The sequence below is a fragment of the Streptomyces sp. NPDC055815 genome, assembly GCF_053616475.1.
Genome location: NZ_JBSHDU010000023.1, coordinates 1 through 55,994, shown reverse-complemented (window position 1 = coordinate 55,994; position 55,994 = coordinate 1). Strand labels below are relative to the sequence as shown.

General features: G+C 72.6%; 53 protein-coding genes, 1 pseudogene and 1 riboswitch (1 of these 55 running past the window's edge). Of the genes and pseudogenes, 27 read left to right on the top strand and 27 right to left on the bottom strand.

The window, feature by feature from the left end; all coding sequences use genetic code 11:
• Positions 1-1,224, top strand: partial view of a PTS transporter subunit EIIC gene (locus ACWGN5_RS17045; protein WP_453515691.1) — the 3' portion only. It extends 300 nt beyond the left edge of the window; only the last 1,224 of its 1,524 coding nucleotides appear in the window; its start codon lies off the left edge, out of view; the stop codon is at positions 1,222-1,224.
• Between the two features lie 53 nt (positions 1,225-1,277).
• Here ACWGN5_RS17045 and ACWGN5_RS17040 read toward each other — a convergent pair whose 3' ends face one another.
• Positions 1,278-2,774, bottom strand: coding sequence for an alpha/beta hydrolase (locus ACWGN5_RS17040; RefSeq protein WP_453515689.1), 1,497 nt, complete (start codon positions 2,772-2,774; stop codon positions 1,278-1,280).
• Between the two features lie 186 nt (positions 2,775-2,960).
• Between ACWGN5_RS17040 and ACWGN5_RS17035 the strand changes: the two genes are divergently transcribed.
• The 3 genes from ACWGN5_RS17035 (at position 2,961) to ACWGN5_RS17025 (ending at position 5,665) form a co-directional block, all read left to right on the top strand.
• Positions 2,961-3,908: an aldo/keto reductase gene (locus tag ACWGN5_RS17035; RefSeq protein ID WP_453515688.1), complete on the top strand. Its 948-nt coding sequence runs from the start codon at positions 2,961-2,963 to the stop codon at positions 3,906-3,908.
• 11 nt (positions 3,909-3,919) lie between these two features.
• Positions 3,920-4,645, top strand: a complete 726-nt coding sequence (locus tag ACWGN5_RS17030) for a transporter substrate-binding domain-containing protein (protein ID WP_453515685.1) — start codon at positions 3,920-3,922, stop codon at positions 4,643-4,645.
• A 279-nt stretch (positions 4,646-4,924) separates the two neighbouring features.
• Positions 4,925-5,665, top strand: coding sequence for a class I SAM-dependent methyltransferase (locus ACWGN5_RS17025; protein WP_453515684.1), 741 nt, complete (start codon positions 4,925-4,927; stop codon positions 5,663-5,665).
• Position 5,666: 1 nt separating this feature from the next.
• On the opposite strand, the gene ACWGN5_RS17020 is transcribed toward ACWGN5_RS17025, so the two are convergent.
• The 5 genes from ACWGN5_RS17020 to thrC form a co-directional block, all read right to left on the bottom strand.
• Positions 5,667-6,170: an SRPBCC domain-containing protein gene (locus ACWGN5_RS17020; RefSeq protein WP_453515682.1), complete on the bottom strand. Its 504-nt coding sequence runs from the start codon at positions 6,168-6,170 to the stop codon at positions 5,667-5,669.
• 102 nt (positions 6,171-6,272) lie between these two features.
• Positions 6,273-7,901, bottom strand: a complete 1,629-nt coding sequence (gene groL, locus ACWGN5_RS17015) for a chaperonin GroEL (RefSeq protein ID WP_351180160.1) — start codon at positions 7,899-7,901, stop codon at positions 6,273-6,275.
• Positions 7,902-8,219: 318 nt separating this feature from the next.
• On the bottom strand, positions 8,220-8,423 hold the full coding sequence (locus tag ACWGN5_RS17010; protein ID WP_015035246.1) for a cold-shock protein: 204 nt from the start codon (positions 8,421-8,423) through the stop codon (positions 8,220-8,222).
• 426 nt (positions 8,424-8,849) lie between these two features.
• Positions 8,850-9,125 carry a MoaD/ThiS family protein gene (locus ACWGN5_RS17005; RefSeq protein ID WP_359591853.1) on the bottom strand — a complete coding sequence of 92 codons (276 nt, stop codon included), beginning with the start codon at positions 9,123-9,125 and terminating at the stop codon, positions 8,850-8,852.
• 14 nt (positions 9,126-9,139) lie between these two features.
• The gene (gene thrC / locus ACWGN5_RS17000; protein WP_453515678.1) at positions 9,140-10,447 is read right to left on the bottom strand and encodes a threonine synthase; all 1,308 of its coding nucleotides are present in this window, start codon (positions 10,445-10,447) and stop codon (positions 9,140-9,142) included.
• Positions 10,441-10,587: riboswitch (SAM riboswitch) on the bottom strand. Its footprint overlaps the gene before it by 7 nt.
• Positions 10,588-10,740: 153 nt before the next feature.
• Here thrC and ACWGN5_RS16995 point away from each other — a divergent pair.
• The 3 genes from ACWGN5_RS16995 (at position 10,741) to ACWGN5_RS16985 (ending at position 14,760) form a co-directional block, all read left to right on the top strand.
• A complete protein-coding gene (locus tag ACWGN5_RS16995) occupies positions 10,741-11,709 on the top strand; it encodes a glucosyl-3-phosphoglycerate synthase (RefSeq protein WP_453515676.1) in 969 nt (322 codons plus the stop codon).
• 83 nt (positions 11,710-11,792) lie between these two features.
• Positions 11,793-13,322: a DUF11 domain-containing protein gene (locus tag ACWGN5_RS16990; RefSeq protein WP_453515674.1), complete on the top strand. Its 1,530-nt coding sequence runs from the start codon at positions 11,793-11,795 to the stop codon at positions 13,320-13,322.
• A gap of 82 nt (positions 13,323-13,404) precedes the next feature.
• Positions 13,405-14,760, top strand: a complete 1,356-nt coding sequence (locus tag ACWGN5_RS16985) for an alpha,alpha-trehalose-phosphate synthase (UDP-forming) (protein ID WP_453515672.1) — start codon at positions 13,405-13,407, stop codon at positions 14,758-14,760.
• A 72-nt stretch (positions 14,761-14,832) separates the two neighbouring features.
• On the opposite strand, the gene ACWGN5_RS16980 is transcribed toward ACWGN5_RS16985, so the two are convergent.
• From ACWGN5_RS16980 to ACWGN5_RS16970, 3 genes are all read right to left on the bottom strand, one after another.
• Positions 14,833-15,519, bottom strand: a complete 687-nt coding sequence (locus tag ACWGN5_RS16980; RefSeq protein WP_453515669.1) for a hypothetical protein — start codon at positions 15,517-15,519, stop codon at positions 14,833-14,835.
• Positions 15,520-15,614: 95 nt separating this feature from the next.
• Positions 15,615-16,463, bottom strand: coding sequence for a hypothetical protein (locus ACWGN5_RS16975; protein WP_453515666.1), 849 nt, complete (start codon positions 16,461-16,463; stop codon positions 15,615-15,617).
• Positions 16,460-17,005, bottom strand: a complete 546-nt coding sequence (locus ACWGN5_RS16970) for an RNA polymerase sigma factor (RefSeq protein ID WP_369145643.1) — start codon at positions 17,003-17,005, stop codon at positions 16,460-16,462. Before ACWGN5_RS16970 ends, ACWGN5_RS16975 begins: the two co-directional genes overlap by 4 nt.
• A gap of 88 nt (positions 17,006-17,093) precedes the next feature.
• Here ACWGN5_RS16970 and ACWGN5_RS16965 point away from each other — a divergent pair, with 88 nt between their 5' ends.
• Positions 17,094-18,005 carry a serine/threonine-protein kinase gene (locus ACWGN5_RS16965; protein WP_453515663.1) on the top strand — a complete coding sequence of 304 codons (912 nt, stop codon included), beginning with the start codon at positions 17,094-17,096 and terminating at the stop codon, positions 18,003-18,005.
• 74 nt (positions 18,006-18,079) lie between these two features.
• Here the strand turns inward: ACWGN5_RS16965 and ACWGN5_RS16960 are convergent, their stop codons facing one another.
• Positions 18,080-18,433, bottom strand: coding sequence for a winged helix-turn-helix transcriptional regulator (locus tag ACWGN5_RS16960; RefSeq protein ID WP_453515661.1), 354 nt, complete (start codon positions 18,431-18,433; stop codon positions 18,080-18,082).
• Between the two features lie 98 nt (positions 18,434-18,531).
• On the opposite strand from ACWGN5_RS16960, the gene ACWGN5_RS16955 reads away from it, so the two are divergent.
• Both ACWGN5_RS16955 and ACWGN5_RS16950 read left to right on the top strand, forming a co-directional pair.
• Positions 18,532-19,413, top strand: a complete 882-nt coding sequence (locus ACWGN5_RS16955) for an NAD(P)-dependent oxidoreductase (RefSeq protein WP_453515660.1) — start codon at positions 18,532-18,534, stop codon at positions 19,411-19,413.
• 140 nt (positions 19,414-19,553) lie between these two features.
• The gene (locus tag ACWGN5_RS16950) at positions 19,554-21,860 is read left to right on the top strand and encodes an immune inhibitor A domain-containing protein (RefSeq protein ID WP_453515657.1); all 2,307 of its coding nucleotides are present in this window, start codon (positions 19,554-19,556) and stop codon (positions 21,858-21,860) included.
• A 64-nt stretch (positions 21,861-21,924) separates the two neighbouring features.
• On the opposite strand, the gene otsB is transcribed toward ACWGN5_RS16950, so the two are convergent.
• From otsB to ACWGN5_RS16935, 3 genes are all read right to left on the bottom strand, one after another.
• Positions 21,925-22,806, bottom strand: coding sequence for a trehalose-phosphatase (gene otsB / locus ACWGN5_RS16945; RefSeq protein ID WP_453515655.1), 882 nt, complete (start codon positions 22,804-22,806; stop codon positions 21,925-21,927).
• Positions 22,807-22,866: 60 nt separating this feature from the next.
• Positions 22,867-23,169: a DUF3263 domain-containing protein gene (locus ACWGN5_RS16940; protein WP_453515652.1), complete on the bottom strand. Its 303-nt coding sequence runs from the start codon at positions 23,167-23,169 to the stop codon at positions 22,867-22,869.
• A 62-nt stretch (positions 23,170-23,231) separates the two neighbouring features.
• Complete coding sequence (locus ACWGN5_RS16935) at positions 23,232-23,381, bottom strand: FitA-like ribbon-helix-helix domain-containing protein (protein ID WP_453515649.1); 150 nt, start codon at positions 23,379-23,381, stop codon at positions 23,232-23,234.
• 17 nt (positions 23,382-23,398) lie between these two features.
• Between ACWGN5_RS16935 and ACWGN5_RS16930 the strand changes: the two are divergent.
• A pseudogene (locus ACWGN5_RS16930) lies at positions 23,399-24,605 on the top strand (RNA-guided endonuclease InsQ/TnpB family protein); the annotation flags it as partial.
• 92 nt (positions 24,606-24,697) lie between these two features.
• Here ACWGN5_RS16930 and ACWGN5_RS16925 read toward each other — a convergent pair.
• Positions 24,698-25,981, bottom strand: coding sequence for an extracellular solute-binding protein (locus tag ACWGN5_RS16925; protein ID WP_453515648.1), 1,284 nt, complete (start codon positions 25,979-25,981; stop codon positions 24,698-24,700).
• Between the two features lie 230 nt (positions 25,982-26,211).
• Here ACWGN5_RS16925 and ACWGN5_RS16920 point away from each other — a divergent pair, with 230 nt between their 5' ends.
• The 3 genes from ACWGN5_RS16920 (at position 26,212) to ACWGN5_RS16910 (ending at position 29,355) form a co-directional block, all read left to right on the top strand.
• Positions 26,212-27,162 (top strand): ROK family protein, encoded by a 951-nt coding sequence (locus tag ACWGN5_RS16920; protein WP_453515646.1) that lies wholly within the window; start codon positions 26,212-26,214, stop codon positions 27,160-27,162.
• Positions 27,162-28,307, top strand: coding sequence for an N-acetylglucosamine-6-phosphate deacetylase (nagA, locus tag ACWGN5_RS16915; protein WP_453515644.1), 1,146 nt, complete (start codon positions 27,162-27,164; stop codon positions 28,305-28,307). Before ACWGN5_RS16920 ends, nagA begins: the two co-directional genes overlap by 1 nt.
• A gap of 127 nt (positions 28,308-28,434) precedes the next feature.
• The gene (locus ACWGN5_RS16910) at positions 28,435-29,355 is read left to right on the top strand and encodes a 1-phosphofructokinase family hexose kinase (protein ID WP_453515642.1); all 921 of its coding nucleotides are present in this window, start codon (positions 28,435-28,437) and stop codon (positions 29,353-29,355) included.
• A gap of 4 nt (positions 29,356-29,359) precedes the next feature.
• On the opposite strand, the gene ACWGN5_RS16905 is transcribed toward ACWGN5_RS16910, so the two are convergent.
• Both ACWGN5_RS16905 and cdgB read right to left on the bottom strand, forming a co-directional pair.
• Entirely contained in the window at positions 29,360-30,328 is a 969-nt protein-coding gene (locus tag ACWGN5_RS16905; RefSeq protein WP_453515639.1) for a CBM35 domain-containing protein, read from the bottom strand.
• 72 nt (positions 30,329-30,400) lie between these two features.
• Entirely contained in the window at positions 30,401-32,119 is a 1,719-nt protein-coding gene (gene cdgB / locus ACWGN5_RS16900) for a diguanylate cyclase CdgB (RefSeq protein ID WP_453515637.1), read from the bottom strand.
• Positions 32,120-32,381: 262 nt separating this feature from the next.
• Between cdgB and ACWGN5_RS16895 the strand changes: the two genes are divergently transcribed.
• Together ACWGN5_RS16895 and ACWGN5_RS16890 are read left to right on the top strand one after the other, a co-directional pair.
• On the top strand, positions 32,382-32,945 hold the full coding sequence (locus ACWGN5_RS16895) for a flavin reductase family protein (RefSeq protein WP_453515636.1): 564 nt from the start codon (positions 32,382-32,384) through the stop codon (positions 32,943-32,945).
• Between the two features lie 42 nt (positions 32,946-32,987).
• Entirely contained in the window at positions 32,988-33,425 is a 438-nt protein-coding gene (locus tag ACWGN5_RS16890) for a RidA family protein (RefSeq protein ID WP_453515633.1), read from the top strand.
• A 27-nt stretch (positions 33,426-33,452) separates the two neighbouring features.
• On the opposite strand, the gene arfB is transcribed toward ACWGN5_RS16890, so the two are convergent.
• Positions 33,453-33,890, bottom strand: a complete 438-nt coding sequence (gene arfB, locus ACWGN5_RS16885; RefSeq protein ID WP_078908429.1) for an alternative ribosome rescue aminoacyl-tRNA hydrolase ArfB — start codon at positions 33,888-33,890, stop codon at positions 33,453-33,455.
• Between the two features lie 115 nt (positions 33,891-34,005).
• Here arfB and ACWGN5_RS16880 point away from each other — a divergent pair, with 115 nt between their 5' ends.
• Entirely contained in the window at positions 34,006-34,581 is a 576-nt protein-coding gene (locus ACWGN5_RS16880; protein WP_453515631.1) for a TerD family protein, read from the top strand.
• Positions 34,582-34,670: 89 nt separating this feature from the next.
• Positions 34,671-35,192, top strand: a complete 522-nt coding sequence (locus ACWGN5_RS16875) for a GNAT family N-acetyltransferase (protein WP_453515629.1) — start codon at positions 34,671-34,673, stop codon at positions 35,190-35,192.
• On the opposite strand, the gene ACWGN5_RS16870 is transcribed toward ACWGN5_RS16875, so the two are convergent.
• Both ACWGN5_RS16870 and ACWGN5_RS16865 read right to left on the bottom strand, forming a co-directional pair.
• Positions 35,189-36,580 (bottom strand): M1 family metallopeptidase, encoded by a 1,392-nt coding sequence (locus ACWGN5_RS16870; protein WP_453515627.1) that lies wholly within the window; start codon positions 36,578-36,580, stop codon positions 35,189-35,191. The genes ACWGN5_RS16875 and ACWGN5_RS16870 overlap by 4 nt on opposite strands.
• An 83-nt stretch (positions 36,581-36,663) precedes the next feature.
• Positions 36,664-37,200, bottom strand: a complete 537-nt coding sequence (locus ACWGN5_RS16865) for a GlcG/HbpS family heme-binding protein (protein ID WP_453515624.1) — start codon at positions 37,198-37,200, stop codon at positions 36,664-36,666.
• A 434-nt stretch (positions 37,201-37,634) separates the two neighbouring features.
• Between ACWGN5_RS16865 and ACWGN5_RS16860 the strand changes: the two genes are divergently transcribed.
• The 3 genes from ACWGN5_RS16860 (at position 37,635) to ACWGN5_RS16850 (ending at position 40,681) form a co-directional block, all read left to right on the top strand.
• Positions 37,635-38,750, top strand: coding sequence for a sensor histidine kinase (locus ACWGN5_RS16860; protein WP_453515804.1), 1,116 nt, complete (start codon positions 37,635-37,637; stop codon positions 38,748-38,750).
• Positions 38,750-39,370, top strand: coding sequence for a response regulator (locus tag ACWGN5_RS16855; protein WP_015035223.1), 621 nt, complete (start codon positions 38,750-38,752; stop codon positions 39,368-39,370). The genes ACWGN5_RS16860 and ACWGN5_RS16855 overlap by 1 nt, the downstream gene beginning before the upstream one ends.
• A gap of 105 nt (positions 39,371-39,475) precedes the next feature.
• Positions 39,476-40,681, top strand: a complete 1,206-nt coding sequence (locus tag ACWGN5_RS16850) for an FAD-dependent monooxygenase (RefSeq protein WP_453515621.1) — start codon at positions 39,476-39,478, stop codon at positions 40,679-40,681.
• Positions 40,682-40,687: 6 nt separating this feature from the next.
• Here the strand turns inward: ACWGN5_RS16850 and ACWGN5_RS16845 are convergent, their stop codons facing one another.
• Positions 40,688-41,497 (bottom strand): ABC transporter permease subunit, encoded by an 810-nt coding sequence (locus ACWGN5_RS16845; RefSeq protein WP_453515620.1) that lies wholly within the window; start codon positions 41,495-41,497, stop codon positions 40,688-40,690.
• Positions 41,497-42,474 carry an ABC transporter ATP-binding protein gene (locus ACWGN5_RS16840; RefSeq protein WP_453515618.1) on the bottom strand — a complete coding sequence of 326 codons (978 nt, stop codon included), beginning with the start codon at positions 42,472-42,474 and terminating at the stop codon, positions 41,497-41,499. The genes ACWGN5_RS16845 and ACWGN5_RS16840 overlap by 1 nt, the downstream gene beginning before the upstream one ends.
• Before the next feature lie 132 nt (positions 42,475-42,606).
• On the opposite strand from ACWGN5_RS16840, the gene ACWGN5_RS16835 reads away from it, so the two are divergent.
• The 3 genes from ACWGN5_RS16835 (at position 42,607) to ACWGN5_RS16825 (ending at position 45,020) form a co-directional block, all read left to right on the top strand.
• Entirely contained in the window at positions 42,607-43,782 is a 1,176-nt protein-coding gene (locus tag ACWGN5_RS16835; protein WP_453515615.1) for a sensor histidine kinase, read from the top strand.
• Entirely contained in the window at positions 43,779-44,438 is a 660-nt protein-coding gene (locus tag ACWGN5_RS16830) for a response regulator (protein WP_453515612.1), read from the top strand. The genes ACWGN5_RS16835 and ACWGN5_RS16830 overlap by 4 nt, the downstream gene beginning before the upstream one ends.
• A gap of 81 nt (positions 44,439-44,519) precedes the next feature.
• Positions 44,520-45,020: a hypothetical protein gene (locus ACWGN5_RS16825; protein WP_453515610.1), complete on the top strand. Its 501-nt coding sequence runs from the start codon at positions 44,520-44,522 to the stop codon at positions 45,018-45,020.
• 291 nt (positions 45,021-45,311) lie between these two features.
• On the opposite strand, the gene ACWGN5_RS16820 is transcribed toward ACWGN5_RS16825, so the two are convergent.
• Positions 45,312-45,986: a pentapeptide repeat-containing protein gene (locus ACWGN5_RS16820; protein ID WP_453515608.1), complete on the bottom strand. Its 675-nt coding sequence runs from the start codon at positions 45,984-45,986 to the stop codon at positions 45,312-45,314.
• A 99-nt stretch (positions 45,987-46,085) separates the two neighbouring features.
• Between ACWGN5_RS16820 and ACWGN5_RS16815 the strand changes: the two genes are divergently transcribed.
• Together ACWGN5_RS16815 and ACWGN5_RS16810 are read left to right on the top strand one after the other, a co-directional pair.
• Positions 46,086-47,273, top strand: coding sequence for an NAD(P)-binding protein (locus ACWGN5_RS16815; protein WP_453515605.1), 1,188 nt, complete (start codon positions 46,086-46,088; stop codon positions 47,271-47,273).
• Between the two features lie 82 nt (positions 47,274-47,355).
• Positions 47,356-48,360, top strand: coding sequence for a zinc-binding dehydrogenase (locus ACWGN5_RS16810; protein ID WP_453515603.1), 1,005 nt, complete (start codon positions 47,356-47,358; stop codon positions 48,358-48,360).
• A gap of 4 nt (positions 48,361-48,364) precedes the next feature.
• Here ACWGN5_RS16810 and ACWGN5_RS16805 read toward each other — a convergent pair whose 3' ends face one another.
• The 3 genes from ACWGN5_RS16805 to ACWGN5_RS16795 are packed head-to-tail and all read right to left on the bottom strand — an operon-like array spanning position 48,365 to position 50,096.
• A complete protein-coding gene (locus ACWGN5_RS16805; RefSeq protein WP_453515601.1) occupies positions 48,365-48,700 on the bottom strand; it encodes a hypothetical protein in 336 nt (111 codons plus the stop codon).
• A 9-nt stretch (positions 48,701-48,709) separates the two neighbouring features.
• Positions 48,710-49,189 (bottom strand): N-acetyltransferase family protein, encoded by a 480-nt coding sequence (locus ACWGN5_RS16800; protein ID WP_453515598.1) that lies wholly within the window; start codon positions 49,187-49,189, stop codon positions 48,710-48,712.
• A 19-nt stretch (positions 49,190-49,208) separates the two neighbouring features.
• Entirely contained in the window at positions 49,209-50,096 is an 888-nt protein-coding gene (locus ACWGN5_RS16795; protein ID WP_453515595.1) for an aminoglycoside phosphotransferase family protein, read from the bottom strand.
• 241 nt (positions 50,097-50,337) lie between these two features.
• Here ACWGN5_RS16795 and ACWGN5_RS16790 point away from each other — a divergent pair, with 241 nt between their 5' ends.
• Positions 50,338-51,726: an NAD(P)/FAD-dependent oxidoreductase gene (locus ACWGN5_RS16790; RefSeq protein WP_453515593.1), complete on the top strand. Its 1,389-nt coding sequence runs from the start codon at positions 50,338-50,340 to the stop codon at positions 51,724-51,726.
• A 49-nt stretch (positions 51,727-51,775) separates the two neighbouring features.
• On the opposite strand, the gene ACWGN5_RS16785 is transcribed toward ACWGN5_RS16790, so the two are convergent.
• Both ACWGN5_RS16785 and ACWGN5_RS16780 read right to left on the bottom strand, forming a co-directional pair.
• Entirely contained in the window at positions 51,776-53,872 is a 2,097-nt protein-coding gene (locus tag ACWGN5_RS16785) for a restriction endonuclease (protein WP_453515590.1), read from the bottom strand.
• Between the two features lie 201 nt (positions 53,873-54,073).
• Positions 54,074-55,804 carry an FG-GAP repeat domain-containing protein gene (locus tag ACWGN5_RS16780; RefSeq protein ID WP_453515589.1) on the bottom strand — a complete coding sequence of 577 codons (1,731 nt, stop codon included), beginning with the start codon at positions 55,802-55,804 and terminating at the stop codon, positions 54,074-54,076.
• Between the last annotated feature and the right edge of the window lie 190 nt (positions 55,805-55,994).

Genomic DNA, 55,994 nt, shown 5'->3' with positions numbered 1-55,994 from the left:
GGCGCGGCCCTCAAGGCCGCCCGGAAGGCGAGGAACGCGACCCCGTTCAAGCTCTTCCTCCGCCGGATCGCGAACATCTTCGTCCCGCTGATCCCCGCCCTCATCGGCTGCGGCATCATCGCCGGCCTCAACGGACTGCTCGTCAACCTCGGTTGGCTGCCCGGCGTCACCCCGGCCCTCGCGGCGATGGCGAGCGGCTTCATGGCCCTCATCGCGGTCTTCGTCGGCTACAACACGGCCAAGGAGTTCGGCGGCACGGCGATCCTCGGCGGCGCGGTCGCCGCGATCATCGTCTTCCCCGGCGTCGCCAAGATCGACGCCTTCGGCCAGACGCTCTCCCCCGGCCAGGGCGGTGTCCTCGGCGCGCTGGGCGCGGCGGTCCTCGCCGTGTACGTGGAGAAGTGGTGCCGCCGCTGGGTGCCGGAGTCCCTCGACGTGCTCGTCACCCCGACCCTGACCGTCCTGATCTCCGGCCTGGTCACGATCTTCGGCCTCATGTTCGTCGCCGGTGAGGTCTCGCGGGCCATCGGCGAGGCCGCCGACTGGCTCCTCGCGAACGCCGGAGCCGGCGCGGGCTTCCTCCTCGGCGGCCTGTTCCTCCCGCTCGTGATGCTGGGCCTGCACCAGGCCCTGATCCCGATCCACACCACCCTCATCGAGCAGCAGGGGTACACGGTGCTGCTCCCCATCCTCGCGATGGCGGGCGCCGGCCAGGTCGGCGCGGCCCTGGCCGTCTACCTGAAGCTCCCCCGCAACGGCTCCATCCGCCGCACCATCAAGTCCGCCCTCCCGGCCGGCTTCCTGGGCGTCGGCGAGCCCCTCATCTACGGCGTCTCGCTGCCGCTGGGCCGCCCGTTCGTCACGGCCTGCGTGGGCGGCGCGTTCGGCGGCGGCTTCATCGGCCTCTTCAGCATGCTGGGCGACAAGGTCGGCTCGACGGCGATCGGCCCGTCCGGCTGGGCGCTCTTCCCGCTCCTCGACGGCAACAAGGGCCTCGGCGAGACGATCGCGATCTACGCGGGCGGTCTCCTTGTCGGCTACGCGGTCGGCTTCGTGGCGACGTACTTCTTCGGCTTCAGCAAGGAACTCCTGGAGGAGTTCGACGTGGAGACGGAGGAGATGGAGGGGACGGAGGAGACGGCGGAGTCGGATGTACGGGCGGGCCCCCCGGCCCCCGAACCGGACCCGGGCCCCGCCCCGGCCCAGGAGCCGGTGAAGGTCTGATCCGTACGGGAAAGGGCCCGCCCGGAGAGATCCGCGCGGGCCCTTCTCCGTGGTCACGTGCAGAGCACGTCCTCCGCCGGCCGCACGCCCTCCGTCAGGAAGCGGGTCACGGCCCGGTCGCCGCACGCGTTCCCGTTGCCGAGGTAGACCGCGTGGCCGCCCTTGTCGACGGAGACGAGGCGCGCCCGGTCGCCGAAGGCCTCCCGCATCTTCAGCCCGGCGGAGTGCGGGGTCGAGGGGTCGCGCAGGTTCTGGATCATGAGCACGTTCGACGGGCCCCGGTCGGTGATCCGGGTCGGCTTCTCGACGGCGCCGCCCTTCCAGAAGGAGCAGGGCGTGATGTTGGCGGGCATGCCGGCGGTCAGCGGGTGGCGCGCCCGGTCGGCGGCGACGGCCCGCTCGTACGCCGGCACGGAACGGGGCCAGTCCACGTCGTTGCAGATCACGCCGACGCTGACGGTCGCGGCCTCGTCCGGCATGGGCCCGGCCAGCTCGGGCGGCAGCACGGGCACGCCCGCCGGGTCGAGGGCCTGGGACATCAGACGGGCGAAGGCCGGGAAGGAGGCGTCGGAGTAGAGGGCCTGCTGGAGGGCCTGGCGCAGGACCGTACCCGTCAGCGGCACACCGGGGGTGGCCGACGCCTTGGGCTCACGGTCGAGCCGGGCGGCGAGCTCCAGGAACAGCCCCCTGACGTCCTCGGGCCGTTCGGTGAGGCGCAGCCCGTCCTGGGCGCGGTCGGGGTGGGCGGCCCAGGCGGCGAAGTCGGGGAAGCGGTCCTCGGCGCCGCGCGCCATGCCCGCCAGCCAGCCGCGTGCGACGCGCTTCGGGTCGGGGTCGGCGCTGCTGTCGAGGACCCAGCGGTCGGTGCGCTCCGGGAACTTCTGGGCGTACTGGGCGGCCACGTACGTCCCGTACGACACGCTCCACGCGGACAGCTTCCGCTCGCCGAGCGCCTGCCGCAGCCGGTCGAGGTCCCGTACCTGGTTGGCGGTCGTGAGGCTGCGCACCATCGCGCCGCCGTTGCGGTCACAGGCCTCGGCCATCCGGCGCGAGCGGGCCACGTTCTCGCCGATGCCGCCGTCGGCGGCGGGCCACGACCGCAGGGTCACGAGCCGCCGGTCGGCCTCGTCGAAGCCGCACCGGGCCTTGGCGGAGCCGCCGACGCCACGCGGGTCGAAGGCGACGAGGTCGTAGGCGCCGTTCATCTCCTTCGCGAGGGCGGCGCCCTTCTGCCCGAGCCGCTGCACACCGGAGCTCCCCGGCCCGCCGGGGATGACCATGAGCGTCCCGCGCCGCGCCTCGGGCCGGGTGCTGGGCAGCCGGGCGACGGCGAGACCGATCTGCTCGCCCTCGGGGTGGGCGTAGTCGAGGGGTACGGAGAGCGTGGCGCACTGCTGCCCCGGCAGCGGCTTCACGGCGGCGTCGCAGTCGTGCCAGTCGAGCCCGGCGGCCGCGGCGGGCGCGACCGTGCCCCCCACGAGTCCGACCCCGGCGACGGCGGCGACGGAGAGAGCGAGCATCAGGGCCTTGCGTCCACGGTTCGTTGTCATGCGCACAGCCTCGCGGACCGGGCGTCCCCGCCCCATCCGGCAGACAGGCGGGTCGGGGGTAGGGCCAACCCCCGCCCGTACGCACGGGATTGACCGACGGCGTGAGCGCGCACGAGCCGTACGGAACCTGACAGCCACCCGGCAATCCGCTGGCGCCGCCCCCAGCCCCGGGAGATCATCCCCGCCATGACCACCACGAACCCCACCGCCACGAACGCCACCGCCACCCCTCACGCCTCCGAGTCCGGCACCTGGACCCTCGGCGGCGACCTCACCGTCAACCGCCTCGGCTTCGGCGCCATGCGGCTGCCCCAGCACGGCGAGGCGCTCATCGCGAACGCCGTACCGATGGACCGCGACCGCGCGATCGCCGTCCTGCGCAAGGCCGTCGAGCTCGGCGTGAACCACATCGACACCGCCGCCTTCTACTTCTCGCCGCTCCGCTCCGCGAACGAGCTGATCAACACCGCCCTCGGCGGCCCCTACCCCGACGACCTGGTCATCACCACCAAGGTCGGCCCGGCCCGTGACACCTCCGGCGCCTGGAGCGAGCACGCCCGCACCCCCGCCGCGCTGCGCGCGCAGGTCGAGGAGAACCTGCGGCAGCTCGGCCGCGACCACCTCGACGTCGTCAACCTCCGCGTCCTGGGCCAGGATTCGATCGCCGAGCGCTTCGGCGCCCTCGCCGAACTCCGCGAGGCGGGCCTCATCCGCCACCTCGGCCTCTCCAACATCACCCCCGCGCACCTCGCCGAGGCGCAGGAGATCGCCCCCGTCGTCTGCGTGCAGAACATGTACGGGATCGGGGTCCGCCCCGAGTACGACGCGTTCGTCCGCCACTGCGGCGAACAGGGCATCGCCTTCGTCCCGTTCTACGCGATCGCCGCCGCCGGACGCGAGAGCGGGGCGACCGCCCCGGAGCGCGAGGAGATCCTCGCCGTGGCGGCGGCCCACGACTCCACCCCCGCGCAGGTCCGCATCGCCTGGACCCTCCACCAGGGCCCCCACCTGCTGGCCATCCCCGGCACCGGCAACCCCGCCCACCTGACCGCCAACATCGCCGCCGGCGCACTCCGCCTCACCCAGGACGAGCTGGAACTCCTGGACCGCGTCCACCGGGACCTCCAGGCCTAGACTCCACCCCCATGACCACCACACCCAGCCCCGCCGTCGCCGCCGACCTCGCCCCCGCCGGGATCCTCCGGGCCTCCATCAACCTGGGGAACCCCGTACTCGCGCAGGGCACGGCCGAGGCGCCGGGCGGGATCACCGTGGACCTGGCGCGGGAGATCGGGGCGCGGCTCGGGCTGCCCGTGGAGCTGCTCTGCTTCGACGCGGCGCGGAAGTCCTTCGACGCGATGGCGGACGGCCGGGCCGACCTCTGCTTCCTCGCCGTGGACCCGGCGCGGGAGACGGAGGTCGCGTTCACCGCTCCGTACGTCGTCATCGAGGGCGTGTACGCCGTGCCGCGCGGTTCGGCGCTCGGCACCGTCGAGGAGGTGGACGCGCCGGGCGTGCGGATCGGGGTCAAGAAGGGTTCCGCGTACGACCTGTTCCTGTCACGGAGCCTCGCCCACGCGACCGTGGTGCGCGGCGACGAGGGCGTCGACGTGTTCCGGTCCGAGGGCCTTGAGGTGGGCGCGGGAATCCGGCAGCCGCTCACGGCGTACGCCGCCGCGCATCCGGACGTGCGGCTGATCGAGGGCCGGTTCATGGAGATCCGGCAGGCCGTCGGGACGACGGTCGGCCGCCGGCCCGAGACTGTCGCGTTCCTCCGCGACACGGTGGAGGAGCTGAAGGCGAACGGTTTCGTCGCGGAGTCGCTGCGCCGATCGGGCCAGGACGCCGGGCTGTTGGCTCCGCCGGCCTGAACGCCGGGCTGCGGGCCCGCCGGCCTGAACGCCGGGCTGCGGGCCCGCCGGACTCCTTCCGGAACGCGGCGCAGAAACCCTCCCCGCGAACACCGGAAACAGCCCCTTCCCGGGCCCGGAGGCACCCGCCACGACCCCCACGGGGCCCCTCCGACCCCCTGCCCCACGCTCCCCCCGTACGCCCGCACACGCCCCGCACGGGGGATCCGTAAACAACCCCTGACCTGGGCTTTTACCTCAACTCTCCGTAGAATCAAGGGACTCGGAGGGGAGATCCACATGAGCGAGACCGCCCGCACCATCCGCACCGTCGACGACGTCCTCACCCTGCTCGACGGCCTGTTCCGACCCGATGCCGACCGCTGGACGGAGGGCGGCTCCGCGTGGTGGGACGGGTTCTACGCGGACCGGGACAAGCCCGTGCCGTTCTTCGTCGCCAAGCCCGACGAGAACCTCGTGTCGTACGTCGAGCAGGGCCTGCTCCCGGCCGGCGGCCGGGTCCTCGACCTCGGCTGCGGGCCCGGCCGGAACGCCCTGTACCTCGCCTCGGCCGGCTTCGACGTCACCGCCGTCGACCTCTCGCCCACCGCCATCGCCTGGGCGGAGGAGCGCGCCGGGGACACGGGCGCCGAGGGCGTCCGCTTCGTGTGCGGGGACGCCTTCACCGCAGCCCTCGACGGACCGTACGACCTCGTCTACGACTCCGGCTGCTTCCACCACCTGCCCCCGCACCGGCGCATCAGCTACCTCGCCCTGCTGCGGCGCGCCCTCGCGCCCGGCGGGCACTTCGCGCTCACCGCGTTCGCCGCCGGCGAGGGCGGCATGGGGTCCGAGCTCCCGGACGCCGACTTCTACCGGGAGGGCCGACTGCACGGCGGGCTCGCCTACACGGACGCCGACCTCCGCACGGTCTTCGCCGACCTGAAGGAGATCGAGCTCCGCCGCATGCGTTCCCTGTCCGCCGACTCCCCCGCCTTCGGCGAGTCCTTCCTCTGGACCGGGCTCTTCCGCCGGCGGTGACTCAGCCCATCCCCTCCAGGTGCGCCGCCAGCCTGTCGTACTGCTCCCGCACCCCCGCCTCCATGCCCGCCGCCAGCGCCTGGTCCCTGATCTCGTTGGACGGCCAGAAGGACGTGCTGGTCAGGGCCGTGCCACCGTCGGGGGTCGCGTCGAAGGTGAGGGCCACCCGGACGGGTTCGGCGTCCGGCATCTGCTCGAACACCTCCGTGTAGTCGAGCCGCTCCACCGGGAGGACGTCCTCGTACGTGCCGGAGAAGACGATCTCCTGGCCGTCGGGCCCGGTCTGGCCCCAGCGCCACGCGCCGCCCGTCCGCAGGTCGATGTCGACGACGGAGGTGGTCAGCCCGGCCGACCCGTACCACTCCCGTACGTGCTCGGGCCGCGTCCAGGCCTCCCAGACGCGGGACGGCGGGGCGTCAAAGGTGCGTGTGATGACCAGTTCGCGGTCGGCCGGTGTGGTGAGGAGGGTGACCATGACGACGACCCCTTCCGTACCGCTTCCCACCCCTTCCGTACCTTCCAGCATCCGCCGAACGCCCGAGGGCGGCACCCCCTGGTGGGGGTGCCGCCCTCGTTCGCGTTCAGCGATGGACTACCGAGCCGGGGCTCAGAAGTCCATGTCACCGCCCGGCATGCCGCCGCCGGCCGGCGCGGCGGCCTTCTCCGGCTTGTCGGCGATGACGGCCTCGGTGGTGAGGAACAGCGCGGCGATCGACGCGGCGTTCTGCAGCGCGGAGCGCGTGACCTTCGCCGGGTCGATGATGCCCTCGGCGATGAGGTCGACGTACTCGTTGGTCGCGGCGTTCAGGCCGTGGCCGACGGGCAGGTTGCGGACCTTCTCCGCCACGACGCCGCCCTCGAGGCCGGCGTTGACGGCGATCTGCTTCAGCGGGGCCTCGAGGGCCAGCTTGACGATGTTGGCACCGGTGGCCTCGTCGCCCGACAGGTCCGCCTCGAGCTTCTCGAAGACGTTCGACGCCTGGAGCAGGGCCACGCCACCGCCGGCGACGATGCCCTCCTCGACGGCCGCCTTCGCGTTGCGAACGGCGTCCTCGATGCGGTGCTTGCGCTCCTTGAGCTCGACCTCGGTCGCGGCACCGGCCTTGATGACGGCCACGCCGCCGGCCAGCTTCGCGAGGCGCTCCTGGAGCTTCTCGCGGTCGTAGTCCGAGTCGGAGTTCTCGATCTCGGCGCGGATCTGGTTCACGCGACCCGCGACCTGCTCGCTGTCACCGGCACCGTCGACGATGGTGGTCTCGTCCTTGGTGATGACGACCTTGCGGGCGCGGCCGAGCAGGTCCAGGCCCGCGTTCTCGAGCTTGAGGCCGACCTCCTCGGAGATGACCGTGCCGCCCGTGAGGATGGCGATGTCGTTCAGCATGGCCTTGCGGCGGTCGCCGAAGCCCGGGGCCTTGACGGCGACGGACTTGAAGGTGCCGCGGATCTTGTTGACGACCAGGGTCGACAGGGCCTCGCCCTCGACGTCCTCGGCGATGATCAGCAGCGGCTTGCCCGACTGCATGACCTTCTCCAGGAGCGGAAGGAGGTCCTTCACGGAGGAGATCTTGGAGTTGACGATCAGGAGGTACGGGTCGTCGAGCGACGCCTCCATGCGCTCCATGTCGGTGGCGAAGTACGCCGAGATGTAGCCCTTGTCGAAGCGCATACCCTCGGTGAGCTCCAGCTCCAGACCGAAGGTCTGGGACTCCTCGACGGTGATGACGCCTTCCTTGCCGACCTTGTCCATCGCCTCGGCGATGAGCTCGCCGATCTGGGTGTCGGCGGCGGAGATGGAGGCCGTGGAAGCGATCTGCTCCTTGGTCTCGACATCCTTCGCCTGCTCGAGCAGGGCGCCGGAGACGGCCTCGACGGCCTTCTCGATGCCGCGCTTGAGGGCCATCGGGTTGGCACCGGCGGCGACGTTGCGGAGGCCCTCGCGGACGAGCGCCTGGGCGAGGACGGTGGCGGTGGTCGTACCGTCGCCAGCGACGTCGTCCGTCTTCTTGGCGACTTCCTTGACCAGCTCGGCGCCGATCTTCTCGTACGGGTCCTCGAGCTCGATCTCCTTGGCGATGGAGACACCATCGTTGGTGATCGTGGGGGCGCCCCACTTCTTCTCGAGGACGACGTTGCGGCCCTTGGGGCCGAGGGTGACCTTGACGGCGTCAGCGAGCTGGTTCATGCCGCGCTCGAGACCGCGCCGGGCCTCCTCGTCGAACGCGATGATCTTGGCCATGTGAAGTGGTCCTCCCGGACATGGGGTGGATAACGCTCCAGGACCGCGCCGACGCCCGCGACGGACGGCCTGCGTGCCCGATGGTTCCTTGCCCCACCTGGCCGCGGACCTCGTCTGCCCGATCCTCGTAAGCACTCTCACCTTCCGAGTGCTAACGCCAATGATTAGCACTCGCCCTAGGAGAGTGCAAGCGACTCTCGCGTTTCGGGAGGGGGATCAAGGGGGCGCGCAGAGGCCCGGGAACGCGCGAGGGGTCCGCAACCCCACAGGGATGCGGACCCCTCGACGGCGTTGCGTCGGTGGCCGATCGCGCCGCGCTCAGACGGCGAGCTTGACCATGTCCGCCTGCGGACCCTTCTGGCCCTGCGAGATCTCGAACTCGACCCGCTGGCCTTCTTCGAGGCTGCGGTAGCCATCCATCTGGATCGCGCTGTAGTGGACGAAAACATCCGCACCACCGTCTACCGCGATGAAGCCGTAGCCCTTCTCCGCGTTGAACCACTTGACGGTGCCCTGAGCCATGCCTAACTCCCCTATTACTGGCCCTTGCGCGGGACCGCACTTCGCGGACCCGGGTCAGACCCTGCGCCGGAACGCGTCGACCGCGGCTGAATGTATCTGCCCAACTGCCCTCTGCAACAGGTCATTCGACCGAGAATTCTGGGCGCCCTGGAAAGGGGAATTGGGGATAATCCCCTGGATGCCGGGGCAAGTCGGGCCCGGCAAAGGGCGCAGAAGGTACACAACGCGCACACACTTTGGCTGCTTCTTGTCGTGCGGGGACGCATTCTCATATGCGCCTGGCATGAGCAGCGGAGGGGACTTCCCCAACTCTACCGCGCTCAACCATGCAGAATTGCCCCTTCCGCTTATCGCGCGGAAGGGGCAATTCGTACTGACTGGTAGCGCTATACGGGTCTCAGCACCCGCCGGCACTGTGCTTGATGGTCAGCCTCCGGCGACGGCCGGAATGATCGAGACGCCCGCGCCGGCCGGGGTGGCCGTCTCCAGACCCTGCTCGAAGCGCACGTCGTCGTCGTTGACGTAGACGTTGACGAAGCGGCGCAGCTTGCCCTGGTCGTCCAGGACGCGGGCGGCGATGCCCGTGTGGTTCTTCTCCAGGTCCGCGATGACCTCGGCGAGGGTCGCGCCCTCGGCCTGGACCTCGGCCTGGCCGCCGGTGTAGGTGCGGAGGATGGTGGGGATGCGGACGTTCACGGCCATGTGTTCGTTACCTTTCAGAGCGCCAGGCCGGCGTCGCGGAACGCGTCCAGGCTCGGGCGGATGGTGGCGGTCGCCTGAGAGGTGTCGGCCACCGCGTCCAGGGTCTTGAGTCCGTCGCCGGTGTTGAGGACGACGGTGGTGAGGTTCGGGTCGATGAGCCCGGCCTCGACGAGCTTCTTCGTGACGCCGACGGTCACGCCGCCCGCGGTCTCGGCGAAGACGCCCTCGGTCTGCGCGAGGAGCTTGATGGCCTCGACGACCTGCTCGTCGTCGACGTCCTCCACGGCGCCGCCGGTCCGGCGGGCGATGTCGAGGACGTACGGGCCGTCGGCCGGGTTGCCGATGGCGAGGGACTTGGCGATGGTGTTCGGCTTCTGGGGCCGTACGACGTCGTGGCCGGCCTTGAAGGCCGCCGACACCGGGGAGCAGCCCTCGGCCTGGGCGCCGAAGATCTTGTACGGCTTGTCCTCGACGAGGCCCAGCTTGATGAGCTCCTGGAGACCCTTGTCGATCTTGGTGAGCTGGGAGCCGGAGGCGATCGGGATGACGAGCTGGTCGGGGATGACCCAGCCGAGCTGCTCGCAGATCTCGTAGGCGAGCGTCTTGGAGCCCTCGCCGTAGTACGGGCGGAGGTTGACGTTCACGAAGCCCCAGCCCTCGCCGAGCGGGTCGCCGATGAGCTCCGAGCAGAAGCGGTTGACGTCGTCGTAGTTGCCCTCGATGGCGACGAGGTCACCGCCGTAGACACCGGCCATGACGACCTTGCCCTGCTCCAGGTCGTGCGGGATGAACACGCAGGAGCGGAAGCCGGCGCGGGCGGCGGCGGCGCCGACGGCGCCGGCCAGGTTGCCGGTGGAGGAGCAGGAGAGGGTGGTGAAGCCGAAGGCGCGGGCGGCTTCGAGGGCCTGGGCGACGACCCGGTCCTTGAAGGAGTGGGTCGGGTTGCCGGAGTCGTCCTTGACGAAGAGCTTTCCGGGGGCGACGCCGAGCTCGCGGGCGAGGTTGTCGGCCTGGATCAGCTTGGTCCAGCCGGGGTTCAGGTTGGGCTTCTCGGCGACGTCGGCGGGGACGGGCAGGAGGGGGGCGTAGCGCCAGATGTTGGCGGGGCCGGCCTCGATCTGCTTGCGCAGCGCCTCGGGGTCACCGGTGGGAAGGTCGTACGCGACTTCGAGCGGTCCGAAACAGAGTTCGCAGGCGAAGATCGGGCCGAGCGGGAAGACTTCACCGCATTCGCGACAGGAAAGCCCGGACGCGGGACCGAGGTCGACGGTGGTGGGTGCGACGGTCTGAACAGCCATGGAGGCGAGGCCCTTTCTCCTCATCTTTCCCATGACGAATTTTTCGCCATGAGACGGATTTGGCACCTTCCCTAGCCGGGGACCTCGCTGGAGACGAGTGGTAACCGACTGGAGGGTTGCCGGGGCTTCAACGGGCCGTTTCCCTCTGCCCCTCTGGATGAGCGGTATTCGATTGTGAAGCGCGGTGGACTTTCGTTCCTGCACTCCGACGCGGGCGGCACCCCGACGTGCATCGGGCATCCGCGTTGTTCAAGACTGTAACCGAAGGCCCGGAACCTTGGACCGGCCGTCCGACCCGCGAGATGGAGAGAGATCACGTGCTGGAAGAGGTGGAGCGCTGGCTGGCCCGGCGGTCCTGGTCAGTGACGGACCGGCCGCTGGAACGGATCCTCGCCGCCAAGCGGAACACGACCGTCAGCGTCGTCCTGCCCGCGCTGAACGAGGAGGCGACGGTCGGGGACATCGTCTCCGTGATCCGGCGCGAGCTGATGACCGAGGCCGTCCCCCTCGTGGACGAGCTGGTGGTGATCGACTCGGGCTCCACGGACCGTACGGCGGAGGTCGCGGCGGCGGCGGGCGCCCGGGTGGTCGCGCGGGACGCGATACTCCCCCGCATACCGGCCGTCCCCGGCAAGGGCGAGGTGCTCTGGCGGTCGCTGATGGTGACGAGCGGGGACGTGGTCTGTTTCGTGGACGCGGACCTGCGGGACTTCTCGGCGGACTTCGTGACGGGGATCGTGGGCCCGCTGCTCACGGAGCCGGACGTGGACTTCGTGAAGGCGATGTACGACCGCCCGCTCGGCACTGAATTCGATGGGCTCGCCTCCGGCAAGACCCCCGGCCAGGGCGGCCGGGTGACGGAACTGGTGGCCCGCCCGCTCCTGAACCTCCACTGGCCGCAGCTGGCGGGCTTCGTGCAGCCGCTGGGCGGCGAGTACGCGGCCCGGCGCTCGCTGCTCGAACGGCTGCCCTTCCCGGTCGGTTACGGAGTGGAGCTGGGGCTGCTCGTGGACGCGCTGCACACGGTGGGCCTGGACGCGCTCGCGCAGGTGGACGTGGGGGTGCGCAAGCACCGGCACCAGGACGGGCAGGCGCTGGGCCGGATGGCGGCGGCGATCTACCGGACGGCCCAGCTGCGGCTCTCCCGGGGCCATCTGGTCCGCCCCCGCCTCACCCAGTTCGAGCGGGGCGAGAAGGGCTTCGAGCCGCGGACGTACGCGGTGGACACGGAGGAGCGGCCGCCGATGGCCGAGATCGCGGAGTACGCACAGCGCCGCGTGGCGTAACGGCGAAGGAGTTCCGAGGAGGACGCACACCGCCGCGTGGCGTAACGCCCCACGATGATCCGTTTTGCATACATTGCCCTTTTATGCGCTTCAGACACCATCACCTGGGCAGGGTGCTCGCGGTCATCGGGCTCGCGGCGGGCTCGCTCGCGTCCGCGGCGGCAGGACCGGCCGCCGCGGACGTGGTCGAGCCCTTCGGCAAGCGGTACGACGAGTCGCTGTACGGCGACTTCACCACGATCGGCAACACGGTCATGGGCTGCCCGAGCACCCCCGCGGACCTGGCGGCCCGCTGTGCGACGGCGGCCTCCGGCCAGGGTTCGGACAACAACAACACCTTCGTGATGCGGCGCATCGACGCGGGCGGCACCGGGGACGCCGGGTTCGGCTCCAGTACGGGCCACGTGAAGATCCCGGCGGGCGCCGAGGTCGCGTACGCCCGCCTCTTCTGGGGCGGGAACGACGGCACGTACAAGGGCCCGAGCGGCGCGCAGCTGAAGCGCTGCGACATCTCGGGCGCGGACGTCGGGCGCTCCCCCGGCGACCCGACGACGACGGCCCCGGTGATCAGGGTCGGTGCGGGTCCCGCGACCCCGGTATCGATCGACAGCATGGTCGCCGACCCGGCCGACACCAGCGGCCCGCACTACTACACGGGCGAGTCGGACGTCACCGCCGCCTTCGCGGGCGTGTCGGGGACGGACGCCCAGGTGGCGGTCGGCAACCTCTGGGCCCCGAGCGGCAAGGGCTGCGTCGCCGGCTGGTCCCTGACGGTCGTCCACAGGTTCCCCGGCCCGGACCCGGTGAAGGCCCCGGAGCGGCGGAACGTGTACGTGTACGGCGGCCACGTCCTGCAGCGCTCGACGTCCCCGGCGACCACGATCACCGTGGACGGCTTCCACCGGGGCCCGGGCACGGTACGCGCGAGCGTGACGGCGTACGAGGGCGACTGGAACACGCCGGGCGACACGTTCCTCGTCGACGGCAGGAACGTCACCGAGGCCCACACCGGCAACACGAACAACTTCTTCGTCAGCGAGGACGACGGCGCGGTCTCCCCGAAGCTCACGAACAACCTGAGCATCGACGACAAGGCCTTCGACGTCCCGGCCGGCGCCGTCCCCCCGGGCGCGACCTCGGCGGACCTGACCTTCTCCACCAGCGGCGACACCTACGTGCCGTCCGCGCTCGCCTTCTCCGTACCGGTCCCGGAGCCGGAGAACCCGAAGCCGACGCCGACGCCGTCGCCGTCGCCGTCGCCGTCGCGAGTGGACCCGACCCCGACGCAGCCGGACCCCTCGGCGACGACGGGGGCATCGGCCGAGGTCCCTGCACCGCCCTCCTCGCCGGCACCCCCGTCCTCCCCCGAGACCCCTGCCTCCCCGTCTTCCCCCGAGACCCCTGCCTCCCCGTCTTCCCCCGAGACCCCTGCCTCCCTGGCTCCCCCGGCGCCCGGGCCACAGGGCGGCCACCGCTCCGGCTCGACGGCGGCGGACTCGATGGCGGAGACGGGAAGCAACGGCGAACGCCTCTGGCTGCTCGGCGCACTCGCCGTGGCCCTCGCGGCGACCGGCCTGGTGGCGAAGGCGGCGATGCGCGGCCGACGCGACTGACCTGCGGCAACTCCCCGTGGCCGAATCCACCCGTCTCGTATACGTACGTTTGAGCGTTTACGGGACGGGCTAGGTTCGCCACATGGCAACTGTGCTGGTGGCATCCAACCGGGGCCCGGTCTCGTACGCACTGGGCGAGGACGGTTCGCTGGACGCCCGCAAGGGCGGCGGCGGCCTGGCGTCGGCCCTGAGCACCATCGACTCCCAGGAGAGCCTCTGGGTGTGCGCGGCGCTCGGCGCGGGCGACCGGGAGGCGGTGAGACGCGGTACGGGCGAGCCGGGCGTGCGCATGCTGGACATCGATCCCGCCGTCTACGCGGACGCGTACAACGGCATCGCGAACTCGGTCCTCTGGTTCCTCCACCACCACCTGTACGACATCCCGCGCGAGCCGGTGTTCGACGCGGGGTTCCGCCGCCGCTGGGAGTCGTACCGGAGCTACAACCGCGCGTTCGCGGAGGCCCTGGCGGCGGAGGCGGCCGAGCGCGCGGCGGTCCTGGTGCAGGACTACCACCTGGCGCTGGTCCCGGGGCAGCTCCGGGACCTCCGCCCGGACCTGCGGATCGCCCACTTCACGCACACCCCCTGGGCCTCCCCCGCGTACCTGCGCATGCTGCCGGCCGACATCCGCGAGGAGCTCCTGCGGGGGATGCTCGGCGCGGACCGCCTGGGCTTCCACACGCGCGCGTGGGCGGAGGCGTTCGAGGCCGGCGCGGGCGACCTGGGAGACACGCGGGTGGCGGCGTACCCCCTGGGGGTGGACGGCGAGGAGCTGCGGGCGCTGGCGTACCGCCCGCAGGTGGACGACCGCCTGGCGCGACTGCGCGACGAGATCGGCCACCGGAAGACCATCGTCCGAGTGGACCGCACGGAACTCTCGAAGAACATCCTGCGAGGCCTGGAGGCCTACCGGGAACTCCTCACGACCCACCCGGAATGGCGCGACCGAGTGGTCCACCTGGCCTCGGCGTACCCCTCGCGCCAGGACCTGGAGGCGTACCGCACGTACACGGCCTCCGTCACGGAACTCGCCGCCGACATCAACACGGAGTTCGGCACGGCGGACTGGCGGCCGGTCCTGGTCTCGGTGGAGGACGACTTCACCCGCTCCCTGGCCGCCTACCGCCTGGCGGACGTCGCCCTGGTGAACCCGGTGCGCGACGGCATGAACCTGGTCGCGAAGGAGATACCGGTCGTCTCGGAGTCGGGCTGCGCACTCGTCCTCTCCCGGGAGGCCGGCGCGTACGAGGAACTCCACGAGGACGCGATCACGGTGAACCCCTTCGACGTCACGGAGACGGCGGAGGCCCTCCACACGGCCCTGACCATGCCCCCGACGGAACGCGCGGACCGCACGAAGCGCCTGGCGGCGACGGCCACGGCGCACCCGCCGCAGCGGTGGTTCCTGGACCAGCTGGAGGCGCTGCGGGAGCGGTGAGCCGGTGGCCCGCTCCGCCCGACGGCGCGGGCGGAGCGGGACTTCCGTTCAGGCTTCCGTTCAGGCTTCCGTTCAGGAGGAGAGGCGGTTCAGTGCCGCGGTGGCGATGCCTTCGACGGAGGCCGGGGCGTAGCCGGGCCGGCCGGTGAGCTCGACGAGGGCGACCCTGGTGCCGCTGCGCAGGACCGCGACCCCGCCGGTGGCGGTGCCGTCGCCGTTGTAGGCCGGGTACCAGTGGGCGGTGCCGCCGGTGGTGGTCAGGGTGTGGGCCGCGCCGTAGTACCAGTGGCCGGCGGGCTCGTCCTGGCAGTCCTGGACGAGCCCGCCGAGCTGCTTCTCCCAGGTGGCGGCCGCGGTCTTGGTGGGGGCGCTCGCGGCCGACTCGGTCAGCAGGCCGCCGGTGTCGAAGGTCCAGTTCACGGACGCGTACGCGGTGGCCCTGCCCTGGGTCAGGTCGCGCATCGTCTCCTCGCCGGAGCACGCGGACAGCGCCTGGCGCCCGGTCAGCGCGACGGTCGCGCCGACCGGGTTCAGGCCCGTCCGGAAGTCCTCGCTCTGGACGAGGGCGGCGGAGCCGAGTGCGGGCGCGGCGACCGCGGCCGAGCGGGCGGCGGCCGCGGTGCGGTGCGCGGCCCCGGCGGCGGTGGCCGACTGGGTGCCGACGACGGTGGCCGTGATCAGTGCGGCGGCGAAGCAGGCCGCGGCGGCGACCCGGTTGCGGCGAACGGACTTCTGCTGGACGGTCTGGTTCTCGGTCATCTGGTCCCCCTGCTGGTCGGGACGCCTGCTGCGTCCTCGTACAACCGGGGGAGATGCCGCCGGAGAAGGGAAAGTTGGAGCTCTGACCGGCTGTTTCACAGCTGTGACAGAGCGGCCCTGACGACCCGGTCCATCGCGGCCGTCCCCAGGCAGGCGTCGACCTCCAGCACCCCGTAGTGGGTGCCGCTGCGCAGCACGGCGATGCCGCCGCAGGGCTCCTCGCCCTCGGGCGCCGTGCCGGTGGTGTTGAGGGATCCCGGGTAGACGCCCATCCAGCTCGCGGTGACGTCCGGGGCGAGCCGCAGCGTCGTGGTCCTTCCGTAGACCCAGTGCCCCGGCGCTTCCTCCTGGCAGGGCACCTGCTCCAGCAGCAGGCGCTGGGAGAAGTTCTGCGCCAGGGAAGGGGTACGGGCCTCGGCGGCGACCTCGCGGGCGACCTGGTCGGCGCCGTCCCGGGCCAGCGTGGGGTCGCTCGGGTCGGTGCGGGTGCTGGTCATCAGTCCGCGGAAGTGGGCACCGGGCCCGCCCAGGGTCTCCGTGAGGGTCTTCTCCCCGGTGCAGGCCGCGTTGGCGTAATGCCCGTCGCCGTACCGGTCGGTGACGTGGATCTTCCCGATGCCGGCGTCCGGGCCGAACGCCGCGGGTTCCAGAAGGTTCGCCTTCGTCACCGGCCCGGTCGCACCGGTCGGCGAGCCGGAACCGGAGGCCGAGGGCGCGGGCATCGGGGCGGACATGCCGGGCCTCGCGGGAGCGGACGCGCCCTGGGATGCCCCGCCGGGCGCGGCACCCGAACGCGCTGCCGGGTGCGCGTCGGCGCCGGGGGGCGAGGGCAGGACGAATCGGCCGGTCACCAGCCCGAGCGCGGCGGCTGCCACCAGGGCGGCGACGGCGGACCGGAGCCGGACGACGGCGTGGCCGCCGCCCGTCGCGTGACCGCCCTTCACGAACCGGCGACCAGGCGCTCGCGCATGAAGCGGCGGGCCTGGTGGATACGGTCCTTGACCGTGCCCAACGGGGCGTCCAGCTGCTCGGCCACCTGGACGTAGGTCAGGTCGCCCAGGTCGCGCAGCACGAAGGACTCCACCAGGGTGGGGTGCTGCCGCTCCAGCGCGGCCAACGCCTCCATCAGGTCGAGCCGGCTCCCGGCGATGACGCTGGTGGTACGCGGGTCGACGGACTCGGGGAGGTCGGCGTGGCTGTCCTCGGCGCGTCGGCGCATCGAACGGTAGGTGGACCGGGCGGCGTTCGAGGCGATCACCGTCACCCAGCCCAGGAAGGAGCCGTGGCCGCTGTACTCGCCCAGGTGCGTGCTGATGGACAGGAGGGCGTCCTGCGCGGCCTCCTCCGCGTCGGCGTGGTGGGGCAGGAAGCGCGAGCAGCGTCGCAGCACCACCGGCCGCAGTGTGGCCAGCAGGTACTCCGTCGACCCCGAGTCCCCCGCCTGAGCGGCCGCCACGAGCCGCTCCAACTCGCCTTCCTCGAACACCCGGAATCCCCCCGTTTCGCCCCGCGCGCGTCCCACCCGTCGAGGGGGGCGTTCCACGCTCCCCCGGACTCCGGCAGAATGCTGCCACATGCGCAAGCTCGGCCGTTACCTCCTCCTTGACCGGCTCGGAGCCGGCTCCTTCGCGACGGTCTGGAAGGCCTACGATCCGGAGCTCGACACCGAGGTCGCGGTGAAGGTGCTGGCCGAGAACTGGGCCGCCAACGCCGATGTGCGCGAGCGGTTCCTGGCGGAGGCGAGGCTGCTGCGCCGGATCGCCAGCCCGCGGGTGGTCCGGGTGCATGACGTCGGGGTGCAGGAGGACCGGCCCTACTTCGTCATGGACTACGTACGCGGCGGCACCCTGGCGGACCGGGTCGGGCAGGGGGACCCGCGGGAGGCGCTGCGGCTGGCCGCGGAGGCGGGCTACGCGGTCCAGGTCCTGCACGACGCGGGTGTGGTGCACCGCGACGTCAAGCCGTCCAACCTGCTGCTCTCCACCGGCCCCGCGCCCGCCGAGGTGCTGGTGGCGGATCTGGGCAGCGCCAAACAACTGGCCGACGCGTCCGGGCTGACGGTGACCACGGGCACCCCCGCGTACATGGCACCGGAACAGGCCTTCCAGACCGGCGGGTTCGACGGAAGGGCCGATGTGTACGCGCTGGCCGTCGTCACCTACGAGCTGTTGACCGGGCAGAAGCCGTTCGGCCCGGGCGGCCGCGCCACAGCCCTGATGACCGACCAGCCGACCACCTCGACGCTGCCCGCGCTCCCCGCCGGAGCGGAGCTCCCACCGAACGTCGCCCTGCTGCTACGGGCCGCGATGTCCGTCGAACCGGCCGATCGCCCCCCGACCGCCCAGGCCTTCGCAGACGCGCTGCTCGCTCCAGCCCCGCAGCCCCAGCCCCTGAAAGGCCCCGGGTGGCTGACCCCGCGCACGGTCTGTCTGGCGTCGGGCGCGGTGTTCACGGCGACGACCCTGCTGAGCTGGCTGCAGCGTTGAATCCAACAGGGAGCCGGTCCGATCCTCCTCGTCGAGGGTGCCGCAAGTGCCCCGACACTCGATGACGCCGGCTCTCAGTGAGTGGTGCTACTGGATGCGCGCCGCTCCCTCCCCCACGCCGCCAGCGGTTCGAGGGCCTCGTTGAGGTGGAGGCCGGACGGGGTCAGGGTGTATTCGACGCGGGGTGGGACCTCGTCGTAGGCGATGCGGGCGACGATGCCGTCCGTTTCCATCTCGCGCAGGTGGGAGGCGAGGACCTTCTCCGTGATGCCCGGGATCAGGCGGCGGAGTTCGCCGAAGCGGCGGTGGGGGTGTTCGTGGAGGGCCCAGAGGATGAGGACCTTCCACTTGCCGCCGATCACTTCCATCGCGGTGTCGATGCCGCAGACGTGGCCGGTCCCGGCTGCCGGTCGGTTCAGTGTCGCCACTCGCCCCACCCTTCTGACCTGTTCGCTCACCTCAGGGTAACCACCCACTTGAAAGTGGGTACTTGAGCAGGTCAGCGGCCTGGAGCAGCCTTCTGGGCATGACGCAGAACAGCATGCCGACGTCTCCCGTCTCTCTTCTCGGGCTTGGCGCCATGGGTGCCGCCCTCGCCCGCACCTGGCTCGCCGCCGGGTATCCGCTCACCGTCTGGAACCGCACGCCCGCCCGCGCCGAGGCGCTCGCGGGAGAAGGGGCGAAGGTGGCCGACAGCGCGGCCGCGGCCGTCTCGGCGAGCACGCTCGTCGTTGTCTGCCTGCTCGACGACGAGTCCGTCGGGACCGCCCTCGACGGTGTCGACCTGGCCGGCAAGGACCTGGTCAACCTCACCACCACGACTCCTGCCCAGGCGCGGGCCCGGGCCGCGTGGGCCGAGGAGCGGGGTGCCCGTTATCTGGACGGCGGCATCATGGCCGTCCCGCCGATGATCGGGGTCCCCGAGGCCGGCGGTTACGTCTTCTACAGCGGCTCGCGGGAGTTGTTCGAGTCGCACCGGGCCGCCCTCGCAATCCCCGCCGGGACCGAGTACGTCGGCGAGGACGCCGGGTTCGCCGCCCTGCACGACGTGGCCCTGCTCAGCGGCATGTACGGGATGTTCGCCGGTGCCGCGCACGCCTTCGCGCTGGTACGGAAGGAGGACATCGATCCCGTGGCCTTCGCCCCGCTGCTCGCCGACTGGCTCGCCGCCATGGCCCAGGGCGTGCACGGGACCGCCGCCCAGCTGAAGAGCGGCGACTACACCAGCGGCGTGGTGTCCAACCTCGCGATGCAGGTGGCCGGCACGCCGACGTTCCTGGCGACGGCCGAGGGGCAGGGCGTCAGCCCGGAACTGATCCGTCCCTACTTCGAGCTGATGCGGCGCCGCCTCGACGTCGGCAGCGGTGAGGAGGACCTGACGGGCGTGGTGGACCTGCTTCTTCGGTGAGCGGGAATCCGTAGCCGATATTCGGTCGCGACCCCTCCTCCTGAGGGGTCTTCCCGTGTCACACTCGCGGCGATCGTTCCCCCAGGCGATCCGTTTTTCCCCATGAGACGCATGAGGCAAGCGGAAGGATCGCAACACACGTGAAGAAGATTGTCGTGGGCATGACCCTCGGGTCGGCGCTCACCGCACTCCTCGCCGCGGGGCTCACCCCCGCCGCCGCGCAGGAAGCCCGGGACGTCACACCGGCCGGCGCGAACGCGCACCGGACCGACGACCGGCCCGGACCTCTCACGAAGCAGCGCACCAAGCTGCGCGAGCAGGCGATCGACCTGGTCGCCAAGGGCAAGGCCAAGGCGAACGCCAAGGGCGTCGTCGAGGTCGCCCCCGGCAAGTTCGCCGAGACGAAGACCACCACCGCCACCCGCCAGGAGAAGATCTTCACGATCCTCTCCGAGTTCGGCGACCAGGGCTCCGGCAAGCTCGGCACCGTCCCCGGCCCGCTGCACAACCAGATACCCCGGCCGGACCGCAGCACCGACAACTCCAACGCCTGGACCGCGGACTTCTCCAAGGCCCACTACGAGGAACTCTTCAACGGCTCCGGCGAGTCCATGAAGACCTTCTACGAGGGCCTGTCCAGCGGCCAGTACTCGGTGACCAACACCGTCGAGGACTGGGTCAAGGTCCCCGGCAACGCCTCCACCTACGGCGACAACGCCGTCGAGGACACGGGCGGCTCCTGGGCCTTCATCCAGGACACCGGCGACGCCTGGTGGAACGCCCAGCTCGCGGCCGGCAAGACGCCCGCCGAGATCGACGCGTACCTCGCCCAGTTCGACGTCTGGGACCGCAACGACTGGGACCACGACGGCAACTTCGACGAGGCCGACGGCTACATCGACCACTTCCAGGCCGTGCACGCCGGCATGGGCGAGGACGCCGGCGGCGGCGCCCAGGGCGAGGACGCCATCTGGTCCCACCGCTGGTACGTGAACGGCGACGACTACGGCCTCACCGGCCCCGACGTCTCCGGCGCCCAGAACAAGCAGGGCGGCGCGCGCATCGGCCAGTCCAAGTACTGGCTCGGCGACTACACCACCGAGGGCGAGAACGGCGGACTCGGCGTCTTCTGCCACGAGTTCGGCCACGACCTCGGCCTGCCGGACTTCTACGACACCGACGGCGGCGAGAACTCCACCGCCTTCTGGACCCTCATGAGCTCCGGATCCTGGCTCGGCCACGGCGCCGCCGCCAACGAGGGCATCGGCACCCACCCCGGCCTCATGGGCGCCGAGGAGAAGCTCTTCCTCGGCTGGCTCGACTACGCCGACGCGCCGCTCGGCGCCACCGGCTCGTACACCCTGAGCCCGGCCGCGCTCCAGGTCACCGGCAAGGAGCAGGCCGTCCGCGTCGCGCTCCCGGACAAGACGAGCAGCACCACCTACGCCACGCCCACCTCGGGCACGCACGCCTGGTGGACCGGCTCGGCCGACGGCCTCAACCAGTCCCTCACCCGCTCCGTGCCGGCCGCCCCGCGCGTCACGGTCAAGGCGAGCGCCTGGTACGAGATCGAGGCCGACTTCGACTACCTCTTCGCCGAGTACTCCCTCGACAACGGCGCCACCTGGGCCCGCGCGGGCGCGTCCGTCTCCGGTTCCTCCGGCGGCAAGTGGACGACGCTGCGGTTCACGTACGACTCCGCCGGCAAGCCGTCCCTCTTCCGCTTCCGCTACCAGAGCGACGGCGGCGTGCACTTCGCCGGCGCGTTCCTGGACGACATCACGCTGACCTCCGGCGGGACGAACCTGGCGTCGGACGACGTCGAGCAGGGCGTCGGCGGCTGGACCGCGCAGGGCCGCTGGAAGATCTCCACCGGCACCGAGACGGCCACCGCCCCGCGGTTCTACCTCGTGGAGAACCGCGAGTACGTCGGCTCCGACGCGCTCCTCGCCCAGGGCCCGTACCAGTTCAGCAAGGGCATCACCGCCCCGGACTGGGTCGAGTGGTTCAGGTTCCAGAACGGCATGCTGGTCTGGTACGTCGACCGCTCCTACGACGACAACAACGTCAGCAACCACCCCGGTGGCGGCTCGGCGATGGCCGTCGACGCCCGCCCGGCCCCGTTCCGGTACGCCGACGGGACCGCGCCCAGCAACCGGCGCCAGCCCTTCGACGCGACCTTCGGCCTGGAGGCCACGGACGCGACCTGCCTCCACAAGGAGGTCCTGGTGGGCAAGGGCGGCAACAAGACCGTCGAGACGCTGGCGGCCTGCGCCCCCTCCGTCCCGGGCATCCCGGTCTTCGACGACACCGACCCGAACGCGTACTACGACACGACGGCCCCGCAGGCCAGCGTGAAGGTCGCCGGTCACGGCGTGCGCGTCACGGTCACCGGTGACGCCGGCGACGACCTGACGATCAGCGTCGCCAACCCGGCCGCGCACTGATCCGTACGAGAAGAAGAGGGCGGTACGGAGCTTCCGTACCGCCCTCCTCGCGTTCCCGGGGCCCTCAGGCCTCCCGTACCGCCCGCGCCAGCTCCGCCAGGAACTCCACCACGCCCGACGGGCCCGCCACCGAGAGGTCCGCCCGGCCGGCCAGCTCCGGGACCTCCGTGGAACCGCTGCACACCAGGACGCCGGGGGTGCCGTCGGAGCGGAGCTTCTCGACCGCCGCGAAGGCCGGCAGGTCGCCCAGGTCGTCGCCCGCGTACAGCACGGACCCGGCGCCCACCTCCCGTACGTACTCCGCGAGGGCGACGCCCTTGTCCATGCCCGGGGGCCGCAGCTCCAGCACCATCCGGCCCGGCTCCAGGACGAGGCCGTGGGCGACGGCCAGGTCGCCGAGCGGGCCCTTGAGGGCCTCGAACGCGCTCTCCGGTTCGAGGGCGCGGCGGGTGTGGACGGCGACCGCGCGGCCCTTCTCCTCGATCCAGACGCCCGGCCAGGCCCCGGCGCGGTCGAGGAAGCCGGGGAGCTCGGCGCGGACGGAGGCGACGCCCGGGTGCGGGGCGGCGGCCTGCACGGTGCCGGTGACGGCGTCCCAGCGTTCGGCGCCGTAGTGGCCGAGGACGACGAGGTGCTCGAGCCCGGGGACGCCGGCGAAGCCGCCGTAGCGGACGGCGACCCCGGCGGGGCGGCCGGTCACGACGGCGATCGAGGCGACCTGGGGGGCGAGGGCGGCGAGGGCGGGCACGGCGCCGGGGTGGGCGCGGGCCTGCTCGGGGTCGGGGACGATCTCGGCGAGGGTGCCGTCGAAGTCGAGGGCGACGACGGCCTTCTCGGGCCGCGCGAGAAGCGCGGCGAGGCCGTCGCGGCCGGCGGAATGGGGTCTCCCCTGCTCGAACAGGGTTGAGAGCTTGGGGAAGGTCGGGTGCGGGAGGCTGCTGACCATGCTTCCGACCCTACCGACGTACGGGTGTCACGTCAGCGTGGCCGGAGTCACTGGCCGGAGTCACCCTTCCCTCCTCCGCTGCTTCTCCTCGCGGACCCGGCGCAGCCGGTTGACGGTGACGGGGTCGTGGGCGAGCGCGCGCGGGTCGTCGAGGAGGGCGTTGAGGAGCTGGTAGTAGCGGGTCGGGGAGAGCCCGAGCCGCTCACGGACGGCCCGCTCCTTGGCCCCGGGCCCGGGCCAGGAGCGCCGCTCGACGGCGAGCAGGGCCTGCTCCCGCTCCCCGAGCCCGCCGGCGTCGCCGATAGAGGAGTCGGCGGCAGCGACGTCGTCGTCAGCCGGTTCCCGGTCGTCGTCGGTGGTCATCCGGACTCCTTCGTGGATGCCCCCCCTTTGGGCGGGGCAGGGCAGGGACAGGCCGTTCACCGTCAGGGCGATTCGTCTTCTGCAACCGGAGTGGGCAGCGCGCCCTCCAGCAAGTAAAGGATCTCAGCGTTGATCGACCTGCGGTCCGCAGCCGCTTGCGCGACGAGACGGGCGTGGAGGTCTTCGGGAATACGCAGTGCGAAACGAATCATGATGCTACTTTGACATCATGCCGACATCAAAGGAAGCGAAAGAGGCCGCGTACGCCCGGTTCACCTATCGCCTCCGCGTGTCGTCCAGTGCGAGGACCGCCCTGGAGGCGGAGTGGTCGCGGTGCCGGTGGATCTGGAACGAGTCCGTCGCCAAGGCCAGGCAGATCCACCAGCACAACCGGGCGTTACCCGAAGGCGTTGACAAGTCGACGTGTGGCCCTGTTCAACTCGCGAAAATGCTGACCGAGGCACGCGCCAGGAATGAGTGGCTTCGCGACGGGGCCTGCGTTCCGCAACAGCAGTTGATCCGCGACTTCGGAAAATCCCGCGCCAAGGCGCTCAAGGACATCAAGGCCCGGCTTCCCATGCGGCAGCGGGCGGGGATGCCGAAGTACAAGAAGAAGCGCGAGAGCGCACCAACCCTTGAATACACCCGGCAAGCCTTCCGGCTGAGGGAAGGCCGTCTGCACCTGGCGGGCGGCATCGTCGCCACCGTGGTGTGGTCGCGTGGGCTGCCTTCCAGCCCGTCCAGCGTGCGCGTCTACCGCGACAGCCTCGGGCACTGGTACGCGTCGTTCGTCGTCGCCGCCGAGGCCGAACCGCTTCTCGCCACGAGCGCGGCGATAGGCATCGACTGGGGCGTGAAGGAAACCGCCACCACCACCAGCGACGCCCACGATCTCCCCCACGCCCAGCACGGGAAGAACGCCGCCCAACGCCTCGCCCGGTATCAGCGGATGATGGCTCGGCGTAAGCCGAAGCGAGGTCAGGCCGCTTCCAAGGGATACCGCGAGGCGCAGCGCCGGACGGCGAAGTTGCACAAGAAGGTCGCCAATCAGCGTCAGGACACCGGCCGCAAGTGGGCCAAGAAGGTCGTCCGCGACTTCGATGAACTCGCGGTCGAGGACTTCCGCCCGAAGTTCCTCGCGAAGTCGACCATGGCTCGCAAGGCCGCCGACGCGGCCATCTCCGCGACGAAGACGGCCCTGACCGAGATGGCCCGCAAGCACGGGCGCAGGGTGCACCTGGTGCACCCTGCCCATACCACGATGGACTGCGCAGACTGCGGAGCGAGAGCCAAGCACGCACTGCCCCTGTCCGAGCGCACCTACACGTGCACCGCGTGCGGAGTCTCCCGACCGAGGGACAAGAACTCCGCCCGCGTGATGCTCGTCCGGGCTGGTCTCGTACCCGGCTGGCGTTGATCTTGTAAGGCCTGTCGGACCGCCGGTCCACAGGCGAAGTGAGCCAGGAATCCCCCTCCTTCAGGAGGGGGAGCAGTCAATACTCGGCGTTCTCCAGCGCGCGCCGCCGACCTACTCGGCGTTCTCCAGTGCCGTCGCCTCCCGGCCGATGCGGCCGAGGACCTCGGACGACCTGCCGCCGGGGGTGACGGCCTTGCCGATGTTCTTCTTGACGTTCTCGCTGACCTTGGCCCAGGAGGTCTTGCCGACCGGCGGGAGCTGGGAGTCGGGCAGGACTTCCAGGAAGACGCGCAGGTTGGCGTGGGCGGGGTCGGTCTCCATCGCGGTGGAGGCGGTGACCGTGACGGGCAGCAGGTCGTTGTCCCCGGCGAACTTCAGGACGTTCTCGTCGCTGAAGACGAAGTTGAGGAAGTCCCCGATCTCCTTGTGGTGGCCGTTCTGCTTGAAGCCCATGATCCAGTCGGCGACGCCCATGGAGGTCCTGGGCGTGCCTTCGGCGCCGGGCAGGGGGACCTGGCCGACCTGGACGCCCTTCTTCGCGGCCTCCTTGAGGAGCGAGGGGTGGCCGTTGAGCATGCCGACCTCGCCGTTCGCGAAGGCGGCGAAGGCGGCCTTGCGGTTGAGTCTGCCGGGGGCGACCGGGCCGGTGAGGTCCTGGCCGACGAGGTGGGTGCGGAGCCACTCGAAGGTGCGGACGTTGGCCTCGGAGTCGACGGCGTAGCGGTCGGACGCGTCGGTCCAGCCGCCGCCGCCGGCGAGCAGCCACATGAGGGCCTCGGCCTGGGCCTCCTCGGGGCCGAGGGGCAGGGCGAAGGGGGTGGTGACGCCCTTGGCCTTGAGCTTCTCGGCGGCCTCGACGAGCTCGTCCCAGGTGGTGGGGGCCTTGGCGCCGGCCTTCTCGAAGAGGGTCTTGTTGTAGAAGAGCGGCCGGGTGGAGGCGACGAACGGCATGCCGTACTGGGTGCGCTTGTACTCGCCTGCGGCGGCGAGCGGGCCCTGGAAGTTGGCCTGGACGGGGATGGAGAGGAGTTCGTCGGCGGTGTAGAGCTGTCCGGCGGCCGCGTAGTCGGCGTAGGCGCCGATCTGCGCGATGTCGGGGGCCTGGCCGGCCTTGACCATCTCGGCGACCTTGCGGTCGACGTCGTCCCAGGAGAGGACCTGGACCTCGACCTTGACCCCGGGGTGCTTCGCCTCGAAGGCGGCGACGAGGTCGGCCCAGTACTTCTTGGTGGTGTCGCCACCCGTGAGGTCGTAGTCGGCGGCGACCAGTTTCAGGGTCACGTCGCCGGAGTCACCGCCGAGGGTGCCGCAGCCGGCGACCGTCGTGGCCAGTCCGAGGGCGGCGGCGGCCGCGGTCAGTCCAAGGAATCGTCGCCGCTCCACGGCTTCATCCACCTTTTGCTCGTCGTTGAGCTGTCGTCCATCTGCAGTGAGCTGCGTGTTTGCACTTCTCAGGGCCGTAAGTCTGCCTCGCCCGCGGGCATGAGGTCTACACCACTCGGGTATCACTTCCGCAACTGCGACGGGACCATGGACCCATGGCCGGACCCGAATTTGTATCCGAGCGCAACAATCCAGCCCAGTGGACTAGACCTGTTAGGTCCCCGCGCGTCAGAATGTCCCCCGTGAGACACGTCATCGCCCTGGATGTGGGCGGCACCGGCATGAAGGCCGCCCTCGTCGGGGCGGACGGCACCCTGCTGCACGAGGCCCGCCGCGCCACCGGCCGCGAACGCGGCGCCGAGGCCGTCGTCGAGACGATCCTCGGCTTCGCCGAGGACCTCCGCGCCCTCGGCCAGGAGCGGTACGGAGAGCCCGCCGCCGCGGCCGGGGTCGCCGTCCCCGGCATCGTCGACGCCGAGAACGGCATCGCCGTCTACGCCGCCAACCTCGGCTGGCGCGACGTTCCCATGCGCGAACTCCTCAGCCGCCGGCTCGACGGCATCCCCGTCGCCCTCGGCCACGACGTCCGCACCGGCGGCCTCGCCGAAGGCCGCATCGGCGCGGGCAACGGCGCCGACCGCTTCCTCTTCGTCCCCCTCGGCACCGGCATCGCCGGAGCCATCGGCATCGGCGACCGCATCGAGGCCGGCGCCCACGGCTACGCCGGCGAGATCGGCCACATCGTCGTCCGCCCCGGCGGCACCGACTGCGGCTGCGGCCAGCGCGGCTGCCTGGAGCGGTACGCCTCCGCCTCCGCCGTCTCCCTCGCCTGGGCCCAGGCCAGCGGCGCTGCTGACGCGGACGCCGCCGACTGCGCCAAGGCCGTCGAATCCGGCGACCCCACCGCCGTACGGGTCTGGCAGGACGCCGTCGACGCCCTCGCCGACGGGCTCGTCACCGCGCTCACCCTCCTCGACCCCCGGACGCTCATCATCGGTGGCGGGCTCGCCGAGGCCGGGGAAACCTTGTTCACACCACTCCGGGCCGCGGTGGAGGAGCGCGTCACCTTCCAGAAGCTGCCCGCCATCGTCCCGGCAGCCCTCGGGGACACCGCCGGATGCCTGGGCGCGGGCCTCCTCGCCTGGGACCTTCTCGCCGCACAGCACCCCACCGACTCGGAGGTTTCCGCCTGATGGCCGATCACCAGGTTCTCGCCGGCGCGCACGTCGTGCTGCCCACCGGAACGGTCGAGAACGGACGCGTGATCGTCGACGGCGACCGCATCGCGGGCTCCGCCCCCGAGAACGCCCCCACCCTCGACCTCACCGGCCACTGGCTCGTCCCCGGCTTCGTCGACATGCACAACCACGGCGGCGGCGGCGCGTCCTTCACCTCCGGCACCGTCGACGAGGTCCTCAAGGGCGTCCACACCCACCGCCTGCACGGCGCCACCACCGTCGTCGCCTCCTTCGTCACCGGCGACATGGACTTCCTCACCCGGCGCGCGGGCCTGCTCTCCGAGCTCGCCGAGCAGGGCGAGATCGCCGGCCTCCACTTCGAGGGCCCCTTCATCTCCCCCTGCCGCAAGGGCGCCCACGACGAGACGCTGCTCCGCGACCCCGACCCGGCCGAGGTCCGCAAGCTGATCGACGCCGCCCGCGGCCAGGCCAAGATGGTCACCCTCGCGACCGAGCTGCCCGGCGGCCTCGACTCCGTACACCTGCTCACCGAGCACGGAGTGATCGCCGCCATCGGCCACACCGACGCCACGTACGAGCAGACGCGGGCGGCCATCGACGCGGGCGCCACCGTCGCCACCCACCTCTACAACGCGATGCCCGCGCTCGGCCACCGCGCGCCCGGCCCGATCGCCGCGCTCCTGGAGGACGAGCGGATCACCGTCGAGCTCATCAACGACGGCACCCACCTCCACCCCGCCGCCCTGGAGCTCGCCTTCCACCACGCGGGGCCGGAGCGCGTCGCCTTCATCACCGACGCCATGGACGCCGCCGGCTTCGGCGACGGCCGCTACATGCTCGGCCCGCTGGCCGTCGACGTGAAGGACAGCGTCGCCCGGCTCGTCGAGGGCGGCTCCATCGCCGGCTCCACCCTCACCCTGGACCGCGCCTTCAAGCGCGCCGCCACCATCGACGGCCTCCCCGTCGAGTCGGTCGTCCGGGCCATCTCCGCCAACCCGGCCCGCCTGCTCGGCGTGTACGACCGGGTGGGCTCCCTGGAGCCCGGCAAGGACGCCGACATCGTGGTCCTCGACGCCGAGTTCGACCTCAAGGGCGTCATGCGCAAGGGCGAGTGGATCGTGCACCCCGGGGCGGTCTGATCAGGTGTCACTCGGGAAGGCGGTTGGCCGTGGGTCTGGGCCAACCGCCTTTCCTTTGGCATGATCGGTGCCCGTCGGAACGACCGTTCCACAAGACTTCACACGGAGTACGGGGGGTGGACGGGTCTTGATCCTCACGGTCACCCTCAACACGGCGCTGGACCTGACCTACCGGGTCCCGGCCCTCACCCCGCACGCCTCCCACCGCGTCACCCAGGTCATCGAACGGCCCGGCGGCAAGGGACTCAACGTCGCCCGCGTCCTCGCCGCCCTCGGGTACGAGACGGTCGCCACCGGCTTCGCGGGCGGCGCGACGGGCACGACGCTGCGGAACCTGCTCGCGGCGACGCCGGTCCGCGACGAGCTCGTCGAGACCGCCGGACCCACCCGCCGCACCGTCGCCGTCGTCGACACCGCGAGCGGGGACACCACCCAGCTCAACGAACCCGGCCCGAACGTCACCGCCGCGGAATGGGCCGCCTTCCGCTCCCGCTTCACCGAACTCCTCGACGGAGCACGGGCGGTCGCCCTCTGCGGCAGCCTCCCGCCGGGCATCCACGTCGGCGCGTACGCGGAACTCGTCCGCCTCGCCCGCACGGCCGACGTCCCCGTCCTCCTGGACACCAGCGGCGAACCCCTCCGCCGGGGCATCGCGGCCCGCCCCGACCTGGTCAAGCCGAACGCCGAGGAACTCGCCCAGCTCACCGGCTCCCGCGAACCCCACCGGGCCACCCGCGACGCCCGCCGCCGGGGCGCCCACGCGGTGATCTCCTCGCTCGGCCCCGAGGGCCTGCTCGCCGCCACCCCGGAGGGCCTGTGGCGCGCCGCCCCGCCGACCGCGGTGCGGGGCAACCCCACGGGCGCCGGCGACTCCGCGGTCGCCGGCCTCCTCTCGGGCCTGGTCGACGAGACCCCGTGGCCGGAGCGCCTCGTCCGCGCGGTCGCCCTCTCGGCGGCCACGGTCCTCTCCCCGGTGGCCGGCGAGTACGACCCGTCCGCGTACGAGGAACTGCTGACGCGGGTGAAGGTGACGGAGGAGAACCCCTGAGGGGTCAGCCCTTACCGGTGTGGCCGGCCTCCAGGTAGACCTGGTCCAGGATCGCCTCGCACTGGTCCCCCGCCTCGCAGGAGATCTTGAGCGCGTTGGAGCCCTTGTTGAGCTTCACGTAGGCGTACGTGTACGTCCAGCCCTTCTCCCAGTCGCCCTCGGCGGCGTTCGCGAAGTTGGACATGTTCACCTTGCGCGGCGCCTCGCCGTTGACCGTGAGGGACGTCTTGGCGTCCTTGCCGGGCACGCTGTAGGTGATGCGGAGCGTGTACTCGCCGGAGTCCGGGACGTCGACGGACCAGCTCGCGGAGCTGCCCTCACCGGCCAGGGTCACATAGGCGCCGTTGGTGCCCTTGGCGCCCTTGAACTGGGTCCCGGTGGTGGCCGAGCCGCCCAGCGTCAGCGTCGCCGCGTCCTGCTTGGGAAGCTCCTCCGGGGTCTTGTCGGCGCTCGGCTCGGTGCTCGGGGTCTCCGAGGCCTGGGACGGCGCGGTCGTCGGGGTGTTCCCGCCGGCCTTGTCGTCCTTGTCCTTCTCGTTGCCCGAGTTGGAGATCACCGCGGCCGCGATGCCGATCACGACGACCGCCACCACGGCGACCGCACCGATCAGGAGGCCCTTGGTGTTGGGCCCGCGGCCCGAGCCGCCGCGCTGGGGCGGGATCGCGCGGGTCTGCGGCTGGGCGCCGTACGTCTCGGGCGCGGCGTACTGCGCCTGCGGCCTGCCGTACGCGGCCTGCTGCTGCGGCGGCACGTACGGCTGCTGCTGCTGGTGGTGGCCGTACTGGCGCTCGCCGACCGTTCTGACCTGGTTGTACGAGGTCCGGGGCACGCCTGGCTGCGCGGGGGCGGGGCCGGGGTAGCCGTAGCCGCCGCCCTGCGGGGGCTGGGCGCCCGCTGCCTGGCCGTCGGCGTACAGGTAGCCGAACGGATCGTCGTCCTCGGGCTTGTTCGCGCCGTCGTTACCGGCAGCCATCCGGGTCACCTCTCCATGCTCGCCAGCCGTCGCCGACCGGCCGAGCCTACCCCGAACGGACCAGCGCGCGACTCAGCCCGCCCGACGGTGGACCTTCGCGCGGGAGCGTTTCTCCATGTACATCCGCTGGTCCGCCGAGTTCAGGACCTCTTCCACGGTCATCCCGCACTCGGCCCAACCGATACCGAAACTCGCCCCGACACGGACCGCCCGACCGTCCACCCGGATCGGCGGAATGATCGCGTTCCGCAGGCGTACGGCCAGGTCGGCGGCGTCGGCGGCACCGAGGCCGTCGGCGAGGACGACGAACTCGTCACCGCCGAGCCGGGCGACGGTGTCGCCGTCCCGCACACCGGTGGTGAGCCGGCGCGCGACCTCGATGAGGACGGCGTCGCCGGTGTGGTGCCCGAAGCGGTCGTTGATCGACTTGAAGCCGTCGAGGTCGCAGAAGAGGACCGCGAGCCCCTTCGTCCCGTCGTCGACCTCGCCGCCGGTGGGCGCCACGATGTGCACATGGTGGTCGTACGGGCCGCCGCCCGCCGGCTCGAAACCGAAGCCGTGCTCGTGCTCGTGCTCGTACGGCTGGGGCTGCACCTCGTACCCGGGGTCGTACCCGGGCTCGTAGCCACCGCCGTCGTGGCCCGTGCCGTAGCCGCCGTCCCGCTGGGAGTCGTACACCCCGTACGCGGCCTCGTCCCCCGGCGCCGACGGGCGCTCGCAGAGCCGGGCCGAGAGCCGGGAGCGCAGCTCGGCGCTGTTGGGGAGGCCGGTGAGCGCGTCGTGCGAGGCGCGGTGGGCGAGCTGGAGCTCGTGCCGCTTGCGCTCCTCGATGTCCTCGACGTGGGTGAGGAGGAAGCGGGGCCCGTCGGCGGTGTCGGCGACCACCGAGTTCCGGAGGGAGACCCAGACGTACGTGCCGTCCCGGCGCCCGAGCCGCAGCTCGGCCCGGCCGCCCTCGGCGGAGGTACGGAGCAGGGTGCCGATGTCCTCGGGGTGGACGAGGTCGGCGAAGGAGTAGCGCCGCATCACGGAGGCGGGGCGGCCGAGGAGCCGGCAGAGGGCGTCGTTGGTGCGGAGGAGGCGGCCGTGCTGGTCGCCGCCCATCTCGGCGATGGCCATGCCGGAGGGGGCGTACTCGAAGGCCTGCCGGAAGGACTCCTCGGAGGCCCGCAGGGCCTGCTGCTCGCGCTCCAGGCGGACCAGGGCGCGCTGCATGTTGGAGCGGAGCCGGGCGTTGCTGATGGCGATCGCGGACTGCGAGGCGTACATCTGGAGCGCTTCCTGGCCCCAGGGGCCGGGGTGCCGGCCGTTGCGCGGGCGGTCGACGGATATGACGCCGAGGAGCTCACGGCCGGAGCCGGAGGCGTACATCGGGGCGTAGAGCCGGTCGTGCGGGTGCCACTCGTCCTCGAAGCGGGGCGCGGGCCCGTCGGTGTGCCACTGGGGGACGTCGTCCTCCATGAGGACCCAGCCCTCGGTGTGCGGGATGAACCGCAGGTCGCCCCAGGGGACGCCCATGGACAGACGGCGCTCCCAGGAGGAGCGGGAGCCGACACGGCCGGTGATCAGGGCCTCCGCGGCGGTGCTTCCGGCGAAGGCGGCGACGACGAGGTCACCGTCGGGGCGGACGAGGTTGACACAGGCCAGCTCGTAGTTGAGACCGGCGACCACACCGTCGGCGACGGTCTGCAGGGTGTCCGCCAGGCTGCGGGCAGTGTTGAGGTCCGCCACGACCTGATGCAGCTGCCGCAGGGTCGAGAGACGGACGTAAGGCTCCGACTCGGTCTCCATCGCTCGCTCTCCCCGAGACCTCGACAGCAACTCCAGGGTTCTCATCGGCTTCGTGTTGCACTGTCACCGCCACTGAATCACAGCGAGCTGCGCCCCAGGTACACAGGGTCAGCAAATACTGCCCTCTGTGACTCAAGTCACAGCAGATGATGGCGGGTCGCACCGGCTGCCCGCATATGACAGGACCTAGGTCCTGCGTGGGTGGGGGTCTGGTCCCCGGGCCCGATGCGGGACGGACGGGGCCCGGACTAGCGTTTCGGGCGTGCTCCAGAAGACGCCCTCCACGCCCCCCGTGTCCGATCTGGCCATCCCTCATGCTGAGGGGGTGAGCAACGACGAGTTCCGGGCGGCGATGTCCCGCCTCGCTGCGGGCGTGGTCCTGGTGACCGCGCACGATCCCGACGACGGCCCGCGCGGCGAGGACGTCGGCATGACGGCCACCGCCTTCATGTCGGTCTCCCTCGACCCCCCGCTGGTCCTCGTCAGCCTCCGCAACGGCTCCCGCATGGACGACCTGCTGGCCGAGGTGCCCGTCTGGGCGGTGTCGATCCTCGCCGAGGACCAGCGGCACATCGCCGGCCGCTTCGCCATGAAGAACCGCGTCAGCGACCGGCTCCTCTTCGCCGACCTGCCGTACGAGCGCGGGGAGGAGAGCGGCGCCCCGCTCATGGGCGGCGCGCTGTCGGTCCTGGAGTGCCGCACGGAGAGCCGCGTCGTGGCCGGCGACCACACGCTCGTGGTGGGCCGGGTCCTGACGGTCGGCCTTCCCTCGTCCGGCGGCGGACCCCTCACGTACTTCCAGGGGAAGTACCGGCACCTGTCGTAAATGGTGGTGCGCGCGGGGCACCTCACCGACCAGACTCGCGCGATGACCAGGACGACGGAGAAGACCGAGAAGCCCGAGAAGATCACCCGCATCAACCCCGAGCAGCTGCACCAGACTCCCGGCTACCACCACATCACGGTGGTGGAGTCCGGCCGCACCGCCTACCTGGCGGGACAGTGCCCCCTGGACGGGAACGGCGCACTGGTCGGCCCCGGCTCCTTCGAGGCACAGGTCGACCAGGTGGTCGCGAACGCCCTCACCGCCCTGGCAGCGGTGAACGCCGAGCCCCACCACGTGGTCCGGTCGGTGGTCTATGTACGGAGCGACGACAGGGAGGCCCTGGCCACGGTGTGGAGCCGCCTCACGGCTTCCCCCCTGGGCCCGGCCTTCACCACCGCCAGCACCCTCCTGGGAGTCGCCCAACTGGGCTTCTCGGGCCAACTCGTCGAACTGGACCTCACCGTGTCCCTGCCCGACTGAGGCCCCTCGGCCGCCTGCCGATCGGGCTTAGCTCCAGTCGCGGGACTGGCGGGTGCGTTTGGTTTCCGAGCGTTGTTTCTTCTCGCGCAGGCGGCGTTCGTTGATGCCGCGGGGGATCTTCGTGGGGCGGCGGGGCTTCGGGGGTGGGGCCGTCGCCTCGGCGAGGAGGGCGGCCAGGCGGACCGCGGCCGTCTCGCGGTTGCGCCACTGGGAGCGGTGCTCCGAGGCGCGGACCGTGACGACGCCGTTGACCAGGCGGGAGGCGAGGCGCTCCAGGGCGCGGGCCTTCCACACCTCGGGAAGTGCGTCGGTGGCCGCGAGGTCGAAGCGGAGCTCCACCTGGGAGTCGCTGGTGTTGACGTGCTGACCGCCCGGCCCCGACGACCGCGAGAAACGCCACTGGAGCTCGGCCTCGGGCAGCGAGACGGAGCCGCGGATGGGATACGGACCGGACATGCCTTCCATGTTCCCCGCAGGGGGCCTGAGGAGTCATCCTGTTTTCGTTCGGCGGCGGCCGGGAACCGCCGACCGCCGACGCGCGTTTCTCCAGGCGACGACAGAACGATGAAAGGGACTTTCCATGGCTGTGAGCCTGTCCAAGGGCGGCAACGTCTCCCTGACCAAGGAGGCCCCGGGCCTCGCCGCCGTCACCGTGGGCCTCGGCTGGGACGTCCGCACCACCACCGGCACCGACTTCGACCTCGACGCCTCGGCGATCGGCGTGGACGCCGCGGGGCGGGTCGCCTCGGACGCCCACTTCGTCTTCTTCAACAACAAGGCGACGCCGGACCAGACCATCGTGCACACCGGTGACAACCGCACCGGTGAGGGCGGCGGCGACGACGAGCAGATCAACGTCAACCTCGCGGGCCTCCCGGCGAACGTCGACAAGATCGTCTTCCCGGTCTCCATCTACGACGCGGTGTCCCGCTCGCAGAACTTCGGCCAGGTGCGCAACGCGTACATCCGCATCGTGAACCAGGCCGGCGGCGCCGAGATCGCCCGCTACGACCTCTCCGAGGACGCCGCCGTCGAGACGGCCATGATCTTCGGCGAGCTGTACCGCAACGGCGCCGAGTGGAAGTTCCGCGCCGTCGGCCAGGGCTACGCCTCGGGCCTCGAGGGCATCGCCCGCGACTTCGGCGTCAACCTCTGATCGTTCGCGACTGATCCTTCGCGACTGATCCTTCGCGACGCAGGAGAGCCCCGGCCGGGAATCCCCGCCGGGGCTCTACCCTTCTTGCCGTGATCGTCGAAGCCCTCCCGCACGCGGAAGCGCACGCCCTCCCCGGCGCGCTGCTCACCGAGCTCACCGCGCTGTACGCCTCCAACGAGGAGTTCCAGCAGCTCAGCGGCGACTTCCCGGATCCGTCCGACATCCGGCCCGAGCAGGTGGCGGCCGCGCTCGCCGAGGATCTCGCCCAGCCGACCGCCGAGGTCCTCCTCGCCCGCTCCGAGGGCCGGCTCGTCGCCGTGGCCGTCACCCTGGGCCGCCACCCGGACCCGGCCGAGCCCGATCCGTGGCTGGGGCTGCTCATGGTCCACGCGGACGAGCGGCGCGCGGGTCACGGCCGCCGGCTGGCCGCGTACGTCGAGGACCGCTTCCGCGCCGACGGGCGTACGGGGCTGCGGCTCGCCGTCCTGGAGAACAACCCGAAGGCGCTGGCCTTCTGGACGGCCCTCGGTTACGAGGAGACGGACCGCCGCCCGGACCTCGCGCACGGCCGGGCGTGCATCGTGATGCGCAAGAGCCTGGACGGGCCCTAAGGCTTGGCGGGCTTCTCGTCGCCGTAGAGCCAGACGTCCCACAGCGCGTCGAGGTCGCGGCCCGCCACGCTCTCCGCGTAGGCCGTGAAGTCGTCCGTGGTGGCGTTGGCGTGGCGGTACTTCGCGGCCCAGCCGCGCAGGATCTCGTCGAAGACGCGGTCGCCGACCGTCTGGCGCAGCTTGTGCAGGACCATCGCGCCCCGCTGGTACACGGGCGGGTCGAAGAGGTTCTCGGCGGTGGGCGGGGCGGCGGGCGGGAAGGCCCAGTTGGCGTCCTGGGCGAAGGCGCGCGCGAAGTGGGTCGACGCCGGGACGTGCTCGTACTCCTCGTCGTACAGCCACTCCCCGTACGTCGCGAAGCCCTCGTTCAGCCAGATGTCCTGCCAGCTCTCGGGCGTGACCGAGTTCCCGAACCACTGGTGGGCCTGCTCGTGCAGGAGGGTCGCCCGGTCGAAGGAGGCGGCCGGGAAGACCGGCCGGGTCTGGGTCTCCAGGGCGTATCCGAGGGTCCCGTCCTTGGTGACGACGGCCCCGGCGGCGGAGAAGGGGTACGGGCCGAAACGCTTCACCTGGCGGGCGAGGAGCTCGGGGATCTCGGCCCGCAGCGCGGCGCTGCCCGGCGCGACGGGGGTCTCGGCGGCGGTGAGGACGGGCACGGTGCCGAGGGCGGTCGCGGTCCCCGTCTCGTACCGGCCGATCGCGACCGTCGCGAGGTAGCCGGCCATCGGTTCGGCGGTGTGCCAGACGGTGGTGACGCGGCCGTCCTTCTCCGTCCGCCGCTCGGTCCTGACGCCGTTGGAGAGGCCGTCGAGTCCGGCGGGGAGGGTGAGCGCGAGGGTGTAGGTGGCCTTGTCGGAGGGGTGGTGGTTGCCGGGGAACCAGGTCATGGAGCCGGCCGGTTCGCCGACCGCGACCGCCCCGTCGGCGGTGCGCAGCCAGCCCTCCTTGGAGCCGTCGGCGTCGGTGAGCGGTTCGGGCACGCCCGTGTACGTGACGGTGGCCTTGAACTCCTTGCCCTCGGCGAGTTCGTCGCGGGGGCGGAGGGTCAGTTCGTTCCCGGCCCGGTTGTACGCGGCGGGGGCGCCGTCGACGGTGGCGCCGCGCACGGTGAGTCCGGCGAGGTCGAGGTTGAAGGCGCTGAGGTCCTGGGTGGCGCGGGCGGTGATCTCTGCGGTGCCGTCGAGGCGGCCGGAGGCCGGGTCGTAGGCGAGGGTGAGGTCGTAGTGCCCGACGTCGTAGCCGCCGTTGCCGAGCTTCGGGAAGAGCGGGTCGCGCAGCCCGGCCGCGCCGGGAGTGCCGCGGACGCCGCCGGCGGCCTCGGTGCAGCCGCCCACCAGCAGGAGGAGGGCGACGAGGGCGAGGGCTCCGGTCCGGCTGCGTTCTGACACGTACCGATCTTAAGAGGTCAAAACCGAAAAAAGGCGGTGGCGTCCGGTCGGGGGATCCGGACGCCACCGCCGCACGGGGGACGTCAGTTCGCGAGGGCGGCGACGCCGGCCTGGGCGAACTTCTCGTCGAGGTCGCCCGAGGGGGCACCCGCGACACCGATGCCCGCGATGGGCGCGCCCTTGGCGGTCACCGGGGCGCCACCGGCGAGGAAGAGGGTGCCGGGGATGTCCTTGAGCTGCGGGGCGTTGGCGAGGCGGCCGGCGAGGACGGAGGTCGGGGCGTTCCAGGAGACGGCCGTGAACGCCTTGCGCTCGGCCGACTCGTAGGACTGCGGGCCGGCGCCGTCGCCGCGGAGGGTGACGATGGTGTTGCCGTTGCGGTCGACGACCGCGACCGACACGCGCTGGTTCTCCGCCTCGGCGGCGTCCAGGGTCGCCTGCGCGGCCTTGGTGGCGGCCTCGATCGTCAGGTGCGTCGTCTGCAGGGTGTTGCCGTTGTCGGCGTCGGCCATGACGGCGGCGGGGGCGGCGGCCGGGGCGGCGGCGTTCGCGGAGACCACGCCGAAGGTGCCGGCGGCGACGACAGCGGCGGCGGTGGCACCGAGGACGATCTTCTTCATGACTGACTCCGTAAGAGGTGAGGAGGAGAGGGAGAGGGAAGCCTTCGAGCGGTTCGTTCGTCCTTCGCTCTGCCTCCATCCTCCGGCCGGAACCGGCGCCCACCGGTCCACGGTCCGGCTGCCCTCGGCGCGCGCACCGGACGACGGGCCTGTCAGCCGATCGGTTGATGCCCGGCTGGTCCCTCCGGGCCACCATGGACAGATACACGCAGGTCAGCAGGCAGGGAGGCAGCACGGTGACCCGGCCCACGCAGCACGACCCGGACGCCCACCGGCCCACGCAGCACGACCCGGACGCCCACCGGCCGACCCGGCCCACGCCGCACGACCCCGACGCACACCGGCCGACCCGGCCCACGCCGCACGACCCCGACGCACACCGACCGACCCGGCCCACGGAACACGACCCGGACGCCCACTGGCTCGCGCGGGTCATGCACATCGCGTTCTTCCTGCTGCTCGGCGCCTCCCTCGCCCGCTTCCTGCTGCGGCACGACTGGGAGCCCCGCAGCCCCTGGATCATCGCCCTCAGCGGCGCCCTCGCCTCCCTCTACCTCCTCGGCCCGGTGCTCGGCACCCGCGCCACCCCGCGCCGGACCGCCTGGCTGGGCACGGTCGTCGCCGTCTGGGTCGTCCTCGTCGTCCTCGCCCCCAGCTTCGCCTGGTGCGCCGTGCCGCTCTTCTACACGGGCCTGCGCACCCTCCCGCCGCGCGCCGCCCTCGGCCTGGTCGGCCTGCTCACCGCCTTCGTCGTCTTCGCGCAGGTCCAGCTCTCGCACGGCGGCTGGGACCCCAACCTGATCGTCGCCCCGCCGGCCGTCGCCGCCCTCGCCACCGGCGTCTTCGTGTACTCCGACCGGCAGGCCGCCCGCCAGCGGGCACTCATCGACGACCTGATCCGCACCCGGCGCGAACTCGCCGCGATCGAACGCCGCGAAGGCACCCTCGCCGAGCGCCAGCGCCTGTCCATGGAGATCCACGACACCCTCGCGCAGGGCCTGTCGAGCCAGCAGATGCTGCTCCAGGCCGCCGACCGCACCTGGGACAGCGACCCCGTCACGGCCCGCCGGCACGTCCGCACCGCCGAATCCATCGCCGAACGCAACCTCGCCGAGGCCCGCCGCTTCGTGCAGGACCTCGCCCCCGCCGACCTCGCCGGCGACGGCGGCCTGGAGGAGGCCCTGCGCGGTCTCGCCGCCCGCGAGTCGGCGGCCTTCCGGATCGACGGGATCGCGGTGCCGCTGCCCGACCGCGTGCAGGCGGCGCTGCTGCGGATCGCGCAGGGCGCCCTCGCCAACATCCGCGAGCACGCCGGCGCCGAATCCGCCGCCCTGACCCTCACCTACCTCGACGACCAGATCGTCCTCGACATCGCCGACGACGGCCGCGGCTTCGACCCGGCGCTCGCCCGCGAGCAGGCCGAACGCGGCCACGGCCTGCCGGCGATGCGGGTGCGCGCCCAGCAGCTGGGTGGCACCCTGACGGTCGAGTCCACCCCGGGCGAGGGCACGGTGCTCTCCGCCGCGATCCCGCTCTCCCTGGAGTCCTGATGTCCGTACGGATCCTCCTCTGCGACGACCACGTCGTCGTCCGCGCCGGCCTGCTCGCGCTGCTCGGCAGCACCCCCGACATCGAGGTGGTGGGCGAGGCGGGCAGCGGCGAGGAGGCCGTCGCCATGGCCGCGAAGCTGAAGCCGGACGTCGTCCTGATGGACCTCCAGCTCGGGGCGGGCATCGACGGCGTGGAGGCGACCCGGCGGATCGCGCCCACCGGTGTCCACGTCCTGGTCCTCACCACGTACGACACCGACGCGGACATCACCCGGGCCATCGAGGCGGGCGCCACCGGCTACCTCCTGAAGGCCGAGCGGCCCGAGGAGCTGTTCGCCGCGATCCACTCCGCGGCGCAGGGCCGCACGGCCCTCTCCCCGCCGGTCGCCAGCCGGGTCATGGACCGCATGCGCGGCGCGGCCGGGCCGAGCCTGACGGACCGGGAACGGGACATCCTCGGCCAGCTCGGCCGCGGCCTCGGCAACCGGGAGATCGCACGGGCCCTGTTCATCAGCGAGGCGACCGTGAAGACGCACCTGGGCCGGATCTACGCCAAGCTCGGCGTCGACACCCGCGCGGGCGCGGTCGCGGTGGCGAAGGAGCGGCGCCTGCTGCCGTAGCCCGTAGGGCTGGTCCGTGGCGCCATTCCCCGGCACCGCCCCACCCCCACTGCTACCGTGCGTCGTCGTCCAACCGCACGGTGTCATGTCTCAGTGGGAGCGCACGTGAAGCTCGCGATCGTCGGCGGTGGCCCCGCCGGCCTCTACCTTTCGATCCTGCTGAAGCGGCAGGATCCGTCCCACGACATCGCCGTGTACGAGCGGAATCCCGAGGGCTCCACGTACGGCTGGGGCGTGACGTACTGGGCGGGGCTGCTCGACAAGCTGCGCGCGGGCGACCCGGAGTCCGCGGCGGCGGTCGCCGAGGCCTCCGTGACCTGGACCGACGGGGTCGCCATCGTCCGCGACGAGCGGACCGTCCACCGCGGCGACGCCGGCTTCGGCATCGGACGGCGGCGGATGCTCGCGCTGCTCGCCGACCGGGCCGAGGAGCTGGGCGTACGGGTCGAGTTCGAGCACGACATCCCGGGGCCCGACGCGCCCGAACTGGCCGGCGCGGACCTGGTCGTCGCCGCCGACGGCGTCAACAGCGTGCTCCGCGAGGCGCACGCCGGCCACTTCGGCAGCGAGGTCACCAGCGGCCGCAACCAGTACATCTGGCTAGGCACCACCAAGGTCTTCGACTCCTTCAGCTTCGCCTTCAAGGAGACCGAGCACGGCTGGATCTGGTGCTACGCCTACGGGTTCAGCGGCGAGCGCTCCACCTGTGTCGTCGAGTGCTCCCCCGAGACCTGGACCGGCCTCGGCCTCGACACCCTCGGCGAGGCCGACAGCCTGAACCTCCTGGAGAAGCTCTTCCACGACCTCCTCGACGGGCACGAGCTGATCGGCCGCGACCGCGCCGACGACGCCGCCCAGTGGCTGACCTTCCGCACCCTCACCAACCGGGTCTGGCACCGCGGCAAGCTCGTCCTCCTCGGCGACGCCGCCCACACCACGCACTACTCGATCGGCGCGGGCACCACCCTGGCCCTGGAGGACGCGCTCGCCCTCGCGGACGCCCTGCGCGCCCCCGGCGACCTGGACGCCGCGCTCACCGCGTACGGGAAGCGGCGGCGCGCCGAGCTCGTCTCCGCGCAGAGCGCCGCCCGCTACAGCGCCCAGTGGTACGAGAACCTGCCGCGCTACATGAGCCTGGAGCCGGCCAAGATGTTCGCGCTGCTCGGCCAGCGCCACTCGCCGCTGCTGCCGCACGTCCCGCCGCAGCTGTACTACCGGATCGACCGGGCCGCCGGGCAGCTGGAGGCCCTGCGGCGGCTCAAGCGCTGGCTCGGGCCGCGGGTGGCGCGGGCGGTGCACGGCCGCCGCTGACGCCTTCTAGACGTCCCGGCGGTGGACCGAGACCAGGGCCACCGCCACGGCGCCCACCGCCCAGGCCCCGTACACCGTCCACGCCCCGCCCGCGGTCCACGGGTAGTCCACCGGCACCGGCGACACCCCCACCTCCGTGAGCCGCTTCCACGCGCCCTGCGGCAGCGCGTGCAGCAAGGTCGCGCCCCAGCGGTTGCGCTCGTCCATCAGCGCCGGCAACAGGAGCAGCAGCCCGGTGAGGGAGACGATCGTCGTCGCGGTGTGCCGGAGCAGCGCCCCCAGGCCGAAGCCGGCGAGCGCGCACACCGGCGCGAGGAGCGCCGACGCGGCGACGGCCCGGAGCACGCCCTCGTCGCCGAACCCCATGCCGACGCCCCGGCCGTCGAGCACGGCCTGCGTCGCGGCGAACGAGACTCCGGCGACCAGCGCCCCGTACACCAGCATCACGGCGGCGAGGACGAGCGTCTTCGCGGCGACGAGGGCGCGGCGGGCCGGGACGGCCGCGAAGGTCGTACGGATCTGCCCGGTGCCGTACTCGCCGACGATCATCAGCGCGCCGATGGAGCCGGTCGCGAGGATGAACACCATGGCCCCGCCGAGCGTGAACGCGTCCCGCATCGCCCAGATCGGCACGAAGAGCTCCTTGATGCCGTCCGGGTAGTTCGGGTAGTTGCGGTGGTCGGCGAGGGTCGCGTTGAGGTTGACGCCGAGGGCGGCGACCGCGCCGACGGCGAAGGCCCACGGGGTGGAGCGCAGGGACCACAGCTTGATCCACTCGGCGGCGAGGAGGTCACGGAAACGGGCGGCGGCGGGCATCAGCGGTACTCCACACTGTCGGCGGTGAGCTCCATGAACGCCTCTTCGAGGGAGGAGGCCCGCGGGGTGAGCTCGGCGAGCGGAACGCCGTGGCGGAAGGCGAGGAGACCGATCCGGTCCGCGTCGATCCCGGTCACGGCGAGTCCGCCTCCTTCCCTGCGTACGGTCGCGTCCTCGGTCTCCGTTCGTACGGTGGCGTCCCCGGCGTCCGTCCGTACGGTGGCGCCCTCGGCCCGCAGGGCGGCGGCGAGGTCCGGGGCGGCGGCCGGGTCGGCGGGCCGTACGGTCACGCTCCGGCGGGTGCCGCGCGCGGCGAAGTCGGCCACGCTCTCGGCGGCGATGAGCCGGCCGCGGCCGATGACGACGAGGTCGTCGGCGGTGTGCTCCATCTCGCTCATCAGATGGCTGGAGACGAACACCGTGCGGCCCTCGGCGGCGAGCCGCCGGAACAGCCCCCGGGCCCACCGCACGCCCTCCGGGTCGAGACCGTTGACCGGCTCGTCGAAGAGCAGCACGGGAGGGTCGCCGAGCAGCGCGGCGGCCATGCCGAGGCGCTGCCGCATGCCGAGCGAGTAGCCGCCGATCCGCCGTCGTCCCGCGTCCCCGAGGCCCACCTCCTCCAGGACCTCGACGGCCCGGCGGCGCGGGATGCCGTTGGTGCGGGCGAGCGCGGCGAGGTGGGCCTCGGCGGTCCGGCCGCCGTGCACGTCGTGCGCGTCGAGCAGCGCGCCGACGTGCCGCAGCCCGCGCGGCAACTCCCGGAACCGCCGCCCGCCGACGGTGGCGGTCCCCGAGGTCGGCTCGTTGAGGCCCAGGATCAGCCGCAGGGTCGTCGACTTCCCGGCGCCGTTCGGCCCGAGGAATCCGGTGACCCGGCCGGGCCTCACGGCGAAGGTGAGGCGGTCGACGGCGGGGCGGGGGGCGGCCGGGCGGACCCCGCGGCCGTAGTGCTTGGTCAGTTCGTGGACGTCGATCATGCGGCCCACGGTCGCGGGCCCGCACCCCCCGGCACATCGGCTCGGCGGCCACAAGCGGGGCCCCGGGGTGGCCCGGGGGCGTAGGCCCGCGGGCCGATGTGGCGGCGGGCGCCCGCGCCTACGATCACGATCATGACCGCCACCGCCACCCCGACCGACCGCCCGTCGAGCGGACGGGTGCCGGCGGCCCTCGCCTGGGGCGCGGCCGTCGCGCATCCCTTCCTGCTCCTGACCGCCGTACGGACCGGCCCGTACCGCTCCACCGAACTGCGGCTCTTCCTCACCGCCGTCGTCGTGGGCCTCACCCTGCCCCTGGCGCGCCGCAACCCGCTCGCCGCCCTCGGACTGCTGCTCGCGGGACTGCTCGCGGCGGCGACCACCCGCCCCGACGCCGTACTCCTCTACCTCCCGCTGCTCGCCGCCGACGCCGTCGTGGGCCGGATCGCCGCCGCCCGCCCGCTCCGGGTCCTGCTGCCCGCGGCCCTCGGCACGCTCGCCGTGCAGATCGGGGCCGCGACGTACACGACCTCCGGACAGGACGTGTTCGTCAGCACGGTCACGGCCCTCGCGCTCGCCCTGCTCACCGCCGGGCTCCTCGGCCGGTCCGTACGCGAACGGCGCGGCCACGCGGCGGAGTTGCGTGCCGCGACCGCCGCCGAGGCCGTCGCCGCCGAACGGCTGCGGATCGCCCGCGAGCTGCACGACGTCGTCGCGCACAGCATCGGCGTCATCGCCATCCAGGCGGGCGTCGGCCGCCGGGTCATCGACACCCAGCCCGCCGAGGCCCGCAACGCGCTCGCCACCATCGAGACCACCAGCCGGGAGACCCTCGCCGGTCTGCGCCGCACCCTGGGCGCGCTGCGGGGCGCCGACGGCGACGGCCGCCCGGCCCCGCGCGACCCGGCGCCGGGCCTCGCCGACCTGGAACGGCTGGCCGCGTCGACGGCGGACGCGGGGGTACGGGTCGCAGTGCGGCGCCTCGGCAACCCGGACGGCACGCTCCCGCCGGAGGTCGACCTCGCCGCGTACCGGATCGTGCAGGAGTCCCTCACCAACGTCGTCCGCCACGCGGCCACCCCCACCTGCCGGGTGACGGTCGAGCGGCGCACGGACACCCTGCTCGTCGAGATCGCCGACGAGGGCCGCGGCGCGCCCGGCGGGGAGGCGGGCGCGGGCGGGTACGGCCTGGTCGGGATGCGCGAACGCGCCGAACTCCTCGGCGGCAGCCTCACGGCGGGGCCGCGCCCCGGAGGCGGCTTCCACGTCACGGCACTGCTGCCGCTCCCGGAAGGAACCCCGACCTCGTGAACAGTCCGATCCGCGTCCTCCTCGTCGACGACCAGCCGCTGGTACGGGCCGGGCTGCGCGTCCTGATGGCCGACACCCCCGACATCGAGGCCGTCGGCGAGGCGGGCACCGGCACGGAGGCGGTCGCCCTGGCCCGGGAGCTGGGGCCCGACGTGGTGGTGATGGACGTCCGGATGCCCGGCATGGACGGCATCGAGGCCACCCGTATCGTCACGGGCGCGGGCCCCGGCGCGCCGCGGGTCCTCGTCCTCACGACCTTCGACGACGACGAATACGTGTACGGGGCGCTGCGCTCCGGCGCGAGCGGCTTCCTGGTGAAGGACATGGCCCTCGACGACATCCTCGCCGCGATCCGGGTGGTGGCCGCCGGTGACGCCCTGATCGCCCCGGGCGTGACGCGCCGGCTGATCGAGGAGTTCGCGGCCCGGCCGGAGCCCGCGCGCCTTTCGCCGCGCGGGCTCGACGGCGTCACCGAGCGCGAACGGGAGGTCCTCACCCTCGTCGGCCGGGGCCTGTCGAACGGCGAGATCGCGGCACGGCTCCACATCAGCGCGGCGACCTCGAAGGCACACGTGGCCCGCCTCTTCTCGAAGCTGGACGCACGGGACAGGGTGCAGCTGGTGATCGTGGCGTACGAGGCGGGGCTCGTGCCGTGACGGCACTCTCGCGTACGGGACGGGCGGGCCCGGTGCCGCTCGCGTACGGGAGCGGTCCGGCGCCGTGACACCATCGGACCCGTGCTCGACATCGGCTACTCCCTCTCGCGTCGCTTCCCCGACCCCCCGCAGACCGACTACCGGCGCGCGGACGTCCACGCGCTGCGCCACGACCTGTTCTGCGGGGACGTGTACCTCGCCGACACCGAGGCGGACCGCGAGGTGTCCACAGCCTGGGGATGGGTGCCGGTCCTCGACTTCGCCTGGGCGCTGTGCGACATCGTCGAGCAGCTGGACCAGGACCCGCGGGGCAGCCGGGCGGCGCAGCCGCAGTACGCGGAGCTCGACTTCACCGAGTCCACGGACCGGATGCTCTTCGAGCGACGCTTCGGGTGGGTGGACGTCGAGGCGGACTGGATGCCGGGGGAGGAGCCGCCGGTGACGTTCAACCATGCGGAGTTGCGGCGGGAGGCGCGGGACTTTCTGCACGATCTGATCGCGGACCTCACGGACATGCACGAGGGTCTGGCCGACAACCCCACGATCTGGACCCTCCAGTCCCGCTTCCCCCGCCTCCCGTAGACCCCCCCGTTGTGGGCAGGCGTTCCGCAAGGGGCGGAACGGGTGGGCACAACGGACCCGCGCCATGCCGGCGCCCGAGGCTCCCGCGCCTGAACCCGCACCCTGGTGACGGCGCCGTCGTGGTGCGGGTCCAGGCGCGGAACGCGGAGGCGCCGCGAAAGGGCGCCGTCCCGTGTGCCCACCCGTCCCGCCCTGCGGGACGATTGCCCACACGGCAGCGGGCCCAGGCCCCACACGGGCGCGGGGGCACCGCCCAGCAGGCGCGCCGACCCGCCCGCAGCGCATCGCCCCTCAGTCCTCCACCCGTACCCCCAGCCGCGCCGCCAGCACCGGCGCCAAGTCCAGGAGCTGGGCCGTGGAGATCACCGCGCCGGACAGCGAGTCCACACCCCCCGCGATCTCAAGCCGCTGCGCGCCCCGCAGGTCGACGTCCTTGAGGCGCGCCCCCGAGAAGTCCGCCCCCGTCAGCGCGCAGTCCACGAACTCGACCCGCTCCAGCACCGCGCCCCCGAAGTCCGGTTCGCTCAGGACGCAGCCCTCGAAGACGACGTCCTTCAGCTTCGCCGCCCGCAGGTTCAGATAGTCGATCTTGCCGCCCCGGACGACGACCCTCTCCAGGACCGCCCCGTGCAGCTGCGTCCCGCCGAGCCGCGCTTCCACGAGCTCGACGTCCCGCAGCTGCGCCCCCGCGAGCTCGGTGCCCACTCCCCGTACCCCCGTGAGCACCGAGTCGAGGAACCGCGCCGCCGTGAGCCGCGCCCCGTCGAGCCCGCAGTCGCGCAGCGCGCAGTCCAGGAACCGGGCCCCTTCGCCCGACTGGCCGGTCAGGTCGAGCCCGGCCAGTTCGAGGCCGTCGTAGTCCCCGTCCGGTGCGAGCCCGCCCCCGTACGCCTCCAGGGGAGGCAGCCGCACCTCCGGCCGTCGTGCCCCCGCCACCTTCTTCTTCCGGTTCCCGGTCGTCGCCATGCACCCCATCGTGAGGTACGCCACTGACAACGCCCCCGATGTCACATCCGCGGCCCCGCCCACCGTCCCCCGTACGAGACCTTCACGAAGGAGACGGACATGCGGAAGCTCACGATCATCGGCGGCGGTTTCGCCGGACTGACCGCCGCCATCACGGCCGCCGAGGCCGGCACCGAGGTGACCCTGCACGAGGCGCACCGGACGCTCGGCGGCCGGGGCCGTACGGCCGGCGGCCCGTACCTGACCAACGAGGGCCCGCACGCGCTCTACAACGGCGGCCCCCACTGGACCTGGCTCAAGCAGCGCGGCCTCATCGGCCCCCTGGCCGCGCTGCCGCCGGCCGAGGCCGTCCGCTTCCGCGTGCACGTCGACGGCGCCGTGCGCCGCATCCCGCCGCTCGCCCTGTTCCGTCAGGCCCGCCGCAACCCCGAACAGGCCCCCGTCGACCTCGACTTCCGCACCTGGGTCACCGGTCTCGCGGGCGAGCGCACCGCGCGCGTGGCCGCCGCGTACAGCGGGGTCGCGCTCTTCCACCACGACCCGGGCTCCCTGTCGGCGCGTTTCGTGCAGGAACGGCTGCACCGGGCCGCGGCCCTGCCGCCGGAGGCGCACTATGTCCGGGGCGGCTGGGGCGAGCTGATCGAGCGGATGGCCACGCGCGCGCGTGAGCTCGGCGTACGGATCGAGACCTCGTCCCGGGTCGACGCCCTGCCGGTCGGCGGCGGGCCCGTGATCGTCGCGACCGCCCTGCCCGCCGCGGCCCGGCTCCTCGGCGACCCGTCGCTGACCTGGGAGAGCGGTCGTACGGTCCTGTTCGACCTGGCGCTGCGGACCCGGAAGGGCGATCCGTTCGTGGTCTCCGACCTGGACGCGCCCGGCTGGATCGAGCGGTTCACGGCACAGGACGCCTCGCTGGCGCCGGCCGGGCAGCAGCTGATCCAGGCGCAGTTGCCGATCGGGCCCGAGGCGTCGAAGGCGGACGGCGTCGCGCACGGCGAGCGGCTGCTCGACCTCGGTTTCCCGGGCTGGCGCGAGCGGACGGTGTGGCGGCGGGAGTCCGTCTCCCAGGGCCGTACGGGTGCGGTGGACCGCCCGGGCACGACCTGGCGCGACCGGCCGGCCGTCGACCGGGGCGACGGGGTGTACCTGGTGGGCGATCAGGTGGCGGCGCCGGGCGTGCTGTCGGAGGTGTCGTTCACGAGCGCGGTCGAGGCGGTGTCGCTCGCCCTGCGCGCGGACCTCGTGGACCGCCACCACCACCACGGCCTCGACCTCAGGCACGCTTGAGGCTCAGGCACGGCCTTGACCTCAAGCGCGCTTGAGGTCGGAGGGTGGAGCAGTCCACCCGTACGACGACAGGGGAACCGTCATGCACGCCATCCGCCTCCACGCCTTCGGCCCCGCCGAGAACCTCACCTACGAGGAGACGTCCGACCCGGTGCCCGGCCCCGGCCAGGTCCGGGTCCGGGTCGCGGCGGCCGGCGTGCACCTCCTCGACACGGCCCTCCGCGAGGGCGCCACGGGCCCCTTCCCCGCGCCCACCGCGCTCCCCACGATCCCCGGCCGCGAGGTCGCCGGCACCGTCGACGCCCTCGGCGAGGGCACCGACCCGGTCTGGCTCGGCAAGCGGGTCGTCGCCCACCTCGGCATGAACCCCGGCGGCTACGCCGAACTCGCCGTCACCGACGCCGCCCGGCTGCACGCCCTGCCCGACCACCTCGGCGAGGCGGAGGCCGTCGCCATGATCGGCACCGGCCGCACGACCCTCGGCATCCTGGGCTTCACCGAACTCGGCCCCGACTCGGTCGCGATCGTCCCGGCCGCCGCCGGCGGCATCGGCACCCTGCTCGTCCAGTACGCGAAGAACGCCGGCGCGACCGTCGTCGGCCTCGCCGGCGGCCCCGCGAAGACCGCGCTCGTCGAGGCGAACGGCGCGGACCTGGCCGTCGACTACAAGCGGCCCGACTGGCCGGAGAAGGTCCGCGCGTACCTCGACTCCGTCGGCAAGGAGGCCACGGTCGTCTTCGACTCGGTCGGCGGCGACACCGGGCGCGCCGCCGTCGACCTGCTCGGCAAGGGCGGACAGCACCTCGTCTTCGGCTGGTCCGGCGCCGGACTCCACGACGGCGAACCGCTCACCTTCAGCCCCGAGGAGCTCGCCGAGCGCGGCATCACCTCGGAGTCCGTCCTCGGCCCCGTCATGATCCAGAAGGCGGGCGGCGACATCCGTACGCTCGAACTCGCCGCCCTGGACGCCGCGTCCACCGGGACGCTGCGCCCCGCGGTCCACCGCTTCCCGCTCGCGCAGGCGGCGGAGGCCCACCGTGCCCTGGAGAACCGGGGCACGACGGGCAAGGTGGTGCTGGTCCCGTAGGGGGTCAGACCCCGAGGACGTCCCAGGAGTGCGCCTTGAACTCCTTCGTGAAGTCGGGGTGGTCCTCCCACATCCGGGCGATGGAGCGCAGCACGTCCCAGTTGTGCTCAAGCGCCTGGTCGACGACCTGCCGCAGTTCCGGCGCCGTCTCCCGCTTCTCCACGAGTCCGTTCACCTGCGACGCGGCCTGCACGGTGTAGCGCAGGGCGCGCAGCGCACGTGACGTGTCGTCCATGCCGAAGCCGTGGTCGCTCCCGTTGGCGGGGTCGAAGAGCGGGGTCAGCCGCGCCTCGATGAAGGCGGTGATCCGCTGGAACCGCTGCTCAATGTCCGTATCCATGCACCCTTCCTACACCGTCGCCCCGCCGAGCTCGGCCAGGGCCCCGTCCGTCAGCCGGTACACGGACCAGTCGTCCTGCGGGCGGGCGCCCAGGGACTCGTAGAAGTCGATCGAGGGCTGGTTCCAGTCGAGGACCGACCACTCCAGGCGCTCGTAGCCGCGCTCGACGCAGATGCGGGCCAGTTCGCGCAGCAGCGCCTTGCCGTGGCCGCCGCCGCGGGCCTCCGGGCGGACGTACAGGTCCTCCAGGTAGATGCCGTGGACACCGCGCCAGGTGGAGAAGTTGAGGAACCAGAGCGCGAAGCCGACCGGCTCGCCCGTCTCCGTCTCGGCGATGTGCGCGAAGGCGGCGGGCCGCTCGCCGAACAGGGCCTCGTGGAGCTGCTCGGGGGTCGCGCGGACCTCGTCGAGGGCCTTCTCGTACGCGGCGAGGTCGCGGATCAGGGCGTGGATGACGGGGACGTCGGCGGGTGCGGCGGTACGGATCATGGCCCCACCCTGCCTCGGCTCAGGCCCTCCTGGCCAGCAGGATCCGCGCGAGGGCGACCTGCTCGGGGTCGAGGCGGGGTTCGCCGTCCTCGACGTCCCACAGGCCGTTCTGCAGGACCCGGCCCAGCGTCCACGCGGTCGCCCGCCGCCGGTCCCCGACGACCTCGGCGAGCAGGTCGAACCGCCACAGCGCCTCGTCCGGGTCGAAGCGGTCCATGAGCGCCGGGAGCAGGTCGAAGCCGGGGTCGCCGGCCAGCGGCTTGGGGTCGATCGCCAGCCAGGGTTCCCGCTCGGCCGCCAGGACGTTCCCGAAGTGCAGGTCCCAGTGGAGCAGCCGGTCCCCCGGCTCGCCGGCCACGTCCCGTACGGCCGCCGCGCAGTCCCGCAGCACGGCGGCGTCGTCCGCGCCGAGCCGCGCCACGGCCCCGGGCACGTCGGCGAGCATCCCGGCCGCGATGTCCCCGAGCGTGCGGAGCCCCTCGGGGGCGGGGACGGCGACGAGCCGGGCGAGCAGGCCCGCGACGATCCCGAGCGCCTCACGGGTGTCCTCGACCGAGGACAACGGCCGGGCCTCGTCGAGCCGTTCGAGGAGCATCGTCCCGGTCGCGGCGTCGTGGTCGAGCAGCCGCACGACGCCGCCCCCGTCCCAGACCCGCAGACCGACGGGCTCCCCCTCGCTCTCGTCGTCCAGAAGCTGCATCTTCAGCGCGGCGGGGGCACCGTCGGCGACCCGCTCCACGGGCAGCACGAGCGAGGCCACGCCGTGCATGGAGGGCCCGGTGACCCGCAGCCCCCACCGCCCGAGGAACTCCTCGGCCCGCTCGGGCAGTCCGGCGACGAACTCCCGCCCGGCCTCCCCGTTGTACTTCACCTGCGACGCGACGAGCTCCTCGGGTACGTGAATCACCCCACGACCCTAGACACCGGCGTCCCGCAGCGCCTCCGAAATTCCCCGCCCGTGTGGGCAATCGTCCCGCTGGGGCGGGACGGGTGGGCACACGGGACGGCGCCCTCAGCGGCGCCTCCGCGTTCCGCCCTGGGGGTACCTCCCGGACGAAGTCTGGGGGAGGAACGCATGCCCACAACGGCCGTGCGGCCATGGTCCCGCCCCGGTAACCTCCCGGCACGCATCCGGAAGAGGGATACACATGAGCACGGTCAACGGCGGAATATCGTTCTGGTACGCGCAGGAGGGCGCCCCCGCGCCCCGCGAACCGCTCCCCGGCGACTCCACCGCCGATGTCTGCATCGTCGGCGGCGGCTACACGGGACTGTGGACCGCCTACTACCTGAAGAAGGCCGTCCCCTTCCTCAACATCACCGTCCTCGAAGCCAAGTTCTGCGGCTACGGCGCCTCCGGGCGCAACGGCGGCTGGCTCTACAACGGCATCGCCGGCCGCGACCGCTACGCCAAGCTGCACGGCCACGAGGCCGCCGTCCGCCTCCAGCAGGCCATGAACGCCACCGTGACCGAGGTCCTCGACGTCTGCGAGACCGAGAAGATCGACGCCGACCAGCACCGCGGCGGCGTCCTGGAGGTGGCCCTCTCCCCCGCCCAGCTCGCCCGCCTCAAGGCCTTCCACGCCGCCGAGCTCGCCTTCGGCGAGACGGACCGCGCGCTGTACGGCGCCCGGGAGACGGCGGACCGCATCCGCGTCGCCGGGGCCGTCGGCTCCTCCTGGACCCCGCACGGCGCCCGCCTGCACCCGGTCAAGCTGGTCAAGGGCCTCGCCGCGGCCGTCGAGGCGCTCGGCGTCACGATCCACGAGTCGACGCCCGTCACGGAGATCAGGCCGAAGCACGCGATCACCCCGTACGGCACGGTCCGCGCCCCGTACGTCCTGCGCTGCACCGAGGGCTTCACCGCCTCCCTCGCCGGCCAGCGCCGGACCTGGCTCCCCATGAACTCCTCGATGATCGCCACCGAGCCGCTCAGCGACGCCCAGTGGGAGTCGATCGGCTGGGACGGCCGCGAGACCCTCGGCGACATGGCCCACGCCTACATGTACGCCCAGCGCACCGCCGACGGCCGCATCGCGCTGGGCGGCCGGGGCGTCCCGTACCGCTTCGGCTCGAAGACCGACAACGACGGCCGCACCCAGCCGCAGACCATCGAGGCCCTCCGCGAGATCCTGGTCCGCTTCTTCCCGCAGCTGGCGGGCGTACGGGTGGACCACGCCTGGTCCGGCGTCCTCGGCGTCCCGCGCGACTGGTGCGCCACCGTCACCCTCGACCGCTCCACCGGCCTCGGCTGGGCCGGCGGCTACGTCGGCTCCGGCGTCGCCACCGCCAACCTCGCCGCCCGGACCCTCCGCGACCTGATCAAGGAGGACTCCGGCCAGTCGGGCACGACCGACCTCACGGCCCTCCCCTGGGTCAACCACAAGGTCCGCAAGTGGGAGCCGGAGCCGCTGCGCTGGCTCGGCGTCCAGACCATGTACGCCGCCATCCGGGGCGCCGACCGCCGCGAGGCCACCACCCACACGGCGGAGACGGACCGCGTGGCCGTCCTCGCGAACCGCCTCAGCGGCCGCTGAGCAGCCGGGGGTGAGGGCGCGCCCGCGCACGCCCTCACCCCCGGCGGGGCTACTCCACCTCGATGCCGAAGTCCCCCACGAGCTCCTCCAACCCGCCCCGGTACCCCTTCCCCCCGAGGACGAAGTCCCAGTCGCCTCCGGCCCGTCGGCGGAACGACCCGAGGACGAGCGCGGTCTCCCCCGGCCGCCCGTCGGACACCTCAAGCCGGTCGAGCTCGGCGCCCGCGTCGTCCCGCAGCCGGATCCCCGCCTCCGTGAACCCGCCCAGGTCCGCGTCGGGGTTCACCTCCGGGTCCACGGCCGCCACCAGGACCAGCCGGTCCGCCCGCGCGGGCAGCGCGTCGAAGCCGACCCGCACGGCCGCGCGGTCACCGGGCGCGGCCGCCACCATGGCGACCGAACCGTCGGGCGTCGCGGGGTTGTTGAAGAAGACGAACCACTCGTCGCCCAGGACCCGGTTGCCGGCGCAGACCAGCGCGCAGACGTCGAGGGCGGCGGAGCCCGACCACACCATCCCGAGCAGGTTGAAGTCGTCGGCGGCCTCGGCGGGCGCGGACACGGGCGGCGCGGACACGGGAGGCGCCGCAGGCGCGGGCCCGCCCAGGCGGCCCCGCAACCCGTGCTGGTGCAGCAGGTCCACCAGCTCGGTCCCCGGGATCAGCGTCAGCGGCTTCCCGTTGGCGAAGGTGTACGAGCCGGGCCCGAACTTCGAGGTGGTCACCAGGACCCCCTTGTTGGCCCCGGCGTCCTGCACGGTCCCGAACAGATCCCGTACGGCGGACGGCGGCACCGTGTTCCGGTACCGCTTCACCTGCACCACGATCGACCCGCCGCTGATCGGATCGGGATCGAGCGCCTTCACGTCGACCCCTCCGTCACCCGACCGCTCGGTGGTCACCGCCTGGAGCCCCCGCGCCCGGAACAGCTCGGCCACGAGCCCCTCGAAGGCGATCGGATCCATGGTCAGCAGATCGGGCTCCTCGCCGTCCCCCTGCACCACCACGTCGGAGCCCACCTGGTCGGGCGCCAGCAGCGGCGCCACCGCCACCCGCTCCTCCGGCTTGGCCGAGAGCCGCCCGCCCAGGGCCCCGGTCAGACACTCGACGGCCCCCACGAGCTCCAGGTTCAGCCGGTCGAACACCGGCCGCTCCACGACGACCGAGGCCACGCACACCCGCGAGGCGAGCCCGGTGGCGGGGTCGACCCCGCCGACGTACCCGTTCAGCGCCACCCTGCCCAGCGCCCCGAACCGGTCGGCGGCGAACAGCTCCCGTACGGCGAGGAGCACGCTCTGCGCAAGGACGTCCCGGTACAGCGCCCGCCGCTGCGTCACCGGCCGCGGGACCTCCTTGTCCTGGTCGGTGCTCGGCAGGTACTTGACGCCCTTGGCCTCGGGAACGACCTCGTACCCGGGCAGGTCCCAGTCGAGCACGAGCCCCCGCCCCGCCCGGTCGTAGGCGGCGGACACCTCACGGGGGAAGCCCTCGGGCCAGGCGGTCGACGCGAACAGCACGGCGGTGAAGTACTCGACGACGGTGCCGGCCTCCCCGTCCCGCAGGGCCGCGACCGTCCCGTCGATGCCGCTGTTGTGGGCGCGTATCTCGGCCCGGCGGCCGGCCGCCCACTCGTCGTACGCGCGCCGGTACGCCGCCAGTTGCTCGACCCGCCGCGCCTCGGCCGCCTGCGCCGCGTACCAGTCGTGCTCGAACCGGGCCCGCGCGTCCCGCTCGGCCTGGGCACGCCCGGACGCCGTCCAGGCCCCCTGCGGCTGGTAGAACCGCTGATCCGGCAGGGCGACGGGCTCCCCCAACGGGCCGGGGGAGAACGGCTCGACGTCCTCCTCCCGCCGCAGCGACTCCACGCCGAACGCGGGAGCCCGACAGCCCACCGCGAGCAGCGACTCCAGGAGGGCGACCCGCTGGTCGAGCTCCTGGGTCCGCCGCAGCGCGTCGGCGTCCCGCTGCTGCCGATAGGCGGCCCGCTGCTCCCGCTGCATCCGCGCGACGTCCCGCTCGTACGCCCGCTGCGCCCGCTCGGCGTCCCGCTGCTGCCGCAGCACCGCCTGGTGCTGGCCCTCCCGCTGCCTCTGCGCCACCCGCTGCTGCTCGGCCCACACCCCGATCAGCCCACCGGAACGCCGACTCATCCGCGCACCCTCCCCACGACCCCGATCACCTGTACGCCCCCCGTGCGCACAAGTGTCCCGGACCGGGTAACTCCTGTGCACGGAGAGACCGAAAGCGAGCCGAGAAGCCGGACCCGCACCGAGCGGCCGCGACAAGCCGACGGGGCCCGTCCCGGCGACACGCGCCGGGACGGGCCCCGAGGGGGTGACCGGAAGGACCGGTCAGAACAGGTAGTTGTACGAGGAGCCCGCCGTGTCGCCCCAGCCCGTGCCGAGCTTGATGCGGGTGGCGAACGGGGCCGTCGCGGTGCCCGTGCCCTTGTACAGCCAGAACACTCCGGCGGTGTCGCGGGCGACCAGGTCGGAGCGGCCGTCGTCGGTGAGGTCGCCGGGACCGGTCAGGAGCGGGTAACCGCCCCAGCCGCTGCCGACCTTGACGCGGGTGGCGTACGGGGCGGTGGCGCTGCCGGTGCCCTTGTAGAGCCACAGCGCGCCGGTGGTGTCCCGGGCGATGAGGTCCGCGCGGCCGTCACCGCTGAAGTCGCCCTGGCCGGTGAGCTGGTTGTAGGCGCCCCAGCCGCTGCCGATGCGGACGCGGGTCGCGAACGGCGCGCTCGTGACGCCCGTGGCCTTGTACAGCCACAGCACGCCCGACCCGTCACGGGCGATCAGGTCCGCGCGGCCGTCACCGGTCACGTCGCCGGCGCCCGTGAGGTTGTTGTAGGCGCCCCAGCCGGTGCCGACCCTGGTCCGCGTGGAGAGCGGCTCGTAGTCGTTGCCGGTCGTCCGGTAGTACCAGAGGACACCGCCGGCGTCCCGGCCGACGACGCCGCCGCCGGTGGCCTGGACGGTGATCGGCGAGAGCTTGGCGAGGGCGTTGTAGACGCCCCAGCCGCGGCCGACGTTCTCGGCCCAGTCGACGAAGGGGGTCGCCGCCTTGCCGGTGCCGCGGTGCCACAGCAGGTTGCCGCTCTTGTCCCGGGCGAGCATCGCGTAGTGCGTCGGCACCGGGCGGGTGCTGACGATCGGGAACGTGGAGCTCTTCTCGGGGTTGCCGGTCCCGAAGTCGTAGACCTGGTAGACGGCATCGGACTGGATCTTCCACGCGGCCGCGGAGGCACCGGCCTTGAGGCTGTACGAGATGGTGACGTCGGTGGGCCCGGAGGTGCCGGGGTCGATGTCGCAGTAGATGCCGCCGCCGAACTCGATGCCCTCGCTGTGGTCGCAGTCGGCGATCGTCGAACTGGCGGCCAGGCCGGTGATCGTGACCTGGGTCTCGCCGTCCTCCCAGTCCCGCAGGCCCGGGGCCGGCTGGAAGTAGATCTCGAGCCTGCCCTCGTCCACCGCGTGCAGGGTGACGGAGTGGGTGACCGTGGCGCCCGCCGGCAGGGCCGGGGTGTTCAGGGCCAGCGTGTTCTGGGCGACGTGCTCCAGCGTCTTCGCCGTCACCGTACGGGCGGCGCGCGTGCCGTCCTCCGGCAGGCTGCCGACGATCTGCGCGTCCTTGACGGCCTTCGCGAGGTCCGTGCCGCGCGGGGCGTAGACGGCTCCGTAGTGGAGCGTGGTGCCGTCGGCGGTCGACGCGGCGGCCGAGACGTCCAGCGAGGGGAACGGATTGTCCTCGTTGACGGGGCACGTGTACACGCCGACGACGCCCGCGCGGGCCGTGCAGGAGGTGGACGGCTCCAGGCTCAGCCCGCTGGGCAGCCCCGCCTGCGTCCACGCCGGGTCGGTCAGCGGCGCCTTGCTCAGGGCGTAGACCAGGGTGCCGTCGGGGATGCCCCCGAGGCCGCTCGGGGACAGCTCGGTCCAGCCGTCACCGGGCTGCAGCACCCGGTTCTCGAAGTCGAAGTCGACCACGTCCTGTCCCGCGGCGGACGCGGCACCGGCCCCGGACACCAGACCGGCCACAAGGAGCGCGGCCGTCCCCCCGAGAGCGACGATTCTTCGCACGAATGAAGTTCCTCTGTGCATTCCCGTGCCGCACGGCACGGGAGACCACGGGAGCGCACACGGGCGGCCGTCAACCCCCCGCGGCTACGCCAGGCAAAGACCCCTCCCCCCTGGGCGCGTGCGCAACGTACCCCAGACCCCCCGGCCTCCCGCATCCGGGTTTCCCCGGACCCGCCCCGGACACGGCGGG

Coding starts and splice junctions, on each gene's coding strand:
- ACWGN5_RS16820 (WP_453515608.1), bottom strand. CDS start 45,986: ATGGCGACGACCGGGAACCGGAAGAAGAAGGTGGCGGGGGCACGACGG.
- ACWGN5_RS16785 (WP_453515590.1), bottom strand. CDS start 53,872: ATGAGTCGGCGTTCCGGTGGGCTGATCGGGGTGTGGGCCGAGCAGCAG.
- ACWGN5_RS16855 (WP_015035223.1), top strand. CDS start 38,750: ATGTCCGTACGGATCCTCCTCTGCGACGACCACGTCGTCGTCCGCGCC.
- ACWGN5_RS16790 (WP_453515593.1), top strand. CDS start 50,338: ATGAGCACGGTCAACGGCGGAATATCGTTCTGGTACGCGCAGGAGGGC.
- ACWGN5_RS16880 (WP_453515631.1), top strand. CDS start 34,006: ATGGCTGTGAGCCTGTCCAAGGGCGGCAACGTCTCCCTGACCAAGGAG.
- ACWGN5_RS16905 (WP_453515639.1), bottom strand. CDS start 30,328: ATGGCTGCCGGTAACGACGGCGCGAACAAGCCCGAGGACGACGATCCG.
- ACWGN5_RS16940 (WP_453515652.1), bottom strand. CDS start 23,169: ATGACCACCGACGACGACCGGGAACCGGCTGACGACGACGTCGCTGCC.
- thrC (WP_453515678.1), bottom strand. CDS start 10,447: ATGAGGAGAAAGGGCCTCGCCTCCATGGCTGTTCAGACCGTCGCACCC.
- ACWGN5_RS16800 (WP_453515598.1), bottom strand. CDS start 49,189: ATGATCCGTACCGCCGCACCCGCCGACGTCCCCGTCATCCACGCCCTG.
- ACWGN5_RS17030 (WP_453515685.1), top strand. CDS start 3,920: ATGACCACCACACCCAGCCCCGCCGTCGCCGCCGACCTCGCCCCCGCC.
- ACWGN5_RS16805 (WP_453515601.1), bottom strand. CDS start 48,700: ATGGATACGGACATTGAGCAGCGGTTCCAGCGGATCACCGCCTTCATC.
- ACWGN5_RS16935 (WP_453515649.1), bottom strand. CDS start 23,381: ATGATTCGTTTCGCACTGCGTATTCCCGAAGACCTCCACGCCCGTCTC.
- ACWGN5_RS16810 (WP_453515603.1), top strand. CDS start 47,356: ATGCACGCCATCCGCCTCCACGCCTTCGGCCCCGCCGAGAACCTCACC.
- ACWGN5_RS17005 (WP_359591853.1), bottom strand. CDS start 9,125: ATGGCCGTGAACGTCCGCATCCCCACCATCCTCCGCACCTACACCGGC.
- ACWGN5_RS16990 (WP_453515674.1), top strand. CDS start 11,793: ATGCGCTTCAGACACCATCACCTGGGCAGGGTGCTCGCGGTCATCGGG.
- ACWGN5_RS16985 (WP_453515672.1), top strand. CDS start 13,405: ATGGCAACTGTGCTGGTGGCATCCAACCGGGGCCCGGTCTCGTACGCA.
- cdgB (WP_453515637.1), bottom strand. CDS start 32,119: ATGGAGACCGAGTCGGAGCCTTACGTCCGTCTCTCGACCCTGCGGCAG.
- ACWGN5_RS16835 (WP_453515615.1), top strand. CDS start 42,607: ATGACCGCCACCGCCACCCCGACCGACCGCCCGTCGAGCGGACGGGTG.
- ACWGN5_RS16840 (WP_453515618.1), bottom strand. CDS start 42,474: ATGATCGACGTCCACGAACTGACCAAGCACTACGGCCGCGGGGTCCGC.
- ACWGN5_RS16845 (WP_453515620.1), bottom strand. CDS start 41,497: ATGCCCGCCGCCGCCCGTTTCCGTGACCTCCTCGCCGCCGAGTGGATC.
- groL (WP_351180160.1), bottom strand. CDS start 7,901: ATGGCCAAGATCATCGCGTTCGACGAGGAGGCCCGGCGCGGTCTCGAG.
- nagA (WP_453515644.1), top strand. CDS start 27,162: ATGGCCGATCACCAGGTTCTCGCCGGCGCGCACGTCGTGCTGCCCACC.
- ACWGN5_RS16815 (WP_453515605.1), top strand. CDS start 46,086: ATGCGGAAGCTCACGATCATCGGCGGCGGTTTCGCCGGACTGACCGCC.
- ACWGN5_RS17010 (WP_015035246.1), bottom strand. CDS start 8,423: ATGGCTCAGGGCACCGTCAAGTGGTTCAACGCGGAGAAGGGCTACGGC.
- ACWGN5_RS17035 (WP_453515688.1), top strand. CDS start 2,961: ATGACCACCACGAACCCCACCGCCACGAACGCCACCGCCACCCCTCAC.
- arfB (WP_078908429.1), bottom strand. CDS start 33,890: ATGGAAGGCATGTCCGGTCCGTATCCCATCCGCGGCTCCGTCTCGCTG.
- ACWGN5_RS16860 (WP_453515804.1), top strand. CDS start 37,635: ATGCACATCGCGTTCTTCCTGCTGCTCGGCGCCTCCCTCGCCCGCTTC.
- ACWGN5_RS16965 (WP_453515663.1), top strand. CDS start 17,094: ATGCGCAAGCTCGGCCGTTACCTCCTCCTTGACCGGCTCGGAGCCGGC.
- ACWGN5_RS16890 (WP_453515633.1), top strand. CDS start 32,988: ATGACCAGGACGACGGAGAAGACCGAGAAGCCCGAGAAGATCACCCGC.
- ACWGN5_RS16955 (WP_453515660.1), top strand. CDS start 18,532: ATGACGCAGAACAGCATGCCGACGTCTCCCGTCTCTCTTCTCGGGCTT.
- otsB (WP_453515655.1), bottom strand. CDS start 22,806: ATGGTCAGCAGCCTCCCGCACCCGACCTTCCCCAAGCTCTCAACCCTG.
- ACWGN5_RS17025 (WP_453515684.1), top strand. CDS start 4,925: ATGAGCGAGACCGCCCGCACCATCCGCACCGTCGACGACGTCCTCACC.
- ACWGN5_RS16980 (WP_453515669.1), bottom strand. CDS start 15,519: ATGACCGAGAACCAGACCGTCCAGCAGAAGTCCGTTCGCCGCAACCGG.
- ACWGN5_RS17040 (WP_453515689.1), bottom strand. CDS start 2,774: ATGACAACGAACCGTGGACGCAAGGCCCTGATGCTCGCTCTCTCCGTC.
- ACWGN5_RS16865 (WP_453515624.1), bottom strand. CDS start 37,200: ATGAAGAAGATCGTCCTCGGTGCCACCGCCGCCGCTGTCGTCGCCGCC.